This window comes from Pseudomonas sp. lyk4-R2A-8, from assembly GCF_030209095.1.
In the GTDB taxonomy this organism is placed as follows: Bacteria; Pseudomonadota; Gammaproteobacteria; order Pseudomonadales; family Pseudomonadaceae; genus Aquipseudomonas; species Aquipseudomonas quebecensis.
On sequence record NZ_JARVSS010000019.1, the window covers coordinates 1 to 56551 of the forward strand.

Consider the following 56551-nt stretch of genomic DNA (forward strand, 5'->3'; position numbering starts at 1 on the left):
ATTCAGGCCGCTCAGGCATAGATAGAAAATCGTCCAACTTTGTGGGGTCAGTTCACCCGCGTGGGAATGCAGCCCGTGACGCTCCGCGTCACCTGTGCGCAGTAGCCAAAACCTGCGGCGCTTGGCGGGGACTCTCACATGTTTAACGGCGTTCGTCCTGTTGCTCCTGCTTTGGCTCGCGAATCTTGTACCACGCCACATACAACGCCGGCAGGAACAGCAGCGTGAGCAAGGTGGCGATGATGATGCCGCCAATCATCGCGTACGCCATCGGCCCCCAGAACACTTCGCGGGCAATCGGGATCATGCCCAGGCTCGCCGCAGCGGCCGTGAGCAGGATCGGCCGTCGACGGTGCTCGGTGGCTTCCACCACGGCATCCCACGGCGTGTAGCCGTCGCGTTCGTAGGCATCGATCTGCGTCACCAGGATCACCGAGTTACGGATGATGATGCCGATCAACGCCAGGATGCCGAGGATCGCCACAAAGCCCATGGGCGTACCGGTGGGGATCAGCGCCAGCACCACGCCGATCAGCCCCAGCGGCGCGACACTGGCGACCAGGAACATCTTCTGCACGCTGTGCAACTGGATCATCAGGAACGTCGCCATCAAAAACAGCATCAGCGGCACCACGCTGGCGATCGGGCCCTGGGCCTTGCCGCTCTCTTCCACAGTGCCGCCGGTGGCGACCTTGTAGCCTACCGGCAGGCCGGCGCTGAACTTGTCGATCTCGGGCTTGAGCTGCTTGACCAGGTCGGTCGGCTGCATTTCGTCGCGCACCGAGGCCTTGATGGTGATGGTCGGCAAACGGTCGCGACGCCACACCAAAGGCTGCTCCAGTTCATAGCGCACGGTGGCGAAGGCCAGCAGTGGGATCGACGTGCCGTTGGGCGTGACAATCTGCAGGTTCTGCAGGGTTTCCGGCGTGCCGCGCTCGGCGTCTTCGGCGCGGCCGACCACGTTGATCAGGTAGATATCGTCATGCACCTGGGTCACCGAAGCACCGCTGACCACGCTGTTCATCAGCTGCGCGACGTCTTCGGAGGACAGGCCCAACTGCCGTGCCTTGTCCTGGGCGATGTCCACGCGCAGGACTTTGCCCGGCTCGTTCCAGTCGTAAATGATCTCGCCCAGGTGGGTGTTTTGATCCAGCAGGGTCGCCAGTTCGATGGCGTGCTTGCGAACCTGGTCGGTGTCTTTGCCGGATACGCGATACTGGATAGGCCGTCCTACGGGCGGGCCCATTTCCAGCGGCTGTACATAACTGCCGATACCGACAAAGTCGTCGCGCAGACGCTTTTGCAGGCGCGCGATCAATGCGCCACGTTCCTCCAGGCCTTTGCTGACGATCACCAACTGCGCGTAGTAGGGGTTTTCCAGTTGCTGGTCGAGGGGCAGGTAGAAACGAATCGCACCCTGGCCGATGTAAGTGCTCCAACGGGCGATGTCGGGGTCGTCCTTGATAATGGCTTCCAGACGGTCGACGGTTTTGCGTGTTTCGTTGATCGAGGCGTTCTGCGGCAGGTTGAGGTCGACCAGGATTTCCGGGCGATCCGACGAGGGGAAGAACTGGTTCTGCACGAACTGCATGGAGAACACCGACGCCACGAACAACCCCACGGTGATGCCAACGGCCCACCAGCGGTTGCGCATGGCCCACAGCATGCCGCGATTGAACCCCCGGCCGATGCGCCCAGGCTCGGCGTTATGAGGCTTAACGTTGGCGCTGAGGATATGCACGCCGATCACCGGCGCAAACAATACCGCCACCACCCACGACACCAGCATCGCCACGGCGATCACCGCGAACAGCGTGAAGGTGTACTCACCGGCCGAACTGGCGTTGAGGCCGATCGGCACAAAGCCTGCCACTGTGACCAGCGTACCGGTCAGCATCGGGAACGCGGTCGACGTGTAGGCGTAAGTGGCCGCCTGCTCCTTGGTTTCACCTTTTTCCAGGCGCGTGATCATCATCTCCACGGTGATCATCGCGTCATCTACCAACAGGCCGAGGGCAATAATCAACGCGCCCAGCGAGACGCGCTGCATGGTGATGCCGCTGTATTCCATGAACACGAACACCAGCGCCAGCACCAGCGGAATCGAACACGCCACCACCAGCCCGGCACGCAGACCGAGGCTGATAAAGCTCACCACCAGCACGATGATCACCGCCTCGAACAACGCACTGGTAAAGCCGCCCACGGCTTCTTCCACCACTTCGGCCTGGTCCGACACCTTGTGCACGCCGACACCCACCGGCAGGTCGGCGGTCAGTTCGTCCATGCGCGTGTGCAGGGCCTTGCCGAACGACTGGATATTGCCGCCCTTCTGCATGGCGATGGCCAAACCGATGGCAGGCTTGCCGTTGAAGCGAAACATCGGCCGCGCCGGGTCGACGTAGCCTCGGCTGATCTCGGCAATGTCCGCGAGGCGATAGAAACGGTCATTGAGGCGCAGATTGACGTTGGCCAGGTCTTTTTCCGAGGCGAACTGCCCCGAAGTTCGCACCGAAATCCGCTCCGGCCCGGCTTCGATCACACCGGCAGGCGTCACGGCGTTCTGCGATTGCAGGCTTTGCACGACCTGGCGCTGGTCGACGCCCAGCGCCGCCAGTTTGCGCGTGGAGAAGTTCAGGTAAATCACTTCATCCTGTTGGCCGATCATCTCCACCTTGCCCAGCCCCGGCACCGAACGGATCTCGGCGCGTACCTGCTCGACGTAGTCACGCAACTGGCGCATCGACAGGCCGTCGCCGGTAAAGGCGTACACCGAGCCGAACACGTCACCGAACTCATCGTTGAACGACGGCCCTTGCAGGCCTTGGGGGAAGGTGCCGCGAATATCGTCGATCTTCTTGCGCACCTGGTACCAGATTTCGGGGATGGCCTTGGCGCTGGTGGTGTCCTTGAGGAATACGAACACGGTGGACTCGCCCGGTCGGGTATAGCTCTTCACATAGTCGAGGGAGTCGAGTTCTTCGAGTTTTTTCTCAATGCGGTCGGTGACCTGCTTGAGGGTTTCTTCCTGGGTCGCGCCCGGCCAGCGGGTCTGGATCACCATAGTCTTGATGGTGAACGACGGGTCTTCTTCGCGGCCCAGGTTCATGTAGGAGAACACGCCCATCAGCAGCGCGACGAACATCAGGTACCAGACGAAGGACTGATGCTTGAGGGCCCAGTCGGATAAGTTGAAGCTGCCTTTCATCGCGGGCTGTCCTCGTCGATTTTGACTTTCTGCCCGGGCTTCAGGCTGTTCACGCCGGCGGTGACGATGCGCTCGCCGGCTTTGACGCCGCCGTTGACCAGGGCGCTGCCGCCCTCCCGGCTGATCACCGTGACATCTCGCGGTTGTACGGTCTGGGTCTGGGTGTCGAGCAGCCAGATGCGGGTCTTGCCGTCAACGTCCTGCAAGGCGCTCACCGGCAGCTCGATGCGCGGGGTGATGGCGGTGCTCAGGGTGACGCTGATGGCCGTGCCGAGGCGGAACGCGGGCGGCGTCTCGGCCAGAGTCAGGCGTGCGCGACGGGTGCGCGTGGCGCTCTGGGCCTGTGGCTCGATTTCGCGCACGGTGGCGGTGGTGTGAACGCTGGGGTCCAGTTGCCCGGCGACCAGGAACACCCCATCCGGAGGCAGGCGCTCGGCCAGGCTGGCGGGAAGATCGATCACCGCTTCCTTGATGTCCGGGCGTGCCAGGGTCACCACTTGCTGGCCGGCGCTGACCACCTGGCCGGCCTCGGCGTTCCAGGCGGTGACGATGCCGGCATGGTCGGTGCGCAGTTCGGCGTAGTTGAGCTGGTCCTTGGCCTGGTTGACCGAGGCCTTGGCCTGATCGAGGCTGGCCTGGGTGGTTTTCAGGTCGGTCAGCGCCACGTCCAGCTGGGCCTGGGCGCCGACGCCACGGTTGAACAGCTCCTGCTGGCGGCGGGCATTGGCCTGGGCATTGATGAACTGCGCCTGCACCCGCGCCAGGTCGCCCTGGGCTGCGCGCAACTGGTTCTGCTGGTCGGTGGGATCGAGCACGGCCAGCAAGGCGCCCTTCTCCACTTCGGCGCCGACGTCCACGAGGCGACGGGCGATACGGCCGGGCACGCGAAAGCCCAGGTTACTTTCGTAACGGGCCTGGATGGTGCCGGCGAAGCGGCCGAGGTTTTCCTGGTCTTCAGCCTTCACTTGCATCGACAGCACCGGGCGCACCGGGTCGGGCGCGGGTTCTTCCTTGGAGCACGCCGCCAGTGCCAGGCCGGCGGCGAGCATGACGATCAGGCGCTTCATGGCTGGGCTCCTGGCTGGGCAATCTCGACCTGCATACCGGGGTGCAGCAACTGGCCGCCGGCCACCACGACTTTTTCGCCGCCCTTGAGGCCATCGCCGATGATGACTTTGCCAGTGAGGTAGCGGGCCACGGAGACTTTATGCAACTGCGCCTTGCCCTCGCCGTCCACCAGCCACACGGCGGGTTCGCTGAGATCTTTGGTGAGAGCCGACCACGGCAGTTCGACGCTGGCCCTGGCCGGGCCATTGGCGGTGGCGCTGACCACCGAGCCCAGCTCCATGCCTTTGGGCAGTGACTGCAGGGCAATCTTTACTTGCACGGTGCCGGTGTTGGCGGCCACCGCCGGGGTAATTTCGCGCACATTGCCTTGCACCTGAATGCTCGGGTTGTCCAGCAGGCTGACGGTGATCGGCGCGTCGGACGGTGGCTCTACCAGCAGCGATTCATACACGTTGAACACCGCATCGCGCTCGCCGTCGCGGGCCAGGCTGAAAATCGGCACAGTGGCCTGCACCACTTGGCCCACCTCGGCCTGGCGCGCCGTGATCACGCCCGGCGCATCGGCGACCAGTGCGGTGTAGCCCAGTTGCTCACGGGCATTGGCCAGTTGTGCCTGGGCCGCGGCCAGGGCGCTTTGGCTGCTGCGCAAGGCGGCCTGGGCCGAGTCGTATTCGCTGCGGCTGGTGTAGCCTTTGGGCAGGAGCTTTTCCTGGCGCACAAACGCCGCCGCTGTCTGCTTGACCCGCGCCTGTTCGGCCACGACCTGGGCCTGGGCCGAATCGACGTTGGTCTGCAGGTCTTTGGGATCGAGCCTGGCCAGCACTTGCCTGGCGCTTACGCGATCGCCCACATCCACCAGGCGCTGGATGATCTTGCCGCCCACGCGAAAGGACAGATCGGTTTGCACCCGCGCCTGGATATCCCCGGTCAGGGTGACTGCCGCGGCGAAATCCGCCGACTGCACGGTCTGCACAAACACCCGGGAATGAGCCTTGGGCTCGGTGTTTTCCTGACCGCAACCGCTCAAGAGCGCCAGCAGGCCAAGTCCGAATATGAAAGTGGAAATACGACCGCCCATGCAGTCTCCTTTTGCGTGATGCCGACGTGCCAGTGTGTATGCGACTGTCAGCTTAGATCAGGGTTCCTTATCTGCATGGGGAAGAGAGTATTGAGGTGATTTCACCGGCCTCATCGGGGCAAGCCCCCTCTCACACATTTGATGTGTGAATACATTCAAATGCGGGAGGGGGCTTGCCCCGATAGCGATACAACAGTCAGCGCAGAACTAGCCCTGCCATTTGCCGCCTTCGACAATCACGCTCTCAGGCTGGGTGTCATCACTGAGTTCTTTACGCACGTATTGGTCGTACAGTTTGAGCAGAAATTTCTCCTCGCCCAACTTCGCCAGTTCGGTATTTACCCAATCGCGCAGTTCGGTGTTGCCCTTCTTGACCGCCGGGGCGATGGGGGCTTCGTCGCCGAGTTTCTGTTCCAGCACGCGGTAGCCGGGGTTTTGCTTGGCCCAGCTGAACAGCACCAGGTTGTCCTGGGCATAGGCATCGCCGCGACCGGCTGACAGCGCCTGCAGGGATTCGGAGTTTTTCTCGAACTTGAGCAGTTTCCAGTCCGGATGGTTTTTGGTCAGCCAGATATCGGCGGTGGTGCCGGTGGTGACGATGATGGTGCGGGTCGCCAGGTCATCCAGGCGCTTGACCGGGCTGTCGTTGGGCACCAGGGCCTGCACCGCGACTTTCAGGTTGGGATGGGTGAAGTCCACCGCTTCCTTGCGCTCCGGGGTCACGGTCATGTTGGCCAGGATCAGGTCGACCTTGTCGCTTTGCAGGAATGGAATGCGGCTGGCCGGCTCCACGGCGACGAATTCGACTTTGTTCTCGTCGCCCAGCAGATCCTTGGCGAATCGGCGGCCGATGTCTGTATCGAAGCCGACATAGCGCCCGGCCTCGTCCACAAAGCCGAACGGTGGTTTGTCGGTGAAGACGCCGACAATCAACTTGTCGCGCGCTTTGATCTTGTCGATGTAACTCACGGCAGCCGTGGGTTTGGCAGGCTCTTCGGCCTTTTTATCGCAACCGGCCAGCAGCGCGACGGCTAACAGGGGCAGTAGTAGTTTTTTCATAGCGGTTCCAGTTCCTTGATTTTCTTGGGCAGTGTTGAAACAAAGGAGAACTTCTCCAGGAACTGCTGCGCGCGTGCGGTTTGCGGGTTCGTAAAGAATGCCTCGGGGGTGTTGTGTTCGAGAATGCGGCCGGCCTCCATGAACACCACGCGGTCGGCGACGGCGCGAGCGAAGGCCATTTCATGGGTCACGATCAGTAATGTCATGCCATCGCGGGCCAGGCCCTGGATCACCTCCAGCACTTCCTTGACCATCTCCGGATCGAGGGCTGCAGTGACTTCGTCGAACAGCATGACTTGTGGGTTCATGCACAGCGAACGGACGATGGCGATGCGTTGCTGCTGGCCGCCGGAGAGCTGGCGCGGGAACGCGTCGCGCTTGTCCGCCAGGCCGACCCGCGCCAACAGCTGTTCAGCCTGCTCGCGGGCTTGGCGCGGCTCGCGCTTTTGCACTTTCAGCGGCCCGAGCAGGATGTTGTCGAGTACGCTCATATGTGGAAACAGATGGTAGCTCTGGAACACCATGCCTACGTCCTGGCGCACCTGGCGCCAGTCGGTGTGTTTATCCAGCAGCTCCTTGCCGGCAAATCGCAGGCTGCCACCATGGGCCACTTCCAGGCCGTTGAGGCAACGCAGCAAGGTGCTTTTGCCGCAGCCGCTGGGGCCGAGGATCACCACCACTTCGCCGCTGTGCACGCTCAGGTCGATGCCCTTGAGCACCTGCTGCTCGCCGAAGAATTTGTTGAAACCCTGGAACTCGATCAATGCGCTCATGCTTGGGCCCAGCGCCGTTCCAGCACCTTGGAGGCGGCCGACAACGGGTAGCAGATAAAGAAAAAGAACAGGAACAGCGCGCCGTAGATCAACACCGACTCATAAGTGCGCTCGATGATTTGCTGACCGACCTTGATCACGTCCACCACGCCGATCAGCACCGCCAGGGAACTGGTCTTGATGATGCGCGTGTAGACGTTGATCGTGGGTGGCGTCATGCGCTTGAGGGCCTGGGGCAGCAACACGTAGCCGTACAACTGCGGGTCGGACAAGCCAATCGACAGGCCGGCCTCGCGCTGGCCACGGGGCAGCGAATGCAACGCGCCACGTACCACTTCGCCGACCTCGCTGGCGCCCCACAACGACAACACCAGCACCGCGCACCAGAAACTGGGGAGGCTCAGGCCAAAAAAAATCGGTAGGCCAAAGAACAGCAGGTACAACCACACCAGCACCGGGATCGCCCGGAACAACTCCAGGTAAACCCGCAGCACGGCGTTGATCAGCCGGTTGTTCAAGGTGCGCAGCACGCCATACAGCACGCCGCCTACCGTACTGAAGGCGATGCTCATAAACGAAATCGACAAGGTCTGCGCGGCACCCTTGCCCAGTTGCGGCAGCGACACCCACAACAACTCAAGACCCGAACTGGCCATGCTGGAGCCTCCTTTCCAAGCGGCTGAGCAGCAGCGACAGCGGCAAGAACAACAGCACGCAAATCAGCGTCAGCACGGCGAGCATTTCGTAGGTCTTGTAGTAGAGGGCGATGTAGCTCTTGGTGGTGTAGAGAATCTCCGGCACGGCCACGGCGGAGACCACGGTGGTCTCTTTGAGCAGGAAGATGAAATTAGCGAACAAGGCCGGCAGGCTGAGGATGCCGGCCTGGGGCAGGATCACGTGGCGCAGCAGTTGCCAGTCCGACAGGCCAATGGACTTGCCCGATTCGACCTGCGCCTGCGGCACCGCCTCCACACCGGCGCGCAGCACTTCGGTGAGGTAAGCACCGCCCAGAAAGGTCATGGTGATGATCGCCGCCCAGAACCCGGAGACATTCAAGCCCAGGGCGGGCAAGGCGAAGTACACGAAAAACAGCTGGATCAGCAGCGGTGTATTGCGCGCCAGCTCCACATACATCGCCACCAGGCGCGACAGGTACGGCGTGCGAAACACCAGCAGCGCCGCGTTGATCAGCGCTACAAGCAAGGAGGTGGCGATGGCGATCAGGCCGACTTGCAGCGTGACACCCACGGCCTTCAAAAACGCCGGCAGGGTGCTGAGGATAAAAGCGAAATCGAGGGTCATTTGCAGTCCATGACGCCGCAGGGTAGAGCGGCGCGTGTTATCCAAGCCGACGTGGGTAACGTCGGGTAGCGCGAACTTTAAAGGTATAAAAAGTAAATTTTAAATACCAAAATAGCATATTGATATCACCCAAAAAGATAACCTCCGGATTCGCGGGGTTGGCGGGTGGCAGCTATGGTTGAGGGGTCTGTGTTTCGAGGGAATGAACAATGAACAAAGCGAAACCGATTGATCCGCAGGAGTTGGTGAAATGGTTGGTGGCGTTGCGCAGGGCGATCAATAGCCGCGCGCTCTGACACGCTGAATGTCCACTGTGAGATGAAGATCAAATGTGTGAGAGAGCAAGCCCCCTCACACATTTTGATTGCATTGCGAATTCCACACATAAAAAAACGCCGACGCTATGTGAGCCGCCGGCGTTGAAACCTTGAAGGGGTGTTGGCTTACATCAGAACGCCGGCACAACCGCGCCGTTGTACTTCTTCTCGATGAAGGCTTTGACTTCCGGGCTGGTCAGGGCCTTGGACAGTTTCTGGATAGCGTCGCTGTCCTTGTTGTCCGGGCGAGCCACCAGGAAGTTTACGTAAGGCGACTTGGCGTCTTCGATGATCAGCGCATCCTTGGCCGGGTTCAGGCCGGCTTCCAGCGCGTAGTTGGTGTTGATCAGGTCCAGGTCGACCTGGTCCAGCACGCGGGGCAGCAGCGCCGACTCCAGCTCTTTGAATTTGAGGTGTTTCGGGTTGCTGGCGATGTCTTTGGGCGTAGCCAGGGCGTTGGTCGGGTCTTTGAGGGTGATCACACCGGCTTTCTGCAGCAGCAACAGGGCGCGGCCGCTGTTGGAGCCTTCGTTCGGGATGGCCACGGTGGCGCCGTCTTTCAGGTCTTCAATTTTCTTGATTTTTTTCGAATAACCGCCGAACGGTTCAACGTGCACGCCCACCACGGTCACCAGGTTGGTGCCCTTGCCCTTGTTGAAGTTTTCCAGGTACGGCAGGGTCTGGAAGTAGTTGGCGTCCAGGCGCTTTTCAGCGACTTGCACGTTGGGCTGCACATAGTCGGTGAATACTTTGATTTCCAGGTCCACGCCTTCTTTGGCCAGGGTTGGCTTGACCAGCTCGAGGATCTCGGCATGCGGGATCGGGGTGGCGGCCACCACCAGTTTCTCGTTGGCCTGGGCGAAGCTGGCAGTCAGGGCAGCGGCCAATGCGGTAAACAACAGAACCTTTTTCATGCAGTGTCCTTATCGACAGTCCGGGGCGTCTCTGACGACCGTGTGTAGGGTGGTGTGCCAGCGAAGTGCTATCGCGGCATGCAGGGGACAATACCTAGATTTTTTATTCCCGAACAATATCTTTTATTCACGTTGATATTCCATTTTGTTCATGTAGGAATCGGCGCAACGTTTCCTGGTCGGCCGGGCTGGCCTGGGCGTAAATCCTCCGCACCTGTTCCAGCGGCGAACCCGCCGCCGGCAGGTTCAGGTGCTCCGGCAGAATTTCGTCGCCGCTGCTCACCAGGAGCGCAAAGTGAATAACGTTTTCCAGCTCACGGGTATTGCCCGGCCAGCTGTGGCTTTCCAGCACGCGCTGGGCGGCCTCGCTGATCAGCGGCACCGGCAGGTCAAGACGCTGACTGTAGATGCCCAGGAAGTACTCGGCCAACGACAGAATATCGCCCACCCGCTCGCGCAATGCGGGTAGGTCCAACCGGCCTTCGCTCAGGTAGTGAAACAGTCGCTCATGAAATTTGCCGGCGGCCACGGCCTGCGCCAGGTCGATGCTGGTGGCGGCCACCAGACGCACGTCCACCGGGCTCGGCTGCTGGGCGCCGACGCGGGTGACTTCATGGTTTTCCAGGGCGGCGAGTAATTTGACCTGGATCGGCAGCGGCAGGTCGCCGATCTCATCCAGGTACAAGGTGCCGCCATTGGCCGAACCAAACCAGCCGGCGCGGCTGCTGGCGGTGCCGCTGTGGCTGCCGGCGGCGTAGCCGAACAATTCGGCGTCGGCGTAGGTGGGGCTGATGGCGCCGCAATTGACCGAGACGAACAAGCCCGTACGGTCACTTCCGCGGTGGATATGCCGCGCCAACAGCTCTTTACCGCTGCCGGTCTCGCCGCGAATCAGCACGGGCAAAGCGCGCGGCGCGAGGGTTTCCAGCTCTTCGCGCAGCTTGCGCGAGCGCGGGTCGACAAACACCAGCGCCTTGGCGCGGATGCTCAGCGGGCTTTTTTCCGCGTCGGGGAAGGTCAGCAGCGGCTGACCGAAGGTTTCATGCAGACTCATGGCAAGCTCCCGCCCCACGTCCGCCAGGGACGGGGCGTTGAAAAAAATCAGGCGGTGCGCCGGGCGTGCTGCTCGAGGCGGCTTTGCAGGCGATAGAGGTAGGCGAAGCCTTGCTCCCAGCGCTGATGACCGGACTTCACGTTGATATGCCCTGCCCCCGAAAGAATGCCGGCTTCGGCCCCCCAGTTGCGCGCCAACTCCAGGGCCCGAGGGGCGCTGACGGCGCTGTCGTTGTCGGAACTGACCACCTGGCTCGGGAACGGCAACAGGTCGGTGGGGATCGGCGCGAAATTGCGCAAGACCGGCGAGCAGGCCGGACGCTCCACATCCGCCGGCGCCACCAGCAAGGCGCCGCGCACCTGCCGCAGGAACTGCACGGGTGCGGTGGCCGCCCAATGGGCCACGGTGATGCAGCCCAGGCTATGGGCGATGAGAATCACCGGCGTGCTGTCGGCGGCGATCGCCTCGGCCAGCGCGGCAACCCAGTCTTCACGTCGCGGCGTCAGCCAATCGGCCTGCTCCACACGCGCGCTGTTGGGCAGGCTGTGTTGCCAATGACTTTGCCAATGATTGTCCGGCGATCCTTGCCAGCCCGGCACGATCAGATAACGAATCGACTCGCTGTGCATGGGTGTGCCCTCCTGCAGCGTTTAACGTGCTGAGCAGTATAGGGACGCGGTTTATATTCGTTAAGGAATAAGAAGCTATTTATTAATAACCAAAAATACAAGCTGTGGTCCGGCCGTCTCCACCTCACTTCGCGCACAAATCGAACAACTGAGCCTGTAAGCACTGCCCCGCCGCACTCAGGCCATGGCGGGCATACAACGCCAGGCGCACGCCTTGCACTTCGGGCAGACCGCTGTCAGGCCCCAATTCCACATGCCCTGGCTGCACCACCCGGCGCGGCAACAGGCTCACCCCCAGCCCAGCCGCCACCGCCGAACACACGCTGGCCAAACTCGCGCTTGAGTAACCGATACGCCAGCGCCAGCCGCCCACTTCCAGGTGCTGCAGCATTTCATTGCGGTACAGGCCGCCCACCGGGAAGGCCACCAACGGCAACGGGTCGCGCCCCACGGATGGTGTGGTGCGGCTGTCCACCCAGCACAGCGGCTCGGGCCACGAGGCCAGGCAGTCGGCGCTGTCGCCCATTTGCTTGACCAGCAGCACATCGAATTCGCCGGCCCGGTATTGACGTTGCAACTCGGGGCCCAAACCACTGGTGACCTCCAGACGCACCCGTGGATAAGCCTGCACGAATGACGACAACAGCGGCATCAGGCGCTCGGCGGCAAAATCTTCCGGCACCCCCAGGCGCAGCACGCCGTCGCTCTGTTGGCTGATCAGCACTTCAGCTGCCTCTTCATGCAGCGCCAGGATGCGCCTGGCGTACGCCAGCAAGCGCTCGCCTTCGGTGGTGGCGACCACGCGGCGCTGGTCGCGGTCGAGCAACTGACACGTCACCGCGTCCTCCAGACGGCGGATCTGCTGGCTCACGGTGGACTGGGTCAGGTGCAGGCGCTCGGCGGCGCGAGTGAAATTGCCGCAGTCCACCACGGCGACAAAGCTGCGCAATAACACGGGGTCGAACATCTACGTCACCATTGTGTTTGCCACTGATTGGCATGGTTATATTTAATTTCAGAATACTCCCAGGGCTGCCCATACTTCACCTCCCATCGTGCCCGGAGCGGCCTGCATGACCTTGAACAAATCCCTCGCCGGCTGGGCACTATTGCTGGTGCTGGGCCTGAACCTGCGGCCGATCCTCAGCTCCATCAGCCCGCTACTGGGCGAAATCCGGCAGGCCACCGGTTTGAGTTTCCAGAGCAGCGCCCTGCTGACCAGCCTGCCGGTAGTGTGCATGGGCCTGGTGGCGCTGATCGGCGTGCGGGTGGAAGCACGCCTGGGCGAGCGGCGGGGCATCGCCCTGGGGCTGATGATGATCCTGCTGGCCTGCCTGGCGCGTTGGTTGATGGGGCAGGCGTCGGCGCTGCTGGTCACGGCATTGCTCGGCGGGGCCGGCGTGGCGCTGATCCAGGCGCTGGTACCAGCGATGATCAAGCGCGAGTTTCGTCATCGTGTGCCGGTGGCGATGGGGGTGTATTCGGCTTCATTGATGGCCGGTGGCGGGCTCGCGGCATTGCTCAGCCCGGTAGTGGCTACGCACTTTGCTCAGTGGCAGGCGGGGCTCGGGATCTGGCTGTTGCCGGCACTCGGCGCGTTGCTGCTGTGGGCCTGGCTGCCGTTGGGCGCGGCGCGCAACTCGCAGGTGGCGCCCGCATTGAAGGGCCTGCGCAATCGGCGTGCGTGGTTATTGGCGTTGTATTTCGGCCTGGTGAACTGCGGCTACATGAGCCTGGTGGCCTGGCTGCCGGCTTATTACCAGCAACTGGGCTGGGGCGTGCTGCCCAGCGGCTCGCTGCTGGCGTACATGACCATTTTCCAAGTGATCGCCGCGCTGCTGATGCCGGTGCTGGCACAACGCGGTGTCGACCGTCGTCCGTTGCTGGTCATCAGCCTGTTGGCACAAACCGTCGGTTACCTCGGACTGATCTTCGCGCCGTTGGACTACCCCCACCTGTGGGTGGCCTTGTGCGGCTTCGGCCTGGGCGCCTGCTTTGCCCTGAGCCTGCTGCTGACCCTCGACCACCACCGCGACCCTCGCCATGCCGGGCAACTGGCGGCCTTTGTGCAAGGCGTGGGCTTTTTGATCAACGCCATTTCACCGTGGATGACCGGTTGGCTGCGCCAGCTCACCGGCGACTTCGTCAGCGCCTGGTGGGTGCTGACCGCCACGGTGCTGGCGATGCTGGTGGTGACGCGGGTGTTCAGCCCGGCGAGCTATCGCGTCGAACCGGACGTCGTGGCGCCGGGTCAGCGCTTTACACACTAGCGACACAAAACAATGCCAGGTTTGAACCATCGAAGTTCACCGGGCACGCTGCCCGCCCCTTTGACGAAAACGAGGACGTCGTCTGATGGACTGTATCTTCTGCAACATCGCTCGCGGCACCGCCCCTGCCCACTTGTTATGGGAAGACCAGAGCCACATGGCTTTCCTCTCCATCTTCCCCAACACCCCAGGGTTCAGTGTGGTGATTCCCAAGGCTCATTACGGCAGCTATGGGTTTGCCCAGTCGGACGAGGTGCTGTGCGAATTGGTGGTTGCGGCCAAGAAGACCGCACTGCTGATTGACCAGGCGCTTGCGGGCGTGGCGAGGACCGGCATGATTCTGGAGGGTTACGGCGTCGATCATTTGCACGCCAAGCTGTTCCCGATGCACGGAACGGGCGAAGACAGCGCATTCAAAAAAATCAGCTCTCGCATGGATAAGTTTTTTGATCGCTATGAGGGCTATCTCTCGTCCCATGACTGCACCAGGGCCGACGATTCGGCGTTGGCCGAGTTGGCCGCGCATATCCGTGCCGTCAACGACTGAGCACGGGCGGCCAGACTCGCCACCTCAACCGGCCACCGCACCTCAGCGCAACGCCGTTTCCGCCGGCTTGAGGCCGGCATTGGCTGCCGCCATGGGCTCCAGCCGATTGGCCCGCGCAAACGTGCCCAAATCATTAAAGCGCACACCCATTTCAGCCATCACTTTATGCGCCACCTTGGCCGTCATCTGGCGGATATAGAACGGTTCCTTCACCACAAAATGATGAATCCCGTGGGTGCTGCCGAAGTTGAAGCAGAACGCCTGCAACGGCCACATCCACCACGGGTTCAGCACCTGGGTCTGCTGGATCACATTGCCCGGTTCCACATCGCCGTAGTAGTGCATGTTGGAGCTGACAAAGTGCAGGCAGAACGTGCGCAGTACATTGGGGCCGATGATCACCACGGCGGCGATATCGATCACGTGCATCATCTGCAAAGTGCCTTCCGACCAGGCGATGGGCGCGCCGAGCAGGCTGGCGATGCCGTTGGCGGCGTGGAACCCTAGAAACACGTACCACGCGCCCCAATGCAGCAGCGCCAGCGGCGCATAAACCAGCAGCGCGCGCTTGAGAATCTTGAATTTATGGCTCCAGGTCTTGGCCCGCAGCATGCGGATAAAGGCCGACATCACGTTATCGCCCACCATCAACAAGCGCGCCAGGCCCCACGGCTCGCCGTTGGTGATTGCGCGCTCCTCCATGTCGGCCTCGGTGCCGGAGACCTTGTGATGGTTCAGGTGCAGGTGGCGACGGATCCACGGGTTGATGGTGCTCGGCCGCGCCAGCCATACCAGGCCCATCATCAGGTTGTGCGGCACACGCTGCTTGCGAAAGTACATGCTATGGATCAGGTCGTGTTCCAGCTCGTGGGTCAGTGAAGCGAAAAATGCGTTGAGCAGCAGGCACACCCACCAGGCCATATGCCCGCTGATGTACAGCGCCGCCGAGCCAAGCATGCCCAACAGCGCAAAGGCCAGGATGCCGGCACCCAGAGCGTCCTGATGCTGCAGCCACGGGTGTTGCTGGCGCAGGCGCACGCCTTCGGCGAGTACGACTTCGCGAATGTGCGCCGAACGTTGTTGTGCATTCAGCGATTGGGGACTTGCAGAAGTACCGTCCATGCTCCCATCCTCTTGTTTATCGAGGCTTACATCCTGCACCAGGCGCTCGCGCAGGACGCAAGCCCCACACGCCAACCTGTTGACCGCACACGCCAATCATCATGACCGAACCCACCTCCCTCGCCAGCTGGACCCGCGCCCTGCGCAAACAGCTCGATGCCCTGGGCCTGGACAGCGCCGCGCTGTGCCGCGAGGCCGGGCTCGATCCGCAGTTGATGGACGACCCCAACGCGCGCTACCCGCTGTCGGCCACCACGCGCCTGTGGGAACTGGCGGTGCACGTCAGCGGCGATCCGGCGATCGGTTTGCGGGTGTCGCGGTTTGTCAGCCCCACCACGTTTCACGCGCTGGGCTATGCGCTGGTCGCCAGCGGCAGTTTGCGCGAGGTATTCGAACGCATCGTGCGTTACCACCAGGTGGTCAGTGATGCCTTGACCCTGGAGTTGAGCCGCGACGGCGAGCGCTACCGGTTTCGCCTGCTGCAACCGCCAGGCAACCCGGCGCCGGCGTTCGAGGCGATCGATGCGTTCGCGGCGATTTACGTGCGCACCTGCCGCAATCGCCTGGGTCGGGATTACGCGCCGTTGGCCGTGTACCTGCGCCGCCCGCCGCCGGCCGATCCGACGCCGTGGCACACGGTGTTCCGCGCGCCGGTGTTTTTCGCCGCCGACGAAGACCGCCTGGAATTCGCCGCGCGCGACTTCGACAGCCATCTGGACGACGCCAACCCGGAGCTGGCCGAACACAACGAAACGGTGCTCAAACGCACCCTCGCCCAACTGCAACCGCTGACCTGGGAGCGCAAGGTGCGTGCGGCCATCGAAGCGCAATTACCCGACGGCGAGCCCAGCGCCGAACGCGTTGCCCAGGCCCTGCACCTGAGCCTGCGCAGCCTGCAACGGCATCTGGCGGACGAAGGCTGTCGGTTCGATGCGTTGCTCAATCAATGCCGGCAGAACCTGGCGTTACTGCACCTGCGTGATCCGCACTGTTCGTTGGCCGAGATCAGCCACCTGTTGGGGTTTGCCGATACCAGCAGCTTCAACCGTGCGTTCAAGCGCTGGACGGGGATGACGCCGGGGCAGTTCAGAGAAGGCTTGGGTTAGCGCCCACGTTCGCGCCGCAGCAGTTTCTTGACTCGCGCGACCAGCGCCTTGTCATCAAACGGTTTGAGCAGGTAGTCATCCTCATGCAGCTCCAAACCGCGCAGACGGTCTTCGATCCCGCCCGGCGTGGTCAGGAACAACAACGGCGTGTCGCCTCGCTGACGGATCGCCTGCTGCAGCTTCCACGCATTCAGGCCCGGCAACATCACGTCCAGGATCACCAGGTCGTACACGCAGCTTTCCACAAAGCGCTGCGCGGCCATGCCGTTGGCCGCGACTTCCACAGCGAAACCCGCCTCGCTCAAGCCTTGGGCCATGCGTTGCGCCAGCTGCGGCTGGTCTTCCACTAACAACACCTGCATGCCTTACCTCTGGGATTAATGACAAACCTGTCATCCAATTGTGCGGTTTCTGACCCCGTTCACTGGCTACCGTGGGTGCCTGTTCAACGGAGCCTTCACCATGTATCGCACTGCTTTGTTTTTGAGCCTGGCGCTGACCAGCGCCGCCCAGGCCGCGCCGCAATTGCCGCGCCATGCCGATCTGGACCTGCGTACCGCGCGCCAATTGGCCGACGCCAGCCTGGCCCACTGCAACGCCGCGCTGACCGTGCTCGATCGCGGCGGCAACCCGTTGCTGGCCCTGCGCGCCGATGGGGTCGGACCGCACAACAGCCTCGCCAGCCAGCGCAAGGCCTACACCGCGCTGTCGAGCAAGACCGCCACCCGGCTGTTTGCCGAGCGCGCCCGCAACAACCCGGAAGCGGCCAACCTTAACACCTTGCCTGAATTGCTGTTGCTCGGTGGCGGCGTGCCGTTGTTTGCCGACGCCGAACTGGTCGGCGCCCTGGGCATTGCCGGTGCCGGTGGCGCGGCGCAGGACGAAGCCTGTGCCGTCCAGGCCGCCGAGCAGCTGGGCCTGAAAACTTCCTTGTAACTGACCCTCGAAAGGACCTCTCGATGAAAACCCTGAGCATTACCCTCGCCGCCCTCAGCCTGAGCGGCCTGTGCAACCTGGCCCTGGCCGACGGCAACCCGCTGAGCGTCCACGTCCTTAACCTGGAAAACGGCCTGCCGTCGGCGGGTGTGAGTGTGACCCTGGAGCAGCAGGTGGGCGATCACTGGCAAGCGCTGTCCGAGGGCGTGACCAACCAGCAGGGGCGCATTGCCGAACTGTTCCCCGCCGATCGCAGCATGAAACCCGGCGAGTACCGGGTGGTGTTCAAGACCGGCGACTACTACAAGAAGGCCAACCGCGAGACCTTTTTCCCGGAAGTACCGGTGATTTTCCAGGTCAAGCAGGCCGACCAGCACTACCACATCCCGCTGCTGCTCAGCCCGTACGGGTTCTCCACGTACCGCGGCTCCTAGTTTGAGGCGCCTGCGGCGTGCCGCAGGCCTGGCAGGTCGAGCACTTTGATCGCGCCATAACTCAAGCCGATAATGCCCTGCTGCTCCAGGCTCTTGAGCAGGCTGTTGATGGTCTGGCGCGACAGGCCCAACATCGCCGCCAAGTCTTCCTGGGGCAGTTGCAGCTCGCGGCGCGCCTGCTCGATTTCACCGTAGCCTTCGGCAATCATCAGCAACCGATGGGCCAGGCGCGCCGACGCGGGCATCAGGCTCATCTGTTCGATATTGATCAATGACAGCCGCAGTTTATGGCTCATCAGCAGGGCTATTTCCCGCCAATACACCGGCTGGTGCTCAAGCAGCGCGAGCATCGCCGCCTGCGGCACGTGCAGCAACGTACACGGCCCCATCGCCAGCGCATCGTGGGTGCGCGGCAGGCCGTCGAACAGGCAGATCTCGCCGAACCAGTAGGGCGTTTCCACCAGGCTCAACACCGCTTCCTTGCCTTGGGCATTGACCGCGCTGATGCGCACCGCACCGTCGAGCACCGCATACAGGCCACAGGGCGGATCGCCGCGTTTGAACAGCCACTGCCCCGCCGCCAGCGTACGCAAGCGAGCGGCCGTCAGCAGGCTGCGCTGCAGGTCGCCCGGCAAGTGCCTGAACCAATGGCCGGTGACCAATTGGCGGTGCCAGTTCTCTGGGTTCATGAGCGCTCCGAAGATTGTCGTCCAGCCGACAGTCAGGCGTGGTCCGACAGGGCATCATCAAACATCCTACAGGAGGAACAACAATGAAAAGCCTCGTCGACCACCTCAGTCAATACGCCGCCTACCACCGCGACCCGCGCAATATCGCCAGCCATTTTGTCGGCATCCCAATGATTGTGGTTGCGGTGGCCGTTCTGCTGTCGCGCCCGGAATGGACGGTGGGTGGGTTGTGGCTTTCACCGGCGGTGATCGTGGCGCTGTTTTCGGCGTGGTTTTACCTGCGCCTCGAGCTGGCCCTGGGCGTCTTGATGACGGTATTGATGGGCTTGTCGGTGTGGGCCGGGCATGCGTTGGCGGCGCAGAGCACGATGGTGTGGCTCAGCAGTGGGGTGGGGATGTTTGTGGTGGGTTGGGTGATTCAGTTTGTCGGGCATTACTACGAAGGCAAGAAACCGGCGTTTGTGGATGACGTGTCGGGGTTGATTGTGGGGCCGTTGTTTGTGGTGGCGGAGGTGGCGTTTTTGCTGGGGTTGCGGCATGGCTTGAAGCAACAGATCGAAGAGCGCTCGGGGCCAATGGCTCGCCGCGATGATCGTTCCCATGCTCCGCGTGGGAATGCAGCCCAGGACGCTCCGCGTCCCAAAGCGTGACGCAGAGCGTCACAAAAGGCGCTCCCACGCGGAGCGTGGGAACGATCAGGGGCTCAGGTTTTTTGCCAGACCTTGGGCTTGAAGAACAGGGTTTCGCCACGGGCCAAACCGGTCAGGCTGTCGTGGTCTTTCACCACTTCGGCTTCGATCAGTTCGGGCTGGCCCTCCACCTTGAGCGTCACTCGCGTGGTCGCGCCCAGCGGGCGGATATCGCGCACTTCGGCGGCGTGGTGGTCTTCCAGTGCATGGCGCGACAGCGACACTTCATGAGGGCGGAACAGCACGTGCCGGTCTTCGCCCAGGTGCAGACGATTGGAGTCGCCGAGGAAGTGGTACACAAAATCGCTGGCCGGGTTCTCGTAGACGTCACCCGGTGAGCCGATCTGTTCGATCACGCCCTTGTTCATCACCACGATGCGGTCGGCGACTTCCATGGCCTCTTCCTGATCGTGGGTCACGAAAACCGACGTGAGGTTGATGTCTTCATGCAGGCGCGCCAGCCAGCGGCGCAGTTCTTTACGCACCTTGGCGTCGAGGGCGCCGAAAGGTTCGTCCAGCAGCAGCACCTTGGGTTCCACCGCCAGGGCGCGGGCCAGGGCGATGCGCTGGCGTTGGCCGCCGGAGAGTTGTTCCGGGTAGCGGTCGGACAGCCAGTCCAGTTGCACCATGTTCAGCAGCTCATGGACCTTCGCCGCGATCTGACTTTCGCTGGGCCGCTGGTTTTTCGGCTTCATGCGCAGGCCGAAGGCGACGTTATCGAACACGGTCATGTGGCGAAACAACGCATAGTGCTGAAACACAAACCCGACGTTGCGATCACGCACGTCGTGGCCCGACACGTCCTCGCCGTGGAACACAATGCTGCCGTCATCGGGCGTTTCCAGGCCGGCGATGATGCGCAGCAACGTGGTCTTGCCGCAGCCGGAAGGGCCGAGCAACGCCACCAGCTCGCCACTCTGGATATCCAGATTGATGCTGTTCAGGGCCTTGAAGGCGTTGAAGTTCTTGCTGACATTACGGACTTCGATCGACATGACTTATTCCTCTGCCGCACTGGCGCGCAGGCGATTGATACGGTTCTCGCTCCACTGCTTGAGCAGCAGGATGAAGAGCGCCAGGATCAGCAACAGACTCGCCACCGCGAACGCGGCAACGTGGTTGTATTCGTTGTAGAGAATCTCGACGTGCAGCGGCAAGGTGTTGGTCACGCCGCGAATGTGGCCGGACACCACCGACACCGCGCCGAACTCCCCCATGGCCCGCGCGGTACAAAGCACCACGCCGTAGATCAGGCCCCATTTAATGTTCGGCACGGTCACATGCCAGAACATCTGCCAGCCATTGGCGCCGAGCAGGCGCGCCGCCTCTTCTTCCTGGGTGCCCTGCTCCTGCATCAGCGGGATCAGCTCACGGGCCACGAAGGGCACGGTGACGAAAATCGTCGCCAGCACGATACCCGGCAGGGCGAACACGATCTGGATGTCGTGCGCTTGCAACCACGGCCCGAAAAAGCCCTGGGCGCCGAACATCAGCACATACACCAGGCCGGCGATCACCGGCGACACCGAGAACGGCAGGTCGATCAGCGTCACCAGAATGCTTTTGCCACGGAACGAGTACTTGCTCACGCACCACGCCGCGCTGACGCCGAACACCAGGTTGAGCGGTACCGAAATCAACACGGCGATCACCGTGAGCTTCAGTGCGGACAACGCGTCCGGTTCAAGGATCGCGGTGAAAAACGCGCCGAGGCCGTTCTTCAAGCCCTGGGACACCACGATAAACAGCGGCAACAGCAGAAACAGCGCGAACACCAGCCAGCCGAAGCCGATCAGGATGCGTCGCGACGCGGCACTGCCACGCCGGGCTGCGTTGGCCGAGGACGCAGCGGAAATAGACGATTGGGACATGTTCCGCGCCTCCTTATGGACGTTCGATGCGCCGCTGCAACAAGTTGATCAGCAGCAGCAAAACAAAGGAAACCACCAGCATCAACACGCCAATGGAGGTGGCGCCGCGGTAGTCGTACTGGTCGAGCTTGACCATGATCAGCAGCGGCAGGATCTCGGTTTTCATCGGCATGTTACCGGCGATGAAAATCACCGAACCGTACTCACCCACGCCTCGAGCGAACGCCAGGGCAAAACCGGTCAGCCAGGCCGGCAGCAGCGCCGGCACGAGGATGTAGCGGAACACCTGCAACGGCTTGGCGCCCAGGCAGGCGGCGGCTTCTTCGACTTCGCGCGGGATATCGGCCAATACCGGCTGCACCGTGCGCACCACGAACGGCAGGGTCACGAAGGTCAACGCCAGGGTGATGCCCAGCGGCGTGTAGGCGATCTTGAAACCCAGGTCGGCGGCGAACTGGCCGACCAGGCCGGTCGGTGTGTACAGCGCGGTCAGCGCAATACCGGCCACGGCGGTGGGCAGGGCGAACGGCAGGTCGATCATCGCGTCGATGATCTTGCGTCCGGGGAAGGTGTAACGCACCAGCACCCAGGCCAGCAGCGTGCCGATCACACCGTTGATCAGCGCGGCGTACAGCGCGGTGCTGAAGCTCAGCTTCAAGGCCGCCAGCACGCGCGGTGCGGAAATGATGTTCCAGAACTGATCCCAGGTGAGTTGAGCGGCGTGAACGAACATCGCCGCGAGGGGGATGAGCACGATCAGGCTGAGGTACACCACGGTGTAGCCCAGCGTCAGCCCGAAGCCGGGTATGACGGGGGAGATACGACGCGACATAAGAGTCCTTGGTTAGCGTAACTGACACACAAAGCCCGCAGCTGAATGCGGGCTCTGTGGGCGGGTTGTTGCTTGGCTTACTGCGCCGTGTAGATCTGGTCGAACACGCCACCGTCGTTAAAGAATTTCGGTTGGGCAGTTTTCCAGCCGCCGAAGTCTTTGTCGATAGTCACCAGGTCCAGTTTCGGGAACTGCCGGGCGTATTTGGCGGCAACCTTTTCATCGCGTGGGCGGTAGAAGTTTTTCGCCGCAATCTCCTGGCCGGCCGGGCTGTACAGGTGCTTGAGGTATTCGGTGGCGATTTCGGTGTTGCCCTTTTTCTCGGCGTTTTTGTCGACCACCGCCACCGGTGGCTCGGCAAGGATCGACAGCGACGGTACGACGATATCGAACTTGTCTTTGCCGCCGTCTTCCTTGAGCGCCAGGAACGCCTCGTTTTCCCAGGCGAGCAATACGTCACCCTGACCGTTATTGACGAAGGTGATGGTCGAACCGCGCGCACCGGTGTCCAGCACCGGTACGTGCTTGAACAGTTCCTTCACGTATTCCTGAGCCTTGGCTTCGCTGCCCCCAGCCTTGAGGCCATAAGCCCAGGCGGCGAGGAAGTTCCAGCGCGCACCGCCTGAGGTTTTCGGATTCGGCGTGATCACCGACACGTCTTGCTTGATCAGGTCGCCCCAGTCCTTGATGCCTTTGGGGTTGCCCTTGCGCACCAGGAACACGATGGTCGAGGTGTACGGAGTGCTGGCGTCCGGCAGCCGGGTCTGCCAGTTTTCCGGGAGGGTTTTGCCCAGCTTGGCGATTTCGTCGATGTCGCCGGCCAGGGCCAGGGTCACCACGTCGGCGCGCAGGCCGTCGATCACCGCACGGCCTTGCTTGCCCGAGCCACCGTGGGATTGCTGGATCTTGACGGTGTCGCCGGGGTGGGCCTGTTTCCAGAAGCTGGTGAATTCCGCGTTGTAGTCCTGGTACAGCTCACGGGTCGGATCGTACGAGACGTTGAGCAACTCGTAGTCCTTGGCAACCGCGGAACCGGCAAACACGGCGCTGGCCAGGGCGGCCAGGGCATAACGGCGAATCGACGACATAGAGGCTCCTGAAATTCTGGGGTGTTGGCTTTTTCTTATAATTGCGGGTCTATCGCCGTCAGCGCTTAGCTCGGTTTATTACCGGGGTTTTGCAGACGGAATTTTTCCTTGCGCTCGATCTGCACCACCTGGGCGTTATGCACGGTGATTTCCACCGCGCCAAAACGCAGATCGCGCAGGGCGCTCTGGATCTCACGCAAGATGGTTGCTTCGTCCTGGCCGTCGACGCTACGTAGAGATGCGCTCATGGTCTCGCTCCTGAAATGAATAGTGCCTGGCAGTGGCGGCACTGCTTGCGGCGTGAGAGCGATAGTAGATAAGCGCGGATATTCTTAAAAATACTATTTAAGAATGTTTATATAACCAGAAAGAATTTTCTGACAGGACGTGGGGTTAGTCATGGAATCAGCCCGGCGAAGACCTGAATGGGGGAGCAGACAAGCCCCGCCCCCATCTGGAATGCATTCAAGTGTGGAGGTTGGGCGCGCAGTCCCAATCGATCTCATGGGCTGGCATCGGCCTGCCGAACCAATACCCCTGGCCCAGATCGCAACCCTGCTCCAACAGAAACCGCGCCTGCTCCACCTGTTCGATGCCCTCTGCGTGCACCTGCATGCCCATGCTTTTAGCCAGGGCGATGACCACACGCACAATTGCTACGTCATCTTCGTCATAGGGCAGGCCGGCGACGAAGCCTTGATCGATCTTGAGCTTCTGCACCGGCAGCCGCTTGAGACGCAGCAACGACGAATAACCGGTGCCAAAATCGTCGATGGCCAGGCGCAGGCCGAGTTCGCGCAGGCGGTGCAGTTGCTCAAGGGCCACTTCGGGATCGTCCATCACCGCGCTTTCGGTGACTTCCAATTCCAGATAGGCCGGCTCCAGGCCCGTGTCATGCAGCACCTGAGCGACCTGCTCGTAGAGTTCGCGCCGTGCAAACAGGCGGCTGGAGACGTTGACCGCGATAAAACTCAGCGCGGCGCCCTCGGCCAGCCACTGGCACATTTGGCGACAGGCCTGGTGCATGACCCAGGCGTCGATCTCGGCAATCAGGCCGGTGCGCTCGGCGACCGGGATAAATTCGACGGGAGGCACCAGGCCACGCTCCGGGTGCTGCCAGCGCACCAACGCTTCGACGCCGATGAGGCGGCTGTCGGTGAGGTCGTGCACCGGTTGGTAATACACGCGCAATTCCTGCCGTTCGAGGGCACGGCGCAGTTCGCTGGCGATTTCCACCCGATTCTGCGCATGGGCGGTGAGTTCTTCGGTGTACAGCGCGTAGCTTTCACGGCCGACGCTCTTGGCCTTGAACAAGGCTGAATCGGCATTACGCAGCAGTTGTTCGGCGCTCAGGGCGTCGTTGGGGAACAGGCTGATGCCAATGCTGGCGCTGATAAACAGCTGATGGCCATCGAAGATGAACGGTTGTTTCATCGCATCGAGCATGCGTTGGGCCAGTGCCGCGGCCTGCACCACCTGTGGACAACTTTCGGCCAGCACCGCGAACTCGTCACCCCCCAGGCGCGCCAGGGTCATGCCTGGGCCGAACAGGCTCTGCAGCCGTTCCCCCACCAGCTTGAGCAACTGATCGCCGACATTGTGCCCGAGGCTGTCGTTGATGATTTTGAAATGGTCCAGGTCCAGCAACAGCAAGGCGCAGCCACGCTTGTGCAGCTGCGCCGAGGTCAGCGCCTGCTCGGTACGGTCGGTGAACAGCAGCCGGTTAGGCAGGTCGGTCAGCGGGTCGTGATGGGCGAGCCGGGCCAGCTCATGCTCGGAATGCTTGATGGCGGTGATATCGGAAAACACCGCCACGTAGTGACTGACGCGGCCATCGTCATCGTGAATCACCCGAATGGTTTGCCACTGTGGATAAATTTCCCCGCTTCTGCGCCGATTCCAGATTTCACCGCTCCACTCGCCGGTACGCGCCAGGGTCTGGAACATCTGTTGGTAAAAAAGCGACGAATGGCGCCCGGATTTGAACAGGCTGGGCGCCTGACCCATGACCTCGTCGCGCCCGTAGCCTGTGATCTCCATGAAAGCCCGGTTCACATGCACGATCAGACCTTGAGCGTCCGTGACCAGTACGCCTTCGCGAGTGCAATCGAACACCGCCGCTGCCTGGCGCAGGCGCTCGCGGTTCTCTTTGACGGGTTGTTGCTGCAGGTTGGCGCGCATGAAACGCACGCACAACAGGCCAATCACCAAGGCGGTCAGCGCCACCCACACATAGCCGCGCGCCTGCATCCAACGGCTGATATCGCTCGGATCATCGAGAAACTCGATAAATGCCCGTTGTGTCAGCCCGATCCAGGCGATCGAAACCAGCAGGTATACCAGCCCAACACGTAGGGCACTTCGGTATGAAAGCAGCATAGGTTTAGTAATCCTTACCAAAAAAACAGAATCGCCCTACAAAGGCTGCGGATTATAGAATAAGAAACATCCAGTCACTTCTATCTGAAAGGCCGGCTGGTTTTCTCTGTAGGCTTAGTGATAATGCGTGAGCTGTTCTTTTCTTTATCTGAGGGCCATACAGCCTATGTGGTACAACGGTTTTCTTGACTTGTCAGCCTGGCAACTGGTGGCAGTCACTCTGTTGATGACCCACGTGACCATTATTGCGGTCACCGTCTATCTGCACCGCTATTCCGCCCATCGCTCCCTGGAGCTCAATGCCGGTCTCAAACACTTCTTCCGTCTCTGGCTGTGGCTGACCACGGCGCAGAACACCCGCGAGTGGACTGCCATCCACCGTAAGCACCATGCCAAATGCGAAACCGTCGACGACCCGCACAGCCCGGTCATCAAGGGGCTTTCCACAGTGATGCGCAAAGGCGCCGAACTGTACCGCGCCGAGGCGGAAAACCCCGAGACGCTGCGCATCTACGGCAAGAACTGCCCCGACGACTGGCTCGAGCGCAAAATCTATACGCCTTACCCGCTGCTGGGCGTGGCGATCATGGGCGTGATCGACCTGCTGCTGTTCGGCACCATCGGCATCACCATCTGGGCAATCCAGATGATGTGGATTCCGTTCTGGGCCGCCGGCGTGATCAACGGCCTGGGCCATGCCGTGGGCTACCGCAACTTCGAATGCCGTGACGCGGCCACCAACCTGGTGCCGTGGGGCATCATCGTCGGCGGCGAAGAACTGCACAACAATCACCACACCTACCCCAACTCCGCCAAGCTGTCGGTGAAGAAATGGGAGTTCGACCTGGGCTGGGCGTGGATCAAGGTGTTCAGCTTCCTGCGCCTGGCCAAGGTGCAGCGCGTGGCGCCGATTGCCCATCGCGTCGAGGGCAAGGGCCACCTGGACATGGACACCGCCATGGCGATCCTCAATAACCGTTTCCAGATCATGGCCCAGTACCGCAAGTTGGTGATCGGCCCGCTGGTCAAGCAGGAGCTGGAAAAAGTCGATCACTCGGTGCGCCACCAGTTCCATCGCGCCAAGCGCCTGCTGTCGCGGGAAACCAGCCTGCTGGATGACCGTCATCACCTGCGTATCCAGAGCATGCTGGAGCATAGCCAGGCGCTCAAGGTGATCTACGAGAAGCGCCTGGCGCTGCAGCAGATCTGGGTCAAGACCAGCGCTAACGGTCATGACATGCTGGCGGCAATCAAGGAATGGGTACACGAAGCCGAGGCCAGCGGTATCCAATCCCTGCGTGATTTTGCACACCAATTGAAGACCTATTCGTTGCGCCCTACAGCCGCGTAACCTCGCTGCGGGAGGGCCTTCCCTCCCGCGCGACCTGTTTTTGGCGTCATTTACCGGGCGCCGCCATTCGACACCGTTGACGGAACTTCACCGCAATTAGCCTCTCTCAAAGAACACTTCGCCATCATGGTGGCCCCTTGTTGTGACCGCTGCTCCACCTTGCGGCGCGCCCAGAGAGAGATGTGCCGATGGTTCAAGAAAAGCCCCACTTACCCGACCCGCCCGCAGTTGAACAACCGCGTCCGGCCGCGGCTTCGACCCTGCTGGCGCTGGTGCATGCCCAGGGTGAGGTCGAGCGGCTGAGTGAGCGCGAGCAACTTCTAAGCTCGCTGCTGGTGAGTGTGAATGCCGTGCTGTGGGCCGTGGAGTGGGAGACTCGCCGCGTGCTGTACGTCAGCCCGGCCTACGAACGAGTATTCGGCCGCCCCGCCAGCCTGCTGCTCGCCGATCACCGCGAATGGCGCAACAGCATTCACCCCGAAGACCTCGATTACGCCGAACACAGCATGGCCCGCGTGCTGGACCAGGGCGCCGTGGAAGACCGCGAGTACCGCATCATCACTGCCGAGGGCAAGATTCGCTGGCTGAGCGACAAGTGCTACATCAACCAGCAGGTCGAGCCCGGCGAGCCGGTAATCGTGGTAGGCATGGCCGAGGACATCACTGAAAAAAAGCAGATGGAGCTGGAGCTGCACCGTCTGGCTACCACCGACGTGCTGACCCAGAGCAGCAACCGCCGGCACTTCTTCGAGTGCGCCAACCAAGCCTTCGACACCGCCAGCGTGCAAGGCGCGCCGCTGGCCTTTCTGTTGCTGGACATTGATGATTTCAAGGACATCAACGACACCTACGGCCACCTTGAAGGCGACCAGGTGTTGCGGCGTATCGCTGAAAGCGGCCGAGGAGTACTGCGCCGTGGCGATCTGTTCGGGCGCATCGGCGGTGAAGAATTTGCCGCCGTACTGCCCGGTTGCGCGCCGGAGATGGCACTGCAGGTGGCAGAGCGCCTGGGCAAGGAGATCCAAGCGCTGAATTTCAGCTACGAAGGCCAGGCGTTTGGCGTGACGGTCAGCCAAGGCCTGGCCAATCTCAGTGAGGAAGATTCAACCCTGGACAACCTGTTCGCCCGCGCCGACGCGGCCATGTACGAAGCCAAGCGCCAAGGCAAGAACCGTATTATCGTCGCCACCGCCGACTGCTAGCGCGCCCGACGCCGGGCTGCGAAGCAGCCCCACGGCGCGCACAAAAAAACCGCCGAGGCGGTTTTTTGTGCGCGGTGGTTATCAGAGTTCGGAGAAGCACTCTTCGATAATCGCCAAGCCTTTGTCCAACTGCTCGTCCGGCGAGGTCAGCGGTACCAGCACGCGCAGTACGTTGCCGTACGTGCCGCAGGACAGCAGGATCAGGCCCTTGTCGCGCGCTTTGGCCACCACGGCGGCTACGGCGGCGGCGTTCGGCTTGTGGCTGTCGCCGTCTTCGAACAGCTCGACTGCGATCATCGCGCCCAGTGCCCGCACTTCGCCGATAACCGGGTACTTGGCCTGGATGGCTTTCAGACCAGACACCAGGCGCTCGCCGACGGCTTTGCAGCGGTCCAGCAGGTGCTCTTCTTCAAATACTTCCATTACGGCCAGTGCCGCGGCGCAGGCGATCGGGCTACCGGCGTAGGTGCCGCCCAGGCCACCTGGGGCGATGGCGTCCATGTACTCGGCCTTGCCACACACACCGGCCAACGGGAAGCCGCCGGCAATGGATTTGGCGAAGGTGGTCAGGTCGGCGGCCACACCCATCTGTTCCATGGCGAAGAACGTACCGGTACGGCCGGCGCCGGTTTGCACTTCGTCGGCGATCAACAGGATGCCGTGCTTGTCGCACAGTTCGCGCAGGCGCTGCATGAAGGCTTTCGGCGCAACGTAGAAACCGCCTTCACCCTGCACCGGCTCGATGATGATCGCGGCGATATCGCGCGGTTCGGCATCGTTCTTGAAGATGCGTTCGATGCTGGCGATCGAATCGTCGATGCTCACACCATGCAGTTCGTTCGGGTACAGCGCGCGGAAGATGCCGCCGGGCATCAGGCCCATGCCGGCCGAGTAAGGCACGACCTTACCGGTCAGGCCCAGGGTCATCATGGTACGGCCGTGGTAGGCACCGGTGAACGCGATCACGCCGGCACGGCCCGTGGCGGCGCGGGCGATTTTCACGGCGTTTTCGACGGCTTCGGAACCGGTGGTGACCAACAGGGTTTTCTTGGCGAAATCACCTGGAACCTTGGCGTTGATTTTTTCGCACAGCTCCACGTAAGGCTCGTAGGCCAGGACCTGGAAGCAGGTGTGGGTCAGCTTGTTCAGCTGTTCGGTCACGGCGGCGATGATTTTGGGATGCACGTGGCCGGTGTTCAGCACGGCGATGCCGCCGGCGAAGTCGATGAACTCGCGACCTTCAACGTCGGTCACGGTGGCGTTTTTCGCCGATTCGGCGAAGATCGGGTGAATCTGGCCAACCCCGCGCGGTACAGCGGCTTCGCGGCGTTTCATCAGGGATGCGTTGGTCTTGCTCATAAAGTCCTCATTCGCCACTCATCGGGTGGCGTGGTCCAAGGAATACGTGGCGGGGAGGCAACTACGGCAGCATGCGATGATCGACTGCCACAGCTTTCCCGGCCACTACGAATAACGATGTGAAACACGCAAAGGGTCAGCGCTCTCGTGCCCTCTGCGTTTACTGCAATCTCCTGCAGGGCTTAGATGCCCAGGCAGAGGTATTTGATTTCCAGGTAATCCTCGATCCCGTACTTGGACCCTTCACGGCCCAGGCCCGAGGCCTTGATGCCGCCGAACGGCGCCACTTCATTGGAGATCAACCCGGTGTTGACGCCGACCATGCCGTATTCCAGGGCTTCGGCCACGCGGAACACACGGCCCAGGTCGCGGGCGTAGAAGTAGGAAGCCAGGCCGAACTCGGTGTCGTTGGACATGGCGATCACTTCGGCTTCGTCTTTGAAGCGGAACAGCGGCGCCAGCGGGCCGAAGGTTTCTTCCTTGGCCACGGCAGCGTCTTTGGGCACGTCGACCAGGATCGTCGGTTCAAAGAAGTTACCTTCCATGACCTTGCCACCGGCCAGCAGCCTGGCGCCTTTGCTCAGGGCATCGGCGATGTGTTCCTGCACCTTGGCCACGGCTTTTTCGTCGATCAGCGGGCCGGTGGTGGTGCCTTCCTCCAGACCGTTGCCGATCTTGAGCTTGGCCACCGCCACCTTGAGTTTTTCGGCGAACGCGTCGTACACCGAATCCTGGATGTACAGGCGGTTAGCGCAGACGCAGGTCTGGCCGTTGTTGCGGTACTTGGAGATGATCGCGCCTTCGACGGCCTTATCCAGGTCAGCGTCGTCGAACACGATGAACGGCGCGTTGCCGCCCAGTTCCAGGGAGACTTTCTTGATGTCCTTGGCGCATTCGGCCATCAATTGGCGACCGATTTCGGTCGAACCGGTGAAGGACAACTTGCGCACGATCGGGTTGCTGGTCAGCTCGCCGCCGATGTCGCCGGCGCTGCCGGTGACCACGCTCAGCACGCCTTTGGGGATACCGGCACGGTGCGCCAGCTCAACCAGGGCCAGGGCCGAGAATGGGGTTTGCGACGCTGGCTTGATGACCATGGTGCAGCCGGCGGCCAGGGCCGGGCCGGCTTTACGGGTGATCATCGCGGCCGGGAAGTTCCACGGGGTAATGGCGGCGGTCACGCCGATCGGCTGCTTGATTACGATCAGGCGCTTGTCGGGCTGGTGGCCGGGGATCACGTCACCGTAGATGCGCTTGGCTTCTTCGGCGAACCACTCGATAAAGGACGCGGCGTAGACGATTTCGCCCTTGGCTTCGGCCAGCGGCTTGCCTTGTTCGAGGGTCATCAGGCGACCGAGGTCTTCCTGGTTTTCGATCAGCAGTTCGAACCAACGGCGCAGCTTGTTGGCGCGCTCCTTGGCGGTCAGTGCACGCCAGGCCGGCAGCGCCTTGTCGGCGGCTTCGATGGCGCGGCGGGTTTCCGCGGCGCCCATCTTTGGCACGGTGCCGAGAATCTCACCGGTGGCCGGGTTGTTGACCTTGATGGTCTGGCCGTTGTCCGCATCGACCCAAGCGCCATCGATAAAGGCTTGCTGGCGGAACAACTGGGCATCTTTAAGCTGCATGTCGGGTTTCCTTAACAGCACCGCGCGCACGCGGAGCGAATTAGAGTTGTTGAAAGGCGCCTTGTGGGCTGCCGTCAGGGAAATCAGCCCCTGCGCGCGATTGAAGCGAAAAAGCGCACGGGAGACAGAGCGTTTGAAATCTCAAACGAATCCTAGGATCAATGGGGGTACAGGGCAATAGGATGTTCGAAAAAAAGAACGAAAACGGCGAATTCGCCGACGTTATCTGACCAGCGTAGGCACTGCCGCAGGCTTGGCCATGCCCGTACTGCGCACGTAACGTGCCGGCGATGCCCCCAGGGTTTTTCGGAACATACTGATAAAAGAGCTCACCGACTCATAACCCAGTATTTCGGCCGTGCGCTGCACGGATTCCCCTTCCGCCAGACTCTGCAACGCCACAATCAACTGCCATTGCCTGCGCCACTGGCCAAAGGTCAGGCCCGTTTCGCTTTTCACCAGTCGCGCCAACGAACGCTCGCTCATGGCGACCTCACGCGCCCAATCGCCAATGGTCGAGCGGTTCGAAGGGTCTTGTGCCAGCGCCCTGGCGATAGCACGCAATGGGGCAGCCGCCGGAAGGGGCAAATACAGCTGCTCGCAACGCGCCATTTCCAGTTGTTCGAGCAATACGCCGGTCAAGCGTGCCGTGGGTGAGTCAGGCGGGTACGCCGGGTCCTGCTCACTGAGATGAAAGATCAGTTCGAGAATCAACGGCGACAGCACCAACGTGCAGCATTGCTTCGGAAGCACAGCCACCTCCGGCTCAACCAGCAGAAAACACACTTGCCCATTCGCTGTGACCCGGTTGCTGTGCGCAACGCCAGCGGGGATCCACACGCCGAATCCCGACGGCACCATCCACACCCCATCTTCCACGGTACACACGATGCCGCCGCGACACGCCACGACCAACTGGCCCTTGCGGTGCTTATGGACGGGAAACTCCTTGTCGTTCTGCTGTGTCGTGAGCATCAGCGCCACGGCGGGCTGACAAAGGTCGTCCAGTTCGAACTGCTCCTGTGACTGGCGCTGAACGTCCTGCATTGGCATCTCTCACATTGGCTGGATTTGATTATTAATTGGCAGTGTAGTCGATATCGGCACATCAGGTTGTTGCGTAGCATTCTCATCAAGTACCGCCCGCGCCCTGCGGGCCTATCGATATCCGGTGATGAAGATGCTGAGTGAACTGTCCATTGCGAATCTCTACATCCCTCCGTTGCTGGCCTATCTGGTCGCGTCGGCACTGGCCTACCAAGCGTTGAAACATTGGGTCGGTGGTCCCTTGGCGTGGACCTGGCATCCCAGCCTGTCGCGCTTTTTTGTGCTGCTGATCATTTTGGCCACGCTGTTTCTGACGGTTTAAGTGAGGCCGCCTATGTCTGCCGTCAAATACCTGAAGACCTGCGCGACCCTGGCTTTGGGCCTTGTCGCCCTGGCCTTGTGCATGCAGCTGTGGCGTGCCTACGTGCTGGCGCCCTGGACCCGCGATGGGCGAGTCAGCGCTCAAGTTATCCGCATAGCCCCGGAGGTGTCCGGCCAGGTCGAACATCTGGCGGTGGCTGATAATCAATGGGTGTCCAGAGGCGATCTGCTCTACCGCATCGACCAGCGCGACTATTTGCTGGCCCAGCGCCAACGGGCGGCGGAGCTGGCCGAAGCGCAAAGTGTGTTTGAGCAACGCAACGAACAATTCAAACGTCGCACTCGCCTAGGTGACGCCATTGCCCGTGAGGAAATCGACAACGCCGCCCGCGTACTGAATGTCGCCAAGGCTCGCCTCGATGCCGCACAGGGCCAATTGGCCAGGGCCCGGCTGGATCTGGACCGCACCACGATACGTTCGCCGGTGGACGGCTACGTGACTCAACTTCGTTTGCAGCCGGGCGATTATGCGGCACAAGGCGAGACCAATATCTTCGTGGTCGATAGCCACAGCTTCTGGGTCACCGGCTACTTCGAAGAGACCAAGCTTTCGCGTATCCGCAAAGGCGCCCCGGCGTCGATCAAGCTGATGGGGTTCACGCCATTACTCCAGGGGCACGTCGCCAGCATCGGGCGCGGGATCGCAGACGGCAATGAGCTGCGCAGCGACAGCGGATTACCTCAAGTCAGCCCGACGTTCAGCTGGATACGCCTTGCCCAGCGCGTACCTGTACGCATCGAACTGGATAACGTGCCGACAGAGGTCGAACTGGCCGCCGGGATGACCGCGAGCGTTGAAATTGTCGAGGCAACGTCGGCATCGCATTGGCGGTTCATAAGCTGGCTTCAGGAGTACATGTAATGGTGGGGCATCTGCGGCGCGTGCTCGACTCACTGCCTTTACCCTGGACGGCCGATACGTTCGCTTATGTGTGGCGCAGCATCGCCGCGGCGACGCTTGCGCTCTGGCTGGGTTTTGAGCTGCAACTGGATTCGCCGTTTTCGGCTGCGTCCACCGTGCTCCTGCTGGTGCATCCGGTGCAAGGGGCGGTGGTCGGCAAGGGTTTCAACCGCATGGTTGGAACCCTTATCGGCATCACTGCGGCATTTATCCTGCTGGGCATGTTCGCCCAGCAGATGCTGCTCTTCATTCTGGGTGTCGGTCTGTGGCTTGGCTTATGTGTGGCGGCAATGACGGTGCTGCGCCATTACCAGTCAACGGCGGCGGTCGTCGCCGGGTACACCGTGTGCCTGGCGTTGGGCCCCGCCATTGTCGCCCCCGAACAAGGCTTCGATCACATCGTGACCCGAGGCACCGCCGTGGTGGTCGGTGTATTCAGCCTCAGCCTTATCGCCACGCTGGGCAGTCGTAAAACCATTGATCGCAAGCTGCTGGACACGCTTGTCGACGTGTCTGCCCGCGCTGCACGTCAACTGTCTGATCGATTCGCGGGCGAGGACACGCCTGAGCTGGTCTCACGACGCGCGCAGCTCTCGATGGACATCGGGCGAGTGGATGATCTTCTCGGCATCGGCTGGGGTGAGTCCGTGCTTATCCGGACGCGTCTGCCGGTTATTCAAACCGGCCTCGCCCAGCTGCAATCGGCGGTTATGGACAGGCGCCTGGACGATCGCGATGCTGCGGGGCATTGGTTGAACCGGATCAGTACCCCGCTCTGGCACCTGGGCCAGGTGTTGACCGACCGAACCCTCGATTTCACCGCGGCGGCGGATCGGGTGAAACAACTCATCAACGTGCTTGTAAGCGCAGGATCGGTTGACGACCTTTCAGCAGAGTCTGCCCGCGCGCCGTTACAGGTGGAGCGTCTGCGTGAACAGCTGGCGGACCTGCACGACGCCCTGTGCAGCTTCTCCAGCCTTGAACGCAACACTCAAGCGCGCCACGCCGTGGCCGGGTTTCATCGCAACTATCAGGACGCCATACGCAACGGTATCCGAGCCTTGGGCGCCACCCTGGTCGCCGGCGCCGTGTGGTACCTGAGCGCCTGGAATCAAGGCCCCACCCTGCTGGCGGTGCTGGGGCCCTGCTGCACCCTGTCGGCTGCAGGGCCCGACCCGGTTCAAGGCGTCATCGGCTTCATTAAAGGGACTCTTTACGCCACGTTGGCCGCAGTGGTGTGCAAATTCTTACTGATGCCGTCGATCAATGGCTTTCCACTGCTCGCAGTGATGCTGGCGATGTTCTGGTCATTCGGCATTCATGCCACCACCCGACCTCGACAGGCCCTCACCGGGATTGCCTACCTGATTGCGTTCAACACGCTGGTCAGCACCGGCGCGACCGCTCATTACGACTTCGCCGAATTCATCAACCAAGTGCTCGCCTGGTTCGTCGCGATGGGTATCTGTCTGCTGGCGTTCAACGTCGTTCCCAAAAAGCCCCAGCACACTGTGCAGGCACTTAAACAGTCGCTGCTTACCGCCACGCGCCGGCTTCTGCGTCGAGGAGCAACGCTCAATCATCGCAAGTGGCAAGCGCAACAGCAGCACCGCATCGTCTCCTTGAAAAGCCTGTTGGGCGCCGACCGTCAGGGTGACTGCGAGGCTGGCTATTTATCGCTCCAACTCAGCCGTGAACTCGCACGGCTACAACGACACATACGTCGCCTGGCCCCCGGCTCGCCAATTGCTCGCTGCGCGGCCACGGCCACCAGAAGGCTGGCCCAGTCGGCTGACCACACCGCCATCAGCGCCGCTCAAGCACGCAGAGCAGCCAAGTCCATGCAGCGCCTGGGCGCCGAGCAGTGGGCAGCACGTTACCGAGACCTGGCCTGGTTGCTGGAGCAATACGAAAACGCAACGACCGCCATCACCTGAAGGTCGGCCGCTTTCGCGGTATTGCCGACTGCTTATTCCCACTCACGAAGGTACTTGCAGAATGAACACGTTATTCAAGTCGATCGCGCTCGCTTCAATCATCACCCTGCCGGTGTTTGCCCACGCGGAAGGCGGCGCTGATGCTTTGACGCGCTGGCATGAGCAAAACAAGACGACTCTGCCAAAAGACCACAAACACCAGCACAGCCACCTGCCGCAGACGTAAGACCCTGCCCTGATTTGCCCCTTCACCGCCCTGCAACTGGACGCCCCCCGGCCAGATGAGTATCATGGCGCCCGCATCGCATCCGTAGCTCAGCTGGATAGAGTACTGCCCTCCGAAGGCAGGGGTCGTGGGTTCGAATCCCGCCGGGTGCACCAGATACACATGAAAAAGCCCCAAGTCGAAAGACCTGGGGCTTTTTCATGTGTGTTGGGATCACATCCCCTTCAAACCCGCGCTGGCGACACAATGATCTTCACGTTGTGTTCCTTGTTTTTAACCAATTCCTCAAAACCTTCCCCCACGATCTGTTCCAGCTGAATACGCCCCGTCACCAACGGCGTGATATCCAGCCGCCCATCGGCGATAAACGCGATGACATCCGCGAACTCGCCGTTATAGGCCAACGCGCCGAGTACCTGTTTCTCCGTGGCCACCAACTCGAAGAAGTTGAATTCGCTGGGTTCTTCGAAGATGCCCACCAGCACGCACTTGCCGGCTTTGCGGATCAGGTCGATGGCAAGTTTGGCCGTGTGTTTGTTGCCGATGCATTCAAAGCTGACATCCGCGCCGAGCCCGCCGGTGAGGCGGCGGACTTCGGCCAGGGCGTCGCATTGGTTGGGATCGAGTACGTGGGTCGCGCCTACCTCCCGGGCCTTGGCCTTGCGGGCTGCGGACATTTCCAGGGCGATCACTTGCGCCGCGCCCGCTGCTTTGGCGCACATGATGGTGCACAGCCCGATGGTGCCGGCGCCGACCACTACGACGTTTTGCCCCAGCAGGCTACCGGCCTTTTTCACCGCGTGCATGCCCACCGCCAGCGGCTCGATCAGTGCACCGGCTTCGGCGGGGAAGTTGGCGGGCAGCTTGTACAGCAGGTTGGCAGGTACGTTGACAAGTTCGGCGAAGGCGCCGTTGTTCATCAGCCCGGTGAACGCCAGGTTTTCACAGATGTTGTACAGCCCGTGGGTGCAGTAGTAGCAGGTGCCGCAATGCTGGCAGGCATCGGCCGCCACCGGTTCACCGACGCTGAAGCCCTCCACGCCGGCGCCGATCTCAACGATTTCGCCACAGAACTCATGACCGAGAATGCACTGGCCCTTGATGCCGGTCAGCGGGTGTGGCGCGTCGACCGGGATAAACACCGGGCCGGCCACGTACTCATGCAGATCGGAGCCGCAGATGCCGCACCATTGCACGCGGATCTGCACCCAGCCGGCGGGCGGCGCGTCGGGCAGGGGCACATCTTCCACGCGGATATCGTGGCGGCCGTGCCAGACAGCGGCACGCATGCTGCGTTGCGGATTGATCGTTAGGGTCATGGCAAGGCTCCTTGAAACGGCAGTGAGTGACGAACCCCGACGGGGTTGCGAGGGCCAGAGCAAGGCCGGTGCCATCTGCGCGAAAATCCTCGAACAGGCGTTTTTTAGAGCGATCCGTGGCACAACCCCCGCTGGCCGCAATCACCGTCGAATGAGACGCCTTGAATCAGCCCTCTGAGAAAGCGCTGAGCAATTGGGACGCTCCGTCTCATCGCTGCGTGCCTGTATGACGTTTTGTCGGGCCATCTGTATCTAACGCGCCGTCTTCGGCGGCCCTACCATCGTGCGCATCCAGCCACTCGCGACCACGCGCCCACGGCTGGCGTTACCTACAGGAGTTACCCCATGCCCGAACTGTCGAGCCTGCTGGCGTTTGGTCTGATTTGCCTCGGGATGGTGCTGACGCCAGGCCCGAACATGATCTATCTGATCTCCCGCTCGATCTGCCAAGGGCGGGTCGCGGGCTTGATTTCCCTGGGCGGCGTGGCGTTGGGTTTTGTGGTTTATATGCTCTGCGCGGCGCTGGGTATTACCGCTCTGCTGATGGCGGTGCCCTTTGCGTATGACGCGCTCAAGCTCGGCGGCGCGTTGTATTTGCTGTACCTGGCCTGGCAAGCGGTGAAGCCCGGTGGGCGTTCGGCGTTTCAGTTGCGCGATCTGCCTCGGGACGGGCCGCGCTGGTTGTTTATGATGGGCTTTGTCACCAACCTGCTGAACCCGAAAGTCGCGGTGATATACCTGTCGTTGCTGCCCCAATTCATCGTGCCCGACGGCCACGGCAGTGTGCTGGCGCAGTCCCTCGTGCTGGGGTTTACCCAGATCATGATCAGTGTGAGCGTTAACGCGTTGATCGCCCTGTCGGCGGGCTCCATCGCCACGTTTCTGGCGGCCAAACCACTATGGCAATGGGTACAGCGCTGGTTGATGGGGACGGTGCTGGCAGGGCTGGCTGTGCGCATGGCGCTGGAAGGGCGGCGCTGAGCGCGGCGCTTTATGGTCACTGGCATGTGGACTCAAGGGCCACAGTTTTTTTGTGAATATACTGCTGCTGTCGAACGCCTATATCATGCGCGAGCCAAAATTTTTGAAGCTCAATAAGCAGGCGACGTGAAAAGCCCGTCGTGCGGCGACGGCCGGTGAAGGTCGAAGGAATTGCCATGAACATCGAATCGATCACAATCAAAGGATTCAAAAGCGTTACAAGCCTGACGCTTGAGGGACTCTCTCCCTTTACAGCCCTGGCAGGCTCTAACGGGGCCGGGAAAAGTAATATTACTGATGCCCTGGCGTTCTTCGGTGCCGTCGTGAAACGAGGGGCTGCCACTGCCATTCGGGATTTTGGCGGCTTTCAACAAATCCACTGTTTCAAGTATCGCAAAGAAAAAAGGACCTCACTGTCCTTCGAAATAAAAATAGAAATCGATAATGAAAAATTTGATTACTCGCTCAAACTGATTGATATCGACAAAGTTCCTCAGGTCATTGAAAGCCTGAAGATCGATGGCGAACTGTGCATCGACCGGCGCCAAAATGGCGAAACGCGACTTACGCTGTCTGGCTACTCTCCACTTACGCCGCTTCTGCAATACCCTCAAGACATGACCGCACTCATGTTGTTCAGCAACTCATCGCTCTACAAATTCCTTACAAACATACGTGTGTTTCGAATTGATCCTATTGCTGCAAAAGAACCAGACAGCTCGACCGCCGATGCCACAATGTTGGACAGCCATGGTCGCAACGTCGCAACCATGCTCTCCGTACTGGAAAAGGATGAAGCATTCAGAACTCAAGTCTTGGAATGGATTGAGCTAATTGTTCCTGGACTGGAAAATGTCTCGACTGAAAAGCAGCGACTCGATAGCGCCACGGTCATCACCTTCAAAGAAGAGGGCACCAGAACTCACTTTCCTGCGCGCTTGATCTCCGACGGCACTATTTACGCCCTGTGCATCATGACCGCCGTGTTGAGCCGCACTGCTCAGGCAGGCCTTACCATTATCGAGGAGCCTGAACGAGGTATTCATCCTAAAGCCATTGGCGAACTCGTTACGCTTATGCGGGATAACGCGACGGTTGAACATCCTGTATTCATTACCACACACAGTGAGTCTGTGGTACGCAACTTAAATCCGGAAGAGCTCTGGCTGGTCAACAAAACCGAGGGCCGCACGGGCGTCAAATGCGCGGCAGAATCCGGAGTCGATAAAAAGCAGATCCCTCTGGACACCGCGTGGCTGACAAATATGCTCAACGGGGGGCTTCCATGGTGAAAGTTGGCTTTATTGTGGAGGGGGACTGTGAAAGGATCGTGGTTGAATCTGCGGCCTTCACCAAACTCCTCAGCGATTGTGGACAGGAACTGGTAACGCCAGTAATCGATGCAAAAGGAGGTGGAAACCTCCTTCCACACAATATCGATGTATTCATTCAGGCGCTTGAGGTGAAAGGGGTGAGCAAAATCTATGTGCTCACCGACCTGGAAGAAGAGGCCTCGGTTGAAGTAGTTCGAGACCGTATAAGCAACGCAAAAATCGAAACCATATTCATCGCCGTCAAGGCTCTGGAGGCATGGTTCCTTGCTGATACCCAGGCAATGAGCAACTGGCTGAAGCAGGCCTACAATGAGCCCTATCCTGAAGCGACCTTTGGAAAACCCTATGATCGCCTTAAAGAAATTGCCAAAACCGTGGGAGTTTCCGGCCCTGGCAATAAACCCGCCTTCGCCAAGAAAATGGTCAAGCACTTCGATTTCAGCATCGTCCGTGCAGCTCAACACCCGCTGTGCCCCAGTGCGCGCGAGTTGGTCGATTACTTCCGAGAAAGATAAACCGACTACTTGCAGACCATCGCTTATTCAACTGGCCGGGTTTACAGAATCGCTGTCGTTACTCCGCCTGATCGACGCCAAAGCACGCTCCAGACAGCTGAATTTTATATACTCCTGCTCCAATCTAACGCCTACACCCAGTCGGTTATCTCGTAGCTCATCGAACAACAAACGCTCATCCGAGTTAAGGCGAGGCAATTCATGTAACGCTTGCCGGGCCTCTTGGCCCCAGACGTCCTCATGGGCAACGAGCGTTTGGCGGTCCATTAATAACGACTCCACGTGCCCAAATCTGCGCCGCAATTGATCAAGAATGGCGAACCCGTGGGTATCAATATCCCCCCAGTAATAAATTGTGCTGCGCGACAACCAGCTCGCCCGTCCCAAGGCCTCCCAGCCATAGCCCTTGCCAAAGATCACAATGGCAGACGCGACACAAGGAAATGCCAGGAAGTTAGTCTCGTTCTCTGTAACGAACACCCGACTGACAGCGATATCCAACTGAGCAAAACTGGCTGAGTCCAGGGTTATGTCAGGACAGGTCAAGCCTGGAAGCGTGGCCATTTTTTGATCCAGAACGCGAAAGCGGATCCCCGTAGGTTTATCGAGAAAACCGTAACGAAGAGAAAATTGTGAAGCGCCCTTGTAGTGCGAGGCAATGGCCTGCTCGGGCAGGACTCTATCGAAAAGCTCACACAAGACCCCCTTGTGCCCTTCGATAAATTTGCTATGGATACCTGGGATATCGACCTGCCGCAGGTAGATGCCGGGTTTGGGATGCTCGGTTATCCAGGTTACAACTTTCAACAGGGCCGGCCATTGTCGTGCAAGGGTAATGGCCCGTAATGGACGAGCTTCCAGCCAGGGGACAAGCAGAGGCTGACATTGAAGCGTTAAATCAAGCAGGGACTTGAATTCGTTGAGCTCTTTGCCCTTGCCAACCAGTACGACGGCTGCCTCTAAAGAATCGACCCACACTGCGACAGGCAACCGTTGCAAGCCTACGACACGATGATTGACCTCTCGCCACTGAATGCGGATACCGACGATAGCGCTGAGATCTGCAACCCACTTGCGAACCTTTTCAAACTGCTCACTGAGCTGTACCGCTTCAGGCCCTTTCAGGGATAGCCGCCGTGGCTCCCAGGGTTGCCCCGTCACCAGCGGTCGCAGCAAGTCACCACGCAGCCAAAGTCGCTGTATCTGCTTATTCAAGTCGGCCGTTGTGGTCCATTGCATACTCAAAGCTCGTTCCGGTTCGTCCGATACTCTTCAATCGACAAATTACGCAATTGTGAAGCCTTGCCCCCCTCGTTGCGCACAAAGCCGACACTGGAAACAAAGGGCTCAATGATGTGAATTTTCTGCAGGGGCGTCACGATCAATAACTGCAGATTGAGTTGCTCGAACAGCCTCAAGCCATACTCGGCGGACTCATCCGAACCACGCCCGAACGCCTCATCGATTACCACAAAACGGAACGAGCGCGAACGCACGGCGCCCCACTCGAGGCCGAACTGATAGGCCAGACTGGCCGCCAGAATGGTGTAAGCCAGCTTTTCCTTCTGCCCGCCGGACTTGCCACCCGAGTCCGGATAATGCTCATGTTCCCGGTCGTCCTCACGCCAGCGCTCGCTGGCGGCAAACAAGAACCAGTTGCGCACGTCGGTGACTTTGGCGGTCCAGCGGCGATCTTGCTCTGCATGCCCTTCTCGCCCACGAAAACGATCAATGATGGTCTTGACCTGTAGGAACTTGTTTTCCGAGTACTGCGCATCCTCGGAGCCCGTCAATGCACCTTCGGTGCAGGCCCGCAATTGCATCTGGAAGTCACGGACATCGATATCCGGACTCAACTGCGACTCCAGCACGATGTAGCGGCCGGGGTTGTAGTCGATCTGCCCAAGAGACTCGTTGATTCGGGCAATTCGCTCCTTGATGGTCTCGCGCTCGCGCGCCAGTTGTCCGTTGAAGTTAGCGATTTCATTAAGTGTATTGACGTTGAGCAGCTCCTTGAAGCGCTGTTCAAAACGCGGCAAATCATCGCGATTGAGCTGGTCAAGCAGATTACGGTACTCATCGACAGCATTGAGATCGGCGTCAAACTCACTGGTTTCCAGTTTGTAGGCGTCCTTGAAAGCCCCCATGGCCCGAATGATTTTGTCTCGTAGCCGATCCAGCACCTTGACCTCGGCATCCATTTCTCGTTGCAAAGCTTCGCGCACTTCGCGCTCGGCGTTGTCGCAGGATTCGACAGTCAGCAATCGTTCGCCCAACACCTGAACACGTAGCGCCTCCAGACGCAGACGAACGGATGCTTCAATGTCCAAAAGCAAGCGGGTGGTTTCAATATGCAACGCGCTGGCGGCTTCGTATTTTGACGCTACGTTACCCAACTCCTGGTCCAGCCGGGATACTTCATTCTCCGTGACCTGCAACGCGTCTTGCAGGGTCTTCAATTGCGCCGCCAACGCCAGTAATGCATCACTTGCCGCCTCCAGCTGCGACTTTTCGTCTTGCAAACGCGCTACCAACGTCGCACATTCGGCCCAGTCGATTTCACGGTAGTCGGTAAACTCATTGAGCGCAGCGAGGGATTCCAGTTGGTGACGGATAAGGGCACGCTGCTTTTCAGCGTTGGCAATGTTTGAGCCTATGTCGCCCAGACGTTCTTCCAAGCGATCTTTAGCGACCTCAAGGGCAGTAATCTTCTGCGTATTGCTCCACCCAAGCACATAGCGGCTACGATCATCCAGACGATGTCGGTCATCCTTTTCATGGCGCTCGCCAGTCCCTTTGACTTGGCCCGATAGAGACAAGGCGCGGACCTCACGCCGAAACTGCTCCGGTGTCTCACAACAGGCGTAGTTGAAGCGATAACTCAGTTCACGGGCCAGCCAGTGGTAAAACGGTGAGTCGGGTTTGACACTGATTTTTGTTACCAAGGACTGCGGATGCAGGTCCGATGGCTCGGCCTGACGGGCGGCACGTACCCGGAAATACACCACACGCCCCGCCAAGTGGGTTCGATCCACCCAGGCTGCCACCGCGGGGTAATGTTCATCCGGCACCAGCAACGCCAAGCCAAAACTATGCAGAATACGCTCAATCGCGCCTTCCCAAGGGCGATGTTCTTCACGTACTTGAAGCAACTCACCGACAAACGGGATCAGGTCTTCGGCAAGCTCAAGTGCCTGGCACATCGCGGCGCGCAGCTTGATCTGAGCGAGCGGAATATTACTGCGGCGCGCCTTAAGGCTGGCTATTTCGCTAACGAGCGCGTCATGCTCACGCCGCCCTTGAAGCAGCGACACAGACCATTCGGTAAGCTGGTTTTGCAGCTCGGCCTCCTCGGAGCCTGACTGTTCGCGACGTACCCCTAATTGCAGTCCCAGGCGCACAAACTCCATTTCGTCGCGCACCGGGGAAGCGCCTACCGCATTGAGAAGCTCCGCATGACGCCGGAAGCGTTGCTGGCGCCTTTCACGCTCATCATCCTGTTTACGTATTTCACTGGCCAATTGATCCAGGCGGTCTCCGCCCTGCTCGGCCACCGCGCGTTTAAGAGCGTCTACCTCCAATCGCTGGCGATCTCGCAGCTCAAGCCGACGCTTCTTTTGAGAGGACAGTCGCTGCTGATCATTAGTCAACAGCTCCAGACGTCGGTCCAACAAACCGAGTTTGAGCTCCGAGAACCAGGCCTTGAGGGACTCGCGGCAGTCGCGCAAACGCTCCTGCTCACCAACCAGGTCGTGGTGCTTGTCGCAGTCGGCCACCAAAGGCTCCAGCAAAAGCCGCTGATGCTTGGCCTTTAAAACCGCTTCATGGGCACGACTCAAGTCATCGAAGTGGGAAATCAAGGCATTAATGCGTACAGCGGCATCAAACGGTTCAAGCATGTGGTTGCGGACAAATTCAGTCAGGTTGCCAACCGACTTCATCGAAACCGTTTGATGAAACAACTCCATTGCCTGTTCATTATCAATACCCAGGCGTCGCCGAAACCACGCACCGTACTTTGCAAAACTGTCCTGGACATCTGCACCCGCATTTCGCAGTCGCTTGCGTAACTGCGGAATATCCGAACCGAAATCGGCAAAGTCATCAGTAATACTCAGGTCGCGCTCAGCGCCGACATAAAAGCGCTCCGGCTGCCCTTGCCCTTCTTTCATCCAGAACACCTGGGCCAGGGTTATCGTCTGATCGTAGCCTGCGTTATGAAATACACCCAAAATCACCGAGTAACTGCTGTGGTCGCGAAGAGCTACAGGTTTTGCCGTACCCGTGACTTCACTGCGTTCAGACTTGTAATGCCCCAACACGTAGGAGCGCAGACCTCGCTCCTTATTCTCTGCCCCGGCAGCCTTGTTATAGGCGATGCGCTGGGTGGGAACCAGCAATGTAGTGATCGCATCCACCAAAGTGGATTTACCGGAACCGATGTCCCCCGTCAGCAGACTGTTTTTACCCTCCGGCAGCAGTGTCCAGACCTTTTGATCAAAGGTGCCCCAGTTGAAGATTTCCAGGCGTTTGAGACGAAAGCCAGACAGGCTGTCGTCGCCGATAAAGTCCAACTCCGGGAGCGATGCATCACTCATGATCCTTCTCCTGCTCAGTATCAAGTGAAGCGTCTTCGTCTCCACCTAGACGGACCCGGTATTCAGCCAGCCGGCTGTCAAAATCAGATAACCATTGAGCATCCACAAATGCCTTCAGGATACGGCGCACTTCGAAACTCATTGGACCGCCACTGCTTTTGAGCCGGCGCAGAAAACCCAGGTCGATTACCTTGGCAATTTGCGCATCAATCTGGTCGACCAACTTAACTTCATTGCTGCTGGCAGGCAGAAATACGCGAACCAACTCCACAATCTCATCGCGCGTCAGTACCAGCCGAGTCTCACCGCCGCCAGCATCGAACTCCGCTAATTTTTTGCGCAGCAGGGCCAGCAGCAAACTGACCGGAAATGACAAGGGTCGGCGCGCGACGAGACGCGGAATCTGTACGCTGGCTTCGCCGACGTCCTGCTCGGGACGGCTGCGCAGAAAAACATAACCTTCGGCTTCATCCAACATCAACTCAAGGCCCAGTACCGTCACGTAGTCACGCACACGCACTTGCAAGTTGAGTAGCGCGCCCCACAAACGCTCATTACCTTCCCGGTAAATCACCCCTTTGAGCAGCGAAACCAACAGTGTGGACAGATCCGCCGCCGCGACATCCATAGTCGCCGCCGGCGCGGGTTGCTCTTCGCTCATCCTTCCCTCACAAAAATTATTCGCGCCAGGCGCGCCTGCTTTCTTACGTAACCGCCATCACGAGTCATCGCGTTCCAGATGATCGGCTCGTAGAGGCTGTCGTCGATCACAGTCGTAAAGGTTTCACTGCCAAGATGGAGATATGCCACCAACTCGGCCAACCCTTGCTGCAGGGGTTGCAAGTCGATCAAGTCATACAGGGTGACTTGCGAGCGGGTCTGCAGCGCTTGCCGGATATGGCTTGCCAGACGAAGCAGGTCGACGGCCTGTTCGTTGTACAGGGCGCTGACATCCACATCGTCGTCTCCCGCCTGGACAACCAGGCCGGCGAAGTCAGGTTTGACAGTCAACGTATGCAGGGGCCGCTCCATGGGCAATTCGATATGCGCAGCCACGTCATCCATGTCCATGAAGTGACCAGCAGGCGGTTGGTCACGTGCCCACAACGCCTTGGCCTCCACACCACGCAAGATGTCCATGATCCGTCGATTTTCCAGCCAGACCTGATCATCCAGAAACCGTCGCAACTGCTGGGAAAGTTGAGCCACCATGCGCTGGGTATGCTCACCAGCTTCAAGCCAATCGTAGTGAACGCGGCGAGTGCGAATATCCGGCTTGAGCTCCATGACCGGCGCCAAGGCCAGCACATGATCAAGCATCTGCGTCAGTTCCTCCTGCCGCTGGCTGGACATCAAAAAGCCCCAGAACGCTCTGAAACTACGGCCCTGGTCCGAGTCGGAAATGGCATCGCGCTCGCCCATGATCTGTTCCAGCAGGGCCCCCTTGGCACCTTCCCATAGGGCGATCCGCTCTCGCACACGCCGGTCAAGCAGACGAAAATTATGTTCGACCTCACGAAAGTCAGCGAGCAACTCTCGCGACAACTGGGTGAACTGCTGGAAGCGATCTTTCAGGGCGGTATCGTTCAGCAACGGCACATTGCCACCGACGATCTGCGCAATTTCAGCGTCCAGTTCGTCCCGGCGTTTTCGTAGTTCGGCGACGCGTTTGGCCGGGTCTGTTTCAGTGCCTTCGCTCATCTGTTTGAGCAGCTCGAATAGCGTCAGCAAACGTGATTCGGTTCCGACGAAGCCCCGCTCGGCGAGGGTCGCCAACCAGGCAATGGCTTTCTCGGTAGACGGCGTGAGGTCGAACTGCGGTTCATCGTCGTCCTGACGATAAAACTTGCGCAGCCAGCCCTTTTCCGGACTCGCCCATTCGTTGAGATACTGCAACGCAGGTTTGGGGAAAACCTCGTCTTCGATCTGCCTACGCAGGGCAAACAGCTCATCCTCCAGAGCCTCGGCCAGATCGGCGGCTGAAATGATTCGAACGTTAGGCGCGACAAACACACGGTGTAAAAAACTTGCCACCAACGGACCATGATCCGAACACAAGAGGCGCCAGGCCGGATGATGCTTGCGCAAACTTTCAAGGGTGGCGTAATCCATCACTCACCGATTTGCTGAATTGATCAGTTCAAAACAATGGCGCCAGACTTAAGTATTTTCCAGTCTTAAATTGCACTTACTAGCCAAACAGCTAGGTATTGCAAACCCAAGATACAAAGAGCCTCTCAGGTTTGCAGAGGCTCCAAGGACCGAATCAATGCTTGCGCATCATCTCCAACCGCGCCGGCAAATCCTCCTGGGGAAAGCGCTGGTGCAGCGCCAGGAGTTTTTCATCCGCCGCTCGGGTTTGGCCTGCTGCGCGCAGGTTCACAATTTCCTGCAACCCTTGCTCCAATGTCGGCAACGCCGGCGGCGCGCGCTTGCTCAACGGTTTGGCCGCTGGGGCCTGGGCCAGCGAGCCGGTGATTTCGGCCTGGGCACTCTCGGCCTTGGGTGCTACAGCCATACGTGCCATCGGCGCAGGAGCGGGTGCCGGAGGTGGAGCTTGGTCGTGGAGCGCCGAGAACGTCGCGGGGGACACTTCGGGTTGCGGCACCGGCGAGCGCATGACCACGCCGATCATCAGCGCAACACCGGCAACCGTGGCGAACGCCATTTGCCAGCGTGGTCGTTGGCAGGCCTGCAGCCAGCGTTGCCACAGGTTCGGTTGCGGCGTCGGGGCCTCGCGGCGGGCGGCGTTGAGGATGAAGGCATCGAGGGACGCGGGCGGCTCGCCGGTGACGTGTTGACGAAAATGCTGGAGCAGTTGGTCGTCAGGTGTGTGTCGGGGGTCAGTCATACAGGTACCTCCTCAGCCAGCAGGCGACGCAGTTTCTGCTGGGCGTAGCGCAAGCGACTTTTTACGGTTTCCAGCGGGGTTTGAGTGAGCGCGGCGATTTGCGGTACTTCGAGGTCGCCATGCAGGCGCAGCAGGAACACTTCGCGCTGGTCCTCGGGCAAGTCTTGCAGGGCCGCGTCGAGACGCGCCTGGTCGCGGCTCAGGCTCAACTGCTGCTCGGGGCCGGGGCCGTGGTCGGGCTGGGCATGCAGTTGCTCATCGTAGCTGTCGTGCAGCGGGTTGTGGATGCCGTGCTTGCGCCAGTGGTCGATCAGGCGGTTGCGCGCAATCTGGAACAGCCACGTGCGAAAGCTCGCCCGGCCTTGTGGCGAAGTGGCGCTGCGGATCAGGCTGAGCCAGGTGTCCTGGTAGATTTCCTCGGCCAACTCGGCCTTGTTGCTCAGGGACACGAGGAAGCGATACAGGCCTTGGCGATGCCGGGCGTACAAGACTTCGAACGCAGCGGCGTCACCGGCTCGGTAGCGGGCCAGCAGCGCTTCGTCGCTGGAGGGGTCATCTGGAACAGCCATGTAGGGGGCGCACTCCTTTTGTAAAGTTAACGCGGTTCAAAGGTAGGAGGGAGCTTGCTCCCGATGGCGGTGTATCAGTAACAAATATGTTGTGTTCGAGCTCAGGGCTTGAGGCTTTGGGCCAACTCCACCAGTTGCACGAACTCGTTGCGCAGGCCGAACGGGTCGTCGCCCCGCGCCGAGCGGGCCAGTGCGGCGGTGTCTTTCAACGTCATGCCGCCAGTGTAGCGGCCATCGCCCTTGAGTTGCTGGGCGAACGCAGCCACTGCCGCCGCAAAGCGCAAATCGTCGCTGCCCTGGGTGGTTTGGCCAGGGATTGGCCGTTCGATCAAGCGGCTATCGCCACCTGCGGCAGGCTTGTAGCGCACGCGCAGCATCGCCAGTTCATCGGCTTGCCCCTCGGCCGCAGGCGCGCCGGCATAGCGTAGCGGTTCCAACCAGCCTTTCTCACCCTTGGGCACAATTTCGTACAACGCGGTGAGCGTATGGCCGGCGCCGATCTCTCCCGCGTCCACTTTGTCGTTGTTGAAATCCTCACGCTTCAGGGCACGATTTTCGTAGCCGAGCAGGCGATATTCACTGACCCGCGCCGGGTTGAATTCCACCTGCAATTTCACATCCCGCGCGACCACCGCCAGGGTCGAGCTGAGCTGGTCCACCAGCACCTTGCGCGCTTCACGCAAGGTGTCGATGTAGGCGTAGTTACCATCGCCGGCATCGGCCAGTTGCTCCATCAGGTGCTCGTTGTAGTTGTCCACGCCAAAGCCCAAGGTCGTGAGGGACACACCGCTTTTTCGCTGCTGCACGGCCATCTGCTTGAGGCTGTCGAAGTCGCTGACGCCGACGTTGAAGTCACCGTCGGTGGCCAGCAGGATGCGGTTGATGCCGTTGTCGATAAAGCCTTCGCGGGCCATCTGGTAGGCCAGTTCGATACCGGATGCGCCGGCCGTGGCGCCACCGGCGGTGAGCTGGTCGATGGCGGTGCGGATCGTAGCCTTGTCGCGCCCGGACGTAGGCTTGAGCACCACGCGGGACTCGCCGGCGTAGACCACCAGCGACACGCGGTCCTGCTCGCGCAATTGATCGACCAGCAATTTCAAGGTGCTTTGCACCAGCGGCAAGCCTTCGCGACGGTCCATAGAGCCGGACACATCCACCAGGAACACCAGGTTGGCCGGGGCCAGCTGCGCCACGGCGCGGTCGCTAGCCTTGATGCCGATACGCAGTAACTGGGTGTGCGGGTTCCACGGGGTGGCGGCGACTTCGGTGGTCACACCGAACGGTGAGCCATCGGTAGGCAGCGCATAGTGATAGGGGAAGTAATTGACCATTTCCTCCAGTCGCACGGCACCTTCGGGCGGCAGGCTGCCTTGATTGAGGAAACGCCGTACGTTGGCGTAGCTGCCGGTATCGACATCGGCGCTGAACGTGGACACCGGCGTTTCAGCCACGCGGTGCACCGGGTTATCCGCCAGGTTGGCGTAGTGCTCACGGGGTTCGCTGCGGTAGTCCATCACCTTCGATTCCTGCATCGCCAGGCGGGCGGGCATCGGCGCCGGCATCGGCATGGGCTTGCTCAGTGCGCCTTGCACGGTGTCGGCTTCCAACCGCGAGACCGGGCCCGTGTCGGCGGGTGGCGTCACATCCTGGGAGGACGGCACTCCACAACCGGTGAGCGCCACCATCAGGGTAACGACAAAGCCTTGGGTAGCAGGACGCAGGAATAGCGAAGGACGGGACATGGGCTGAACCTCAAGTGTGAATGATCCGTTCACAAGGTCAGACGCACGTCATAAGGGGTTCGGGTTAAATCGCAGAACCGGCGACGTAAGCCTCCACTCACACTTGGTTAAACACGCGACGTGAACCAGGATTATCCCAAGACCACCTATCGGAAGCCCCGCTCCCTATCAGACGTTTGCGAACAACAGGGAGCCTTATCAACCGGAACCGACAACATGACGTATATAAGCCAGAGGACCGCACGCTCGGTTGACTATGCTGGCGATGCCTCGCCGTCTGCCACACCGCGCAAACCCTCCTACAGCACCGATCAAGCCGCTGACCAACTGCTGCGCATGGGCCGGCATTGGAGCGACAGTAATCTGGATGGCACCACCCGCCTGTCCTACCGATTCTTTACCCCCTCGCAAGCCAACCACCGCACGCCCGCCGGCGCCAATGAGTTCAGTACCGTTCAAAAGCAGCAGGCCAGGCTGTCCATGCAAGCGTGGGCCGATGTGGCGCGACTGTCGTTCACCGAAAAGGCAGCCGATGCCGAAGGGCACCTGGTGCTTGGAAATATTGCCGACAGCGGCTTGTCGGCGTATGCGTCCTACCCCCCAGGCGCGCTCGAAGGTGCACATGCCTGGTTCGCATCGGACGGCAAGAACCGGCCTTTTTCACACGGCAGTTTCAGTCAACATTTATTGACTCATGAAATCGGCCACACCCTCGGCCTCGCCCATCCTGGTCACTACAACAACAGCGGCAGTTACGCCCAGCACGCCCGTTATGCCGAGGACACTCGCGCCTATAGCGTCATGAGCTATTGGTGGGAAGGCCACCGAGGGCACGGTCACCGAAAGAACCAGCAAACCTACTATCCCAGCGCACCGATGATGGATGACATCAGCGCCATTCAGAAGCGCTACGGCGCCAATCTCACTACCCGCGACACCGACACGGTCTACGGCTTCAACTCCAATTCCGGGCGCGACTTTCTCAGCCTTCACTCAGCAGCCGACGCGCCGTTGTTTTGTGTATGGGACGCGGGTGGCAACGATACGTTGGACTTCTCCGGCTTCCATCACGACCAGATCATCGACCTGCGGGCGGAGCATTTTTCCGATGTCGGCGGCATGCAGGGCAATGTGTCGATCGCCAAGGGCGTGACCCTGGAAAACGCCAGCGGCGGCGCAGGCGACGACCATCTGATCGGCAACCATGTGGACAACCGCCTCACCGGCGGCCGGGGCGCCGACACGCTGACCGGTGGGCGTGGCCGCAACACGTTTGTCTACACCCACGCCAGCGATTCCACGGTGCAGCGGCCGGACCTGATCATGGATTTCAAGAGCGGCCAGGACACACTCGACGTGTCCGCCGCATTGAAAAACGCCAACGTCAACGGCCTGACGTTTGTCTGGCGCTTCAGCGGCCGTGCCGGCGAAGCGGTAATCGACTACAACCCGCAGACCCGCCTGCACAGCCTGGCCATTGACCTGGACGGTTCCGCGCAGGCCGACCTGCTGATCACGAGCCACGGGGCAATCAAGCCTGGGGACGTGATCAGCCATACAGCGCGGGCTCCCGCGACGCCTATGCCACTGATTCCGCAGGCACCCGCCCCTGCCCCTGCATTGGCGATTGCGTCACAGAACGTACCCAGCGCCGCCCTCAAAGGCACGCCCATGCACATGTCCGCGAAGGCCGTGGGCAGCCTGCGCGAGGTGAGTGTGATGCGTGACTCATGGGGGTACGAGCGCGTGCATCAGCGCTCGCTGGGCACGGGGTCGCTGATCGATGGTGGCAACAGCGTGCTGACCAATCAGCACGTGCACGCGGCACTCGCCAAGGGCAGCAGGCTGGAACTCTGGTTAGGCTGCGAGGAAGACAGCAGTGGTCGGCTAAAGGTGGCGCGCAAGGTGCCGCTGAGCGTCACGCCCCAAAGCAGCGACGCGCGGCTGGATTACGCAACACTGCGCGTGGACCTGCCCGCCGAGGCAAAAACCGCGCTGGCCCGCCAGTTCACGCCGCTCAGGCTGGCGACAAACCACAGCGCCCTGCCGGGGCAGAAGATCTTCATGCCCAACCACGGCCAGGCGTCCCTTGGCATCTCATTCCTGAACGCCAGCGGCCAGCCGACCACGCTCAAGGCCTACCACCAGGACAGCGTCGGGCAAACCTCGTTCTACCATGATGCCTTTAAGGTTCCCGGCACCTCCGGCTCACCGCTGATCAGCGTCGAGACCGGCGAAATCGTCGCGCTGCACAACGGCTCGATTATCGGCACGGTGGACGGGCGCCGCGAATCCCTGGGTCATGCCACACCCATCGACCTGATCCAAAGTCACCGCGAGGCCCTGCAACGTCCTTCCAGCAGGCCGACCTGACGCGCCGGGTCAGTCCGTGCCGTACTTGGGGTTGCGCGGACCATACAGAATCCCCGCTCGTTGCCCCGGCGACAGCAGGCGCGCGCTGGTGATACCGGCAATCGGGTGCGCGGCGTCGGTAGAGCTGTTGATCACCTGCTTGACCGCCGCGGTGATCAGCATGCCGATCAGACCACCGCTGTTGTTGTTGCCTTCTTCGCTGGAAGCGCGTGCGGTGCCGGTCCACAGGGTGGTGCCGGTGCGCAGGTCCACCAGTTTGGCCGAAGCGGTCACGGCGGTGTCGCTGGAGATCAGCATGTACTTGGTGCCGTACTCGGTGACGGTGATGTACAACGCCGCGTCCGCGCCGAAGATGTCATGCAGCTTGGTCGGCGGCACTGCCTGGATATCGTTGGCGGTGGTCAGGCCGTTCTGGCGGAAGGTTTCGTCCACCAGAGCAATCGGCAGCACGTAGTAGCCAGCTTCGGCCAGCGGGTACGTCACCTGCGACACCAGGCTGTAGGACGCCTGCACTTCCGGCGACTCATTGAGCGGCGGCAGCACCAGGATTGACTTGGGCCGCGCTTGTTTATACGCCGAGTAATCGACGGTCTTGGGGGCCGCGCAACCGCCGAGCAAGGCCAGGGCCAGCAGGGCGCCGGTGAGTTTTAACAGGCTCATTTAGTCGCGACTCCGGTCTTGGCGTTTTTCAGCAGAAAGTCCATGTAGGCGGCGGATTCGGGGAACAGCGCCTTCTCGGTGCGAAACTCCTGCACCATCTGGTCATCCTTGCCCATGCTCAGGTACAGCATGCCCAGGTGGGCGTGGTAACCCGGCGGCGCCTTGCGGCCACTGGCGTTGATCTTCTGCAGGTCGCGCTCCAGTGCTTCCACCTGTGCTTCCTTGGGCTCGCCCTTGAAGTATTCGTAGACCTGCGGCTGGTAGCTTTCCCATTGATACAGGGGTTGGGGCGCCGTCTGGCACCCGGCGACCGCTGCGATTGCTGCCAGCATCAGCGCTGACTTAACTGCCTTGCTCATCCGTGTACTGCTCCTTGAGGTGCTGCTGATCAGTTGCGCGGGTTCCAGGCACCGGCGTTGATGCCGTCGACCAGGCGATTGATCGCTTCGCGCATGGCCAGGTCCAGGACCTTGCCATTGAGGGTGGAGTCGTAGCTGGCGGTGCCGCCGAAGCCGACCACTTCACGGTTGGACAGTGCGTACTCACCGGCGCCCTGGGTGGAATACACCACTTCGGAGGTGTTGATGTTGACGATATTCAACGCGACTTTGGCGTAAGCCACCTGGGTCTTGCCACGGCCGAGGATGCCGAACAGCTGGCGGTCGCCGGTTTCTTTGCGGCCGAACTCGGTCACATCGCCGGTCACTACATAGTCCGCGCCCTTGAGCTTCTGCACGGTGCCTTTGATTTTGGCTTCCTGGGAAATTTCGCCCATGTTGTCGCGGTCCAGCACGCTGAAGCGGTTGGTCTGCTGCAAGTGGGTGATGAGGATGGTCTTGGCCTGGCCGCCGAGACGGTCGACGCCGTCGGAGAAGATGCCGCGCATGTAGCTGGAGCGGTTGTCGAACTTGCCCACGGCAATCGGCACACGCACGCCGGAATAGGCGACGTTGGCGCTGGCGACTTGTTCCACCGGCATCGCGCGGTTGCTTTCGGTGGCGCAACCGGCCACGGTCAGCAGCGCTGCGGCGGTGAGGCCGGACAGCAGGGTTTTGCAGAGTGTTTTCACAAGGTGCTCCTAAGTGGAAAATCGGGTGCAACCGATAACGCTAGCGGGACGGAATGTCGCGCAGGTCATCGACAATGAAACGGCTCAATAAACCGGTATAGAACGTCTCGACGCTGGAGTTGCCCGTGTTGGTCAACACCCCGGCCAAGGTCTTCATGTTCTGCCAGTCACCTTGGTATCCGCGCGGCATCAGCCCCTCGCGCACCTGGGAAAAATGCAGCACCTCGGCACCGGCCTTCTTGACCTTCACCTGGTAGTTGAAGTCGACACTGGCGAGGATGGTGTTGTCGTCAACGATGGTCGTGATGAAACCGCCCTTGGAGTCTTGAATGCGACGGGTGTAGACCACGTTCACATCCAGCAGGTAATCGGCTTTGTCTTTGCTGGTGGCGTAGCGCTTGGCCTTGAGCAGACGGTCGACCAGATCGACGCCCAGTTGCTGGCGCACTTTGTCATCGGGCAGGAAGCGTTCGTTCTTGCCCACCACCTCCACATCGAAGGTGTCGAGCCAATACGTGGCGGTTTTGGGAATGGTCACCGGCGCCGGCGAGATGTAGTAATCCGGCTTGGAGGCGCAGCCCGCCAGGAGGCAGACGGCGAGGAACACGGCAAATGCGCGCATGTCTGAATTCGTCCCTGAAAAGTATCGTGCTTTAAACAGTGGCGGCATTTTACGGAGTTGAGGGGGGTTCTCAAGATGTTTCGTGCAGGAGTGAGCTGGCTCGCGAATAAACAGAGAACACCGCAGGCATTGAACATGCCTGCGGTTTGGTTACCGACCTCAGCTCACTTGATCAGGTCCGGCCGAGAGGCCTTAAGCATGGCCTCGTTGACCGCGCCCTGCACGGAACAGGTGATCATGCCTTTGCTGGTCTTGGCCAGGTCACCGGGCGCGGGTTCGACCATCAGGATCCGTTCGGCCGTATCGGTAACCAGCTTGCCCGCGGTGTCGCCGCCCTCCGGCACCCAGGCCGATTGCTTATGCGACCAGATCTGCGGGCGGGCATAGATCCCGTTGGCCTTCTCCAGTTCGGTGCCCGGCGCTTTGCTCAGCTGTGCGTAAAGTGCGTCGGGCGCCTGCTCGGTGTAGAAGCCCCAACCGATGATGCGCGAGCCCATCAGGTCCTGGTCTTCGGAGAAAAAGCCGGTCAGGGTTATGCCGTCGAGTGTCAGCGGCGTATCGAACATCCAGCGTTGGCCCATATCGGTCTTGGTGCCGCCGCTGAAGGTGAGCTTGCCGCTCTCCAGCCCATGGGGCACACGCTCCTTGAGGCCTGGCTGGTTCACCACCGCCAGGGAGTTCTGGTCGCACGCGAGGAAACCTTGCAGGGCCGGTGCTGCGGCGAAGCTGCTGGTGCAGGTCGCCAGCGCAGCGAGCGATATGAACAGACGATGCAGTTTCATTGAAAGCTCCTTGAATCCAAAAAAGCTTAGGAGCGAGCTTGCTCGCTCCTCGCAGTTAAAAGGCGTAGCGCGCCTTGAGCATCACGCCATCGGCATCAAACCCACTGCGCGCCTGGCGGGTGTAGCTGGCGCCGACGGTGAAGTCCGACACTTGGTAGTTCACGCCGACGCTGGCCTCATAGCTGTCACGCGCCACCGACGCACCGGTCACGGTAAACGCCGAACCGCCGGCCACGAAGCTGGAGGTTTGCGCCACGCGATCGCCCATCAGGTCGTGGTAGGCCATCAAGGTCGCTTCCGGCTGCAGGCTGCCCGCGCCCATCGGCAGGTGGCCGGCCAGGCGTACGCCGGCGCCCAGCTCGCCCACTTCGTAACGCTGCGAACGAGTGCTGAGGGAGGCCGATGAACCTTTCTCGTCGTAGCCATCCATGCGCACGTTGGAATAACGCGCAGCCACACGCGGCTCGATCACCACTGCCTGCGACGGCTTGAAGCTGTAGCCGCCGATCACACTGGCCGACAACACATTGCTGTCATAGCTGCCCTTGGCGGTGGTGCCGGCGATGTGGCGCTTGCTGTCGTTGTCGTTGTGGCCATAGCTGAGGCTGGCGTCGGCGAACCAGTTTTGCAGCGACCAGTTACCGTACAGCGACAGCGCGTGGCCTTCGACGTCGGTCTTGTTGCCCAGGTCGGAGTGGAGGTTGGAATTGAGGTAGCTGTACGCCACGCCCAGGATTGTGGTGTCGTTCATACGGCCATCCACGCCGACCGCCATGCCGCTGCTGTTGGCCGAGTAGCCGTTATCGCCGCCACGGCCATCCTGGTCCATGTTGCTGCTCAGGCCCTGCACCCACACGCCGCCGACCTGATGGCTTTCACGCTGGTCGGTGAGGCGGTTGAAGATTGCACCGTTGACCACGGTTTGACCGGACAACGCCACATCGAGGGCGCCGCGGTTGACGTCCGGCTTGAGCTGGTCACCCACCTGCGCCAATTGCTGCGCGGTGCCGGCGTTGGCCAGGGCCTTAAACACTTGGTCGTCCTGGCCGAGCTGGCCGAGTACGCCGTTCTTGAACGTGTTGACCGCCGTGGCCGACGCCGCACTGGCGCCCACAGCGGCCAGGTCCTGCTGCACTTGCTGGTTGTCCTTGACCGCCACCACGGCCTTGACCGTTTGCGCATCGGCCGAGTAGCTGAGCACGTTGAGCAACGACGAAGAACTGGCCACGGACAGCCCATTGTTTTGCACGCTGGTGGCTTGCAGCAGGGTGTATTGGGTGCCGTTGTGAGTGCGCGCGAAATCGCCCGGTTGAGCGCTGACCGTCAGCTTCGACGACGGCGCAAAGCGGGCGACGCCGTTGACGGTGAGGTATGGCGTGGTCGGCACGACGCTGTCGGACAGGTGCATATCGATGCCCGCGCCGCTGGCGACGTTGAGGTTGCCGGTGATGGCGGTACCTGGGGCAGCGAGGTTCAGCGAGCCGGAATTGACCGAGACGGGGGCGATGATGCGCTTGCCGCTGAAGTTGGCCTGGCCGTCGATGTTGACCGCGTTGAGGTTGAGCAGGTCGCCGACGATATTGCCGCCAGTCCAGTTCAGGGCAGCGAGGTTGGCGGCGTCGATGGCGGTGCCGGAGTTGCTGCGGATTTCGCCGGCTTGTTGGTTGATTTCAAACGTCGCGACCTGCTTGGCCACATCGACCTGAATCGCTGTGCCGTCCGCTGCGATGAGGCCACGGTTG

At 60.8% G+C, this 56551-nt stretch carries 53 protein-coding genes and 1 tRNA gene (1 of these 54 cut by a window edge); 17 read left to right on the forward strand and 37 right to left on the reverse strand.

Annotated features, from left to right (window positions below):
- Window positions 1-142: 142 nt before the first annotated feature.
- The 11 genes from QRN10_RS18660 to QRN10_RS18710 all read right to left on the reverse strand — a co-directional run bounded on the left by QRN10_RS18660 (window position 143) and on the right by QRN10_RS18710 (window position 12369).
- A complete protein-coding gene (locus tag QRN10_RS18660) occupies window positions 143-3208 on the reverse strand; it encodes an efflux RND transporter permease subunit (protein ID WP_285428864.1) in 3066 nt (1021 codons plus the stop codon).
- Entirely contained in the window at window positions 3205-4275 is a 1071-nt protein-coding gene (locus tag QRN10_RS18665) for an efflux RND transporter periplasmic adaptor subunit (protein ID WP_181081469.1), read from the reverse strand. The genes QRN10_RS18660 and QRN10_RS18665 overlap by 4 nt, the downstream gene beginning before the upstream one ends.
- Window positions 4272-5354, reverse strand: coding sequence for an efflux RND transporter periplasmic adaptor subunit (locus tag QRN10_RS18670; protein WP_285428865.1), 1083 nt, complete (start codon window positions 5352-5354; stop codon window positions 4272-4274). Before QRN10_RS18670 ends, QRN10_RS18665 begins: the two co-directional genes overlap by 4 nt.
- Window positions 5355-5561: 207 nt before the next feature.
- On the reverse strand, window positions 5562-6413 hold the full coding sequence (locus QRN10_RS18675; RefSeq protein ID WP_167418138.1) for a transporter substrate-binding domain-containing protein: 852 nt from the start codon (window positions 6411-6413) through the stop codon (window positions 5562-5564).
- Entirely contained in the window at window positions 6410-7186 is a 777-nt protein-coding gene (locus QRN10_RS18680; protein WP_167418137.1) for an amino acid ABC transporter ATP-binding protein, read from the reverse strand. Before QRN10_RS18680 ends, QRN10_RS18675 begins: the two co-directional genes overlap by 4 nt.
- The gene (locus QRN10_RS18685; RefSeq protein WP_181081467.1) at window positions 7183-7842 is read right to left on the reverse strand and encodes an amino acid ABC transporter permease; all 660 of its coding nucleotides are present in this window, start codon (window positions 7840-7842) and stop codon (window positions 7183-7185) included. The genes QRN10_RS18680 and QRN10_RS18685 overlap by 4 nt, the downstream gene beginning before the upstream one ends.
- Window positions 7823-8488, reverse strand: coding sequence for an amino acid ABC transporter permease (locus QRN10_RS18690; protein WP_285428866.1), 666 nt, complete (start codon window positions 8486-8488; stop codon window positions 7823-7825). Before QRN10_RS18690 ends, QRN10_RS18685 begins: the two co-directional genes overlap by 20 nt.
- Window positions 8489-8936: 448 nt before the next feature.
- Window positions 8937-9719 carry a MetQ/NlpA family ABC transporter substrate-binding protein gene (locus QRN10_RS18695; protein ID WP_253509944.1) on the reverse strand — a complete coding sequence of 261 codons (783 nt, stop codon included), beginning with the start codon at window positions 9717-9719 and terminating at the stop codon, window positions 8937-8939.
- 127 nt (window positions 9720-9846) lie between these two features.
- A complete protein-coding gene (locus QRN10_RS18700) occupies window positions 9847-10773 on the reverse strand; it encodes a sigma 54-interacting transcriptional regulator (protein WP_285428867.1) in 927 nt (308 codons plus the stop codon).
- A gap of 47 nt (window positions 10774-10820) precedes the next feature.
- On the reverse strand, window positions 10821-11402 hold the full coding sequence (locus tag QRN10_RS18705) for an alpha/beta hydrolase (RefSeq protein ID WP_285428868.1): 582 nt from the start codon (window positions 11400-11402) through the stop codon (window positions 10821-10823).
- A gap of 124 nt (window positions 11403-11526) precedes the next feature.
- On the reverse strand, window positions 11527-12369 hold the full coding sequence (locus tag QRN10_RS18710) for a LysR family transcriptional regulator (protein ID WP_181081462.1): 843 nt from the start codon (window positions 12367-12369) through the stop codon (window positions 11527-11529).
- 106 nt (window positions 12370-12475) lie between these two features.
- Here QRN10_RS18710 and QRN10_RS18715 point away from each other — a divergent pair, with 106 nt between their 5' ends.
- Window positions 12476-13672: a CynX/NimT family MFS transporter gene (locus QRN10_RS18715; RefSeq protein WP_285428869.1), complete on the forward strand. Its 1197-nt coding sequence runs from the start codon at window positions 12476-12478 to the stop codon at window positions 13670-13672.
- Between the two features lie 85 nt (window positions 13673-13757).
- A complete protein-coding gene (locus QRN10_RS18720; protein ID WP_285428870.1) occupies window positions 13758-14219 on the forward strand; it encodes an HIT family protein in 462 nt (153 codons plus the stop codon).
- A 42-nt stretch (window positions 14220-14261) separates the two neighbouring features.
- Here the strand turns inward: QRN10_RS18720 and QRN10_RS18725 are convergent, their stop codons facing one another.
- Window positions 14262-15341 (reverse strand): fatty acid desaturase, encoded by a 1080-nt coding sequence (locus QRN10_RS18725; RefSeq protein ID WP_253509938.1) that lies wholly within the window; start codon window positions 15339-15341, stop codon window positions 14262-14264.
- 101 nt (window positions 15342-15442) lie between these two features.
- On the opposite strand from QRN10_RS18725, the gene QRN10_RS18730 reads away from it, so the two are divergent.
- Window positions 15443-16447 carry an AraC family transcriptional regulator gene (locus tag QRN10_RS18730; RefSeq protein ID WP_285428871.1) on the forward strand — a complete coding sequence of 335 codons (1005 nt, stop codon included), beginning with the start codon at window positions 15443-15445 and terminating at the stop codon, window positions 16445-16447.
- Here QRN10_RS18730 and QRN10_RS18735 read toward each other — a convergent pair.
- The gene (locus QRN10_RS18735; protein ID WP_181081457.1) at window positions 16444-16809 is read right to left on the reverse strand and encodes a response regulator transcription factor; all 366 of its coding nucleotides are present in this window, start codon (window positions 16807-16809) and stop codon (window positions 16444-16446) included. The two genes, QRN10_RS18730 and QRN10_RS18735, sit on opposite strands and share 4 nt — an antisense overlap.
- Before the next feature lie 100 nt (window positions 16810-16909).
- On the opposite strand from QRN10_RS18735, the gene QRN10_RS18740 reads away from it, so the two are divergent.
- Window positions 16910-17383 (forward strand): GlcG/HbpS family heme-binding protein, encoded by a 474-nt coding sequence (locus tag QRN10_RS18740; protein ID WP_181081456.1) that lies wholly within the window; start codon window positions 16910-16912, stop codon window positions 17381-17383.
- Window positions 17384-17406: 23 nt separating this feature from the next.
- Window positions 17407-17817 carry a hydroxyisourate hydrolase gene (uraH, locus tag QRN10_RS18745; RefSeq protein ID WP_181081455.1) on the forward strand — a complete coding sequence of 137 codons (411 nt, stop codon included), beginning with the start codon at window positions 17407-17409 and terminating at the stop codon, window positions 17815-17817.
- Here uraH and QRN10_RS18750 read toward each other — a convergent pair.
- Complete coding sequence (locus QRN10_RS18750; RefSeq protein ID WP_181081454.1) at window positions 17814-18506, reverse strand: Crp/Fnr family transcriptional regulator; 693 nt, start codon at window positions 18504-18506, stop codon at window positions 17814-17816. The genes uraH and QRN10_RS18750 overlap by 4 nt on opposite strands.
- 83 nt (window positions 18507-18589) lie before the next feature.
- Here QRN10_RS18750 and QRN10_RS18755 point away from each other — a divergent pair, with 83 nt between their 5' ends.
- Window positions 18590-19156, forward strand: coding sequence for an Mpo1 family 2-hydroxy fatty acid dioxygenase (locus QRN10_RS18755; RefSeq protein WP_285428873.1), 567 nt, complete (start codon window positions 18590-18592; stop codon window positions 19154-19156).
- Window positions 19157-19209: 53 nt separating this feature from the next.
- On the opposite strand, the gene QRN10_RS18760 is transcribed toward QRN10_RS18755, so the two are convergent.
- The 6 genes from QRN10_RS18760 to dibA form a co-directional block, all read right to left on the reverse strand.
- Window positions 19210-20190 carry a sulfate/molybdate ABC transporter ATP-binding protein gene (locus QRN10_RS18760; protein ID WP_181081452.1) on the reverse strand — a complete coding sequence of 327 codons (981 nt, stop codon included), beginning with the start codon at window positions 20188-20190 and terminating at the stop codon, window positions 19210-19212.
- 3 nt (window positions 20191-20193) lie between these two features.
- On the reverse strand, window positions 20194-21066 hold the full coding sequence (gene cysW / locus QRN10_RS18765) for a sulfate ABC transporter permease subunit CysW (RefSeq protein WP_181081451.1): 873 nt from the start codon (window positions 21064-21066) through the stop codon (window positions 20194-20196).
- A gap of 13 nt (window positions 21067-21079) precedes the next feature.
- The gene (gene cysT, locus QRN10_RS18770; RefSeq protein ID WP_181081450.1) at window positions 21080-21898 is read right to left on the reverse strand and encodes a sulfate ABC transporter permease subunit CysT; all 819 of its coding nucleotides are present in this window, start codon (window positions 21896-21898) and stop codon (window positions 21080-21082) included.
- A 77-nt stretch (window positions 21899-21975) separates the two neighbouring features.
- Window positions 21976-22986, reverse strand: a complete 1011-nt coding sequence (locus QRN10_RS18775; protein ID WP_181081449.1) for a sulfate ABC transporter substrate-binding protein — start codon at window positions 22984-22986, stop codon at window positions 21976-21978.
- 65 nt (window positions 22987-23051) lie between these two features.
- Complete coding sequence (gene oscA / locus QRN10_RS18780) at window positions 23052-23234, reverse strand: sulfur starvation response protein OscA (RefSeq protein WP_007941032.1); 183 nt, start codon at window positions 23232-23234, stop codon at window positions 23052-23054.
- A gap of 217 nt (window positions 23235-23451) precedes the next feature.
- On the reverse strand, window positions 23452-25365 hold the full coding sequence (gene dibA / locus QRN10_RS18785; RefSeq protein ID WP_253509935.1) for a phosphodiesterase DibA: 1914 nt from the start codon (window positions 25363-25365) through the stop codon (window positions 23452-23454).
- A 166-nt stretch (window positions 25366-25531) separates the two neighbouring features.
- On the opposite strand from dibA, the gene desA reads away from it, so the two are divergent.
- Both desA and QRN10_RS18795 read left to right on the forward strand, forming a co-directional pair.
- Window positions 25532-26716 (forward strand): delta-9 fatty acid desaturase DesA, encoded by a 1185-nt coding sequence (desA, locus tag QRN10_RS18790; RefSeq protein WP_181081447.1) that lies wholly within the window; start codon window positions 25532-25534, stop codon window positions 26714-26716.
- Window positions 26717-26904: 188 nt separating this feature from the next.
- Window positions 26905-27918 (forward strand): GGDEF domain-containing protein, encoded by a 1014-nt coding sequence (locus QRN10_RS18795; RefSeq protein ID WP_181081446.1) that lies wholly within the window; start codon window positions 26905-26907, stop codon window positions 27916-27918.
- Between the two features lie 81 nt (window positions 27919-27999).
- Here the strand turns inward: QRN10_RS18795 and gabT are convergent, their stop codons facing one another.
- From gabT to QRN10_RS18810, 3 genes are all read right to left on the reverse strand, one after another.
- Window positions 28000-29277: a 4-aminobutyrate--2-oxoglutarate transaminase gene (gene gabT, locus QRN10_RS18800; protein WP_181081445.1), complete on the reverse strand. Its 1278-nt coding sequence runs from the start codon at window positions 29275-29277 to the stop codon at window positions 28000-28002.
- 182 nt (window positions 29278-29459) lie between these two features.
- Entirely contained in the window at window positions 29460-30902 is a 1443-nt protein-coding gene (gene gabD, locus QRN10_RS18805) for an NADP-dependent succinate-semialdehyde dehydrogenase (protein WP_181081444.1), read from the reverse strand.
- Between the two features lie 222 nt (window positions 30903-31124).
- Window positions 31125-31949 (reverse strand): AraC family transcriptional regulator, encoded by an 825-nt coding sequence (locus QRN10_RS18810; RefSeq protein WP_253509933.1) that lies wholly within the window; start codon window positions 31947-31949, stop codon window positions 31125-31127.
- A gap of 133 nt (window positions 31950-32082) precedes the next feature.
- Here QRN10_RS18810 and QRN10_RS18815 point away from each other — a divergent pair, with 133 nt between their 5' ends.
- The 5 genes from QRN10_RS18815 to QRN10_RS18835 all read left to right on the forward strand — a co-directional run bounded on the left by QRN10_RS18815 (window position 32083) and on the right by QRN10_RS18835 (window position 35549).
- Window positions 32083-32271, forward strand: a complete 189-nt coding sequence (locus QRN10_RS18815) for a DUF1656 domain-containing protein (protein WP_181081442.1) — start codon at window positions 32083-32085, stop codon at window positions 32269-32271.
- A gap of 12 nt (window positions 32272-32283) precedes the next feature.
- A complete protein-coding gene (locus tag QRN10_RS18820; protein WP_285428874.1) occupies window positions 32284-33192 on the forward strand; it encodes an efflux RND transporter periplasmic adaptor subunit in 909 nt (302 codons plus the stop codon).
- The gene (locus QRN10_RS18825) at window positions 33192-35168 is read left to right on the forward strand and encodes an FUSC family protein (RefSeq protein ID WP_285428875.1); all 1977 of its coding nucleotides are present in this window, start codon (window positions 33192-33194) and stop codon (window positions 35166-35168) included. Before QRN10_RS18820 ends, QRN10_RS18825 begins: the two co-directional genes overlap by 1 nt.
- Before the next feature lie 61 nt (window positions 35169-35229).
- A complete protein-coding gene (locus QRN10_RS18830; protein WP_285428876.1) occupies window positions 35230-35394 on the forward strand; it encodes a hypothetical protein in 165 nt (54 codons plus the stop codon).
- 78 nt (window positions 35395-35472) lie between these two features.
- Window positions 35473-35549: transfer RNA gene (locus tag QRN10_RS18835), tRNA-Arg, on the forward strand.
- 69 nt (window positions 35550-35618) lie between these two features.
- On the opposite strand, the gene QRN10_RS18840 is transcribed toward QRN10_RS18835, so the two are convergent.
- Window positions 35619-36683, reverse strand: coding sequence for a 2,3-butanediol dehydrogenase (locus QRN10_RS18840; protein ID WP_253511962.1), 1065 nt, complete (start codon window positions 36681-36683; stop codon window positions 35619-35621).
- 375 nt (window positions 36684-37058) lie between these two features.
- Between QRN10_RS18840 and QRN10_RS18845 the strand changes: the two genes are divergently transcribed.
- From QRN10_RS18845 to QRN10_RS18855, 3 genes are all read left to right on the forward strand, one after another.
- Window positions 37059-37694, forward strand: coding sequence for a LysE family translocator (locus tag QRN10_RS18845; RefSeq protein WP_285428878.1), 636 nt, complete (start codon window positions 37059-37061; stop codon window positions 37692-37694).
- Between the two features lie 176 nt (window positions 37695-37870).
- Window positions 37871-38986: an AAA family ATPase gene (locus QRN10_RS18850; protein WP_181081432.1), complete on the forward strand. Its 1116-nt coding sequence runs from the start codon at window positions 37871-37873 to the stop codon at window positions 38984-38986.
- Window positions 38947-39543: a DUF4276 family protein gene (locus tag QRN10_RS18855; protein ID WP_253509929.1), complete on the forward strand. Its 597-nt coding sequence runs from the start codon at window positions 38947-38949 to the stop codon at window positions 39541-39543. Before QRN10_RS18850 ends, QRN10_RS18855 begins: the two co-directional genes overlap by 40 nt.
- A gap of 27 nt (window positions 39544-39570) precedes the next feature.
- Here the strand turns inward: QRN10_RS18855 and QRN10_RS18860 are convergent, their stop codons facing one another.
- The 7 genes from QRN10_RS18860 to QRN10_RS18890 all read right to left on the reverse strand — a co-directional run bounded on the left by QRN10_RS18860 (window position 39571) and on the right by QRN10_RS18890 (window position 49303).
- A complete protein-coding gene (locus QRN10_RS18860) occupies window positions 39571-40782 on the reverse strand; it encodes a DUF3322 domain-containing protein (RefSeq protein WP_285428879.1) in 1212 nt (403 codons plus the stop codon).
- A 2-nt stretch (window positions 40783-40784) separates the two neighbouring features.
- Complete coding sequence (locus QRN10_RS18865; RefSeq protein ID WP_285428880.1) at window positions 40785-44141, reverse strand: ATP-binding protein; 3357 nt, start codon at window positions 44139-44141, stop codon at window positions 40785-40787.
- The gene (locus QRN10_RS18870; protein ID WP_181081429.1) at window positions 44134-44802 is read right to left on the reverse strand and encodes a DUF4194 domain-containing protein; all 669 of its coding nucleotides are present in this window, start codon (window positions 44800-44802) and stop codon (window positions 44134-44136) included. The genes QRN10_RS18865 and QRN10_RS18870 overlap by 8 nt, the downstream gene beginning before the upstream one ends.
- Window positions 44799-46253: a DUF3375 domain-containing protein gene (locus QRN10_RS18875; RefSeq protein ID WP_253509926.1), complete on the reverse strand. Its 1455-nt coding sequence runs from the start codon at window positions 46251-46253 to the stop codon at window positions 44799-44801. The genes QRN10_RS18870 and QRN10_RS18875 overlap by 4 nt, the downstream gene beginning before the upstream one ends.
- Before the next feature lie 154 nt (window positions 46254-46407).
- Window positions 46408-46992 carry a hypothetical protein gene (locus QRN10_RS18880; RefSeq protein WP_285428881.1) on the reverse strand — a complete coding sequence of 195 codons (585 nt, stop codon included), beginning with the start codon at window positions 46990-46992 and terminating at the stop codon, window positions 46408-46410.
- The gene (locus tag QRN10_RS18885; RefSeq protein ID WP_181081426.1) at window positions 46989-47561 is read right to left on the reverse strand and encodes an RNA polymerase sigma factor; all 573 of its coding nucleotides are present in this window, start codon (window positions 47559-47561) and stop codon (window positions 46989-46991) included. Before QRN10_RS18885 ends, QRN10_RS18880 begins: the two co-directional genes overlap by 4 nt.
- Before the next feature lie 101 nt (window positions 47562-47662).
- A complete protein-coding gene (locus QRN10_RS18890; protein ID WP_285428882.1) occupies window positions 47663-49303 on the reverse strand; it encodes a vWA domain-containing protein in 1641 nt (546 codons plus the stop codon).
- Window positions 49304-49519: 216 nt separating this feature from the next.
- On the opposite strand from QRN10_RS18890, the gene QRN10_RS18895 reads away from it, so the two are divergent.
- Window positions 49520-51676, forward strand: a complete 2157-nt coding sequence (locus QRN10_RS18895) for a M10 family metallopeptidase C-terminal domain-containing protein (RefSeq protein WP_285428883.1) — start codon at window positions 49520-49522, stop codon at window positions 51674-51676.
- Between the two features lie 9 nt (window positions 51677-51685).
- Here QRN10_RS18895 and QRN10_RS18900 read toward each other — a convergent pair whose 3' ends face one another.
- The 6 genes from QRN10_RS18900 to QRN10_RS18925 all read right to left on the reverse strand — a co-directional run.
- Window positions 51686-52336 carry a DUF799 domain-containing protein gene (locus QRN10_RS18900; protein WP_181081423.1) on the reverse strand — a complete coding sequence of 217 codons (651 nt, stop codon included), beginning with the start codon at window positions 52334-52336 and terminating at the stop codon, window positions 51686-51688.
- Window positions 52333-52695, reverse strand: a complete 363-nt coding sequence (locus QRN10_RS18905) for a DUF4810 domain-containing protein (protein ID WP_094066098.1) — start codon at window positions 52693-52695, stop codon at window positions 52333-52335. Before QRN10_RS18905 ends, QRN10_RS18900 begins: the two co-directional genes overlap by 4 nt.
- A gap of 29 nt (window positions 52696-52724) precedes the next feature.
- A complete protein-coding gene (locus tag QRN10_RS18910) occupies window positions 52725-53405 on the reverse strand; it encodes a CsgG/HfaB family protein (protein WP_034136417.1) in 681 nt (226 codons plus the stop codon).
- Between the two features lie 40 nt (window positions 53406-53445).
- A complete protein-coding gene (locus tag QRN10_RS18915; protein WP_181081421.1) occupies window positions 53446-54027 on the reverse strand; it encodes a hypothetical protein in 582 nt (193 codons plus the stop codon).
- A 164-nt stretch (window positions 54028-54191) separates the two neighbouring features.
- Window positions 54192-54809 (reverse strand): hypothetical protein, encoded by a 618-nt coding sequence (locus QRN10_RS18920; protein ID WP_285428885.1) that lies wholly within the window; start codon window positions 54807-54809, stop codon window positions 54192-54194.
- Between the two features lie 55 nt (window positions 54810-54864).
- Window positions 54865-56551, reverse strand: partial view of an autotransporter family protein gene (locus QRN10_RS18925; protein ID WP_285428886.1) — the 3' portion only. It continues 902 nt past the right edge of the window; 1687 of the gene's 2589 nt are visible here — the last part of the coding sequence; its start codon lies off the right edge, out of view; it ends in the stop codon at window positions 54865-54867.

Excerpts from the sequence above, each read along its gene's own strand:
- QRN10_RS18870 (WP_181081429.1), bottom strand. The coding sequence starts at position 44,802 with ATGAGCGAAGAGCAACCCGCGCCGGCGGCGACTATGGATGTCGCGGCG.
- QRN10_RS18875 (WP_253509926.1), bottom strand. The coding sequence starts at position 46,253 with ATGGATTACGCCACCCTTGAAAGTTTGCGCAAGCATCATCCGGCCTGG.
- gabT (WP_181081445.1), bottom strand. The coding sequence starts at position 29,277 with ATGAGCAAGACCAACGCATCCCTGATGAAACGCCGCGAAGCCGCTGTA.
- cysT (WP_181081450.1), bottom strand. The coding sequence starts at position 21,898 with ATGTCGCGTCGTATCTCCCCCGTCATACCCGGCTTCGGGCTGACGCTG.
- uraH (WP_181081455.1), top strand. The coding sequence starts at position 17,407 with ATGAAAACCCTGAGCATTACCCTCGCCGCCCTCAGCCTGAGCGGCCTG.
- QRN10_RS18680 (WP_167418137.1), bottom strand. The coding sequence starts at position 7,186 with ATGAGCGCATTGATCGAGTTCCAGGGTTTCAACAAATTCTTCGGCGAG.
- QRN10_RS18715 (WP_285428869.1), top strand. The coding sequence starts at position 12,476 with ATGACCTTGAACAAATCCCTCGCCGGCTGGGCACTATTGCTGGTGCTG.
- QRN10_RS18675 (WP_167418138.1), bottom strand. The coding sequence starts at position 6,413 with ATGAAAAAACTACTACTGCCCCTGTTAGCCGTCGCGCTGCTGGCCGGT.
- QRN10_RS18660 (WP_285428864.1), bottom strand. The coding sequence starts at position 3,208 with ATGAAAGGCAGCTTCAACTTATCCGACTGGGCCCTCAAGCATCAGTCC.
- cysW (WP_181081451.1), bottom strand. The coding sequence starts at position 21,066 with ATGTCCCAATCGTCTATTTCCGCTGCGTCCTCGGCCAACGCAGCCCGG.
- QRN10_RS18920 (WP_285428885.1), bottom strand. The coding sequence starts at position 54,809 with ATGAAACTGCATCGTCTGTTCATATCGCTCGCTGCGCTGGCGACCTGC.
- QRN10_RS18700 (WP_285428867.1), bottom strand. The coding sequence starts at position 10,773 with ATGAGTCTGCATGAAACCTTCGGTCAGCCGCTGCTGACCTTCCCCGAC.
- QRN10_RS18860 (WP_285428879.1), bottom strand. The coding sequence starts at position 40,782 with ATGCAATGGACCACAACGGCCGACTTGAATAAGCAGATACAGCGACTT.
- QRN10_RS18820 (WP_285428874.1), top strand. The coding sequence starts at position 32,284 with ATGTCTGCCGTCAAATACCTGAAGACCTGCGCGACCCTGGCTTTGGGC.
- QRN10_RS18670 (WP_285428865.1), bottom strand. The coding sequence starts at position 5,354 with ATGGGCGGTCGTATTTCCACTTTCATATTCGGACTTGGCCTGCTGGCG.
- QRN10_RS18840 (WP_253511962.1), bottom strand. The coding sequence starts at position 36,683 with ATGCGTGCCGCTGTCTGGCACGGCCGCCACGATATCCGCGTGGAAGAT.
- QRN10_RS18760 (WP_181081452.1), bottom strand. The coding sequence starts at position 20,190 with ATGTCGATCGAAGTCCGTAATGTCAGCAAGAACTTCAACGCCTTCAAG.
- oscA (WP_007941032.1), bottom strand. The coding sequence starts at position 23,234 with ATGAGCGCATCTCTACGTAGCGTCGACGGCCAGGACGAAGCAACCATC.
- QRN10_RS18825 (WP_285428875.1), top strand. The coding sequence starts at position 33,192 with ATGGTGGGGCATCTGCGGCGCGTGCTCGACTCACTGCCTTTACCCTGG.
- QRN10_RS18885 (WP_181081426.1), bottom strand. The coding sequence starts at position 47,561 with ATGGCTGTTCCAGATGACCCCTCCAGCGACGAAGCGCTGCTGGCCCGC.
- QRN10_RS18895 (WP_285428883.1), top strand. The coding sequence starts at position 49,520 with ATGACGTATATAAGCCAGAGGACCGCACGCTCGGTTGACTATGCTGGC.
- QRN10_RS18865 (WP_285428880.1), bottom strand. The coding sequence starts at position 44,141 with ATGAGTGATGCATCGCTCCCGGAGTTGGACTTTATCGGCGACGACAGC.
- dibA (WP_253509935.1), bottom strand. The coding sequence starts at position 25,365 with ATGCTGCTTTCATACCGAAGTGCCCTACGTGTTGGGCTGGTATACCTG.
- QRN10_RS18905 (WP_094066098.1), bottom strand. The coding sequence starts at position 52,695 with ATGAGCAAGGCAGTTAAGTCAGCGCTGATGCTGGCAGCAATCGCAGCG.
- QRN10_RS18850 (WP_181081432.1), top strand. The coding sequence starts at position 37,871 with ATGAACATCGAATCGATCACAATCAAAGGATTCAAAAGCGTTACAAGC.
- desA (WP_181081447.1), top strand. The coding sequence starts at position 25,532 with ATGTGGTACAACGGTTTTCTTGACTTGTCAGCCTGGCAACTGGTGGCA.
- QRN10_RS18795 (WP_181081446.1), top strand. The coding sequence starts at position 26,905 with ATGGTTCAAGAAAAGCCCCACTTACCCGACCCGCCCGCAGTTGAACAA.
- QRN10_RS18775 (WP_181081449.1), bottom strand. The coding sequence starts at position 22,986 with ATGTCGTCGATTCGCCGTTATGCCCTGGCCGCCCTGGCCAGCGCCGTG.
- QRN10_RS18690 (WP_285428866.1), bottom strand. The coding sequence starts at position 8,488 with ATGACCCTCGATTTCGCTTTTATCCTCAGCACCCTGCCGGCGTTTTTG.
- QRN10_RS18665 (WP_181081469.1), bottom strand. The coding sequence starts at position 4,275 with ATGAAGCGCCTGATCGTCATGCTCGCCGCCGGCCTGGCACTGGCGGCG.
- QRN10_RS18815 (WP_181081442.1), top strand. The coding sequence starts at position 32,083 with ATGCTGAGTGAACTGTCCATTGCGAATCTCTACATCCCTCCGTTGCTG.
- QRN10_RS18695 (WP_253509944.1), bottom strand. The coding sequence starts at position 9,719 with ATGAAAAAGGTTCTGTTGTTTACCGCATTGGCCGCTGCCCTGACTGCC.
- QRN10_RS18750 (WP_181081454.1), bottom strand. The coding sequence starts at position 18,506 with ATGAACCCAGAGAACTGGCACCGCCAATTGGTCACCGGCCATTGGTTC.
- QRN10_RS18725 (WP_253509938.1), bottom strand. The coding sequence starts at position 15,341 with ATGGACGGTACTTCTGCAAGTCCCCAATCGCTGAATGCACAACAACGT.
- QRN10_RS18735 (WP_181081457.1), bottom strand. The coding sequence starts at position 16,809 with ATGCAGGTGTTGTTAGTGGAAGACCAGCCGCAGCTGGCGCAACGCATG.
- QRN10_RS18890 (WP_285428882.1), bottom strand. The coding sequence starts at position 49,303 with ATGTCCCGTCCTTCGCTATTCCTGCGTCCTGCTACCCAAGGCTTTGTC.
- QRN10_RS18705 (WP_285428868.1), bottom strand. The coding sequence starts at position 11,402 with ATGCACAGCGAGTCGATTCGTTATCTGATCGTGCCGGGCTGGCAAGGA.
- QRN10_RS18915 (WP_181081421.1), bottom strand. The coding sequence starts at position 54,027 with ATGCGCGCATTTGCCGTGTTCCTCGCCGTCTGCCTCCTGGCGGGCTGC.
- QRN10_RS18830 (WP_285428876.1), top strand. The coding sequence starts at position 35,230 with ATGAACACGTTATTCAAGTCGATCGCGCTCGCTTCAATCATCACCCTG.
- QRN10_RS18845 (WP_285428878.1), top strand. The coding sequence starts at position 37,059 with ATGCCCGAACTGTCGAGCCTGCTGGCGTTTGGTCTGATTTGCCTCGGG.
- QRN10_RS18710 (WP_181081462.1), bottom strand. The coding sequence starts at position 12,369 with ATGTTCGACCCCGTGTTATTGCGCAGCTTTGTCGCCGTGGTGGACTGC.
- QRN10_RS18730 (WP_285428871.1), top strand. The coding sequence starts at position 15,443 with ATGACCGAACCCACCTCCCTCGCCAGCTGGACCCGCGCCCTGCGCAAA.
- QRN10_RS18810 (WP_253509933.1), bottom strand. The coding sequence starts at position 31,949 with ATGCAGGACGTTCAGCGCCAGTCACAGGAGCAGTTCGAACTGGACGAC.
- gabD (WP_181081444.1), bottom strand. The coding sequence starts at position 30,902 with ATGCAGCTTAAAGATGCCCAGTTGTTCCGCCAGCAAGCCTTTATCGAT.
- QRN10_RS18755 (WP_285428873.1), top strand. The coding sequence starts at position 18,590 with ATGAAAAGCCTCGTCGACCACCTCAGTCAATACGCCGCCTACCACCGC.
- QRN10_RS18685 (WP_181081467.1), bottom strand. The coding sequence starts at position 7,842 with ATGGCCAGTTCGGGTCTTGAGTTGTTGTGGGTGTCGCTGCCGCAACTG.
- QRN10_RS18880 (WP_285428881.1), bottom strand. The coding sequence starts at position 46,992 with ATGACTGACCCCCGACACACACCTGACGACCAACTGCTCCAGCATTTT.
- QRN10_RS18740 (WP_181081456.1), top strand. The coding sequence starts at position 16,910 with ATGTATCGCACTGCTTTGTTTTTGAGCCTGGCGCTGACCAGCGCCGCC.
- QRN10_RS18720 (WP_285428870.1), top strand. The coding sequence starts at position 13,758 with ATGGACTGTATCTTCTGCAACATCGCTCGCGGCACCGCCCCTGCCCAC.
- QRN10_RS18900 (WP_181081423.1), bottom strand. The coding sequence starts at position 52,336 with ATGAGCCTGTTAAAACTCACCGGCGCCCTGCTGGCCCTGGCCTTGCTC.